This window comes from Desulfovibrio sp. TomC, from assembly GCF_000801335.2.
In the GTDB taxonomy this organism is placed as follows: Bacteria; Desulfobacterota; Desulfovibrionia; order Desulfovibrionales; family Desulfovibrionaceae; genus Solidesulfovibrio.
In genome coordinates, this window is sequence record NZ_JSEH01000013.1 from 57,672 (window position 1) to 114,006 (window position 56,335).

50 protein-coding genes (1 of these 50 running past the window's edge) are annotated in these 56,335 nt (G+C 63.3%); 21 read left to right on the top strand and 29 right to left on the bottom strand.

All coding sequences use genetic code 11. The features are described 5' to 3' along the window. Nucleotides 1–217 precede the first annotated feature (217 nt). The 3 genes from NY78_RS13560 to NY78_RS13570 all read right to left on the bottom strand — a co-directional run bounded on the left by NY78_RS13560 (nucleotide 218) and on the right by NY78_RS13570 (nucleotide 4,854). Nucleotides 218–1,009, bottom strand: a complete 792-nt coding sequence (locus NY78_RS13560; protein WP_043636947.1) for an MIP/aquaporin family protein — start codon at nucleotides 1,007–1,009, stop codon at nucleotides 218–220. 331 nt (nucleotides 1,010–1,340) lie between these two features. Continuing rightward, nucleotides 1,341–2,309 (bottom strand): glycyl-radical enzyme activating protein, encoded by a 969-nt coding sequence (locus NY78_RS13565; RefSeq protein WP_043636950.1) that lies wholly within the window; start codon nucleotides 2,307–2,309, stop codon nucleotides 1,341–1,343. Between the two features lie 130 nt (nucleotides 2,310–2,439). Then, on the bottom strand, nucleotides 2,440–4,854 hold the full coding sequence (locus NY78_RS13570) for a glycyl radical protein (RefSeq protein ID WP_043636953.1): 2,415 nt from the start codon (nucleotides 4,852–4,854) through the stop codon (nucleotides 2,440–2,442). A 478-nt stretch (nucleotides 4,855–5,332) separates the two neighbouring features. Between NY78_RS13570 and NY78_RS25765 the strand changes: the two genes are divergently transcribed. Continuing rightward, on the top strand, nucleotides 5,333–5,572 hold the full coding sequence (locus NY78_RS25765; RefSeq protein ID WP_082140015.1) for a transposase: 240 nt from the start codon (nucleotides 5,333–5,335) through the stop codon (nucleotides 5,570–5,572). Nucleotides 5,573–5,721: 149 nt separating this feature from the next. On the opposite strand, the gene NY78_RS13575 is transcribed toward NY78_RS25765, so the two are convergent. From NY78_RS13575 to NY78_RS13595, 5 genes are all read right to left on the bottom strand, one after another. Next, complete coding sequence (locus tag NY78_RS13575) at nucleotides 5,722–6,171, bottom strand: RrF2 family transcriptional regulator (RefSeq protein ID WP_043636956.1); 450 nt, start codon at nucleotides 6,169–6,171, stop codon at nucleotides 5,722–5,724. Nucleotides 6,172–6,508: 337 nt separating this feature from the next. Next, nucleotides 6,509–6,940 (bottom strand): MOSC domain-containing protein, encoded by a 432-nt coding sequence (locus NY78_RS13580; protein WP_043636959.1) that lies wholly within the window; start codon nucleotides 6,938–6,940, stop codon nucleotides 6,509–6,511. Nucleotides 6,941–7,088: 148 nt separating this feature from the next. Next, nucleotides 7,089–8,249, bottom strand: a complete 1,161-nt coding sequence (locus NY78_RS13585) for a trans-sulfuration enzyme family protein (protein WP_043636962.1) — start codon at nucleotides 8,247–8,249, stop codon at nucleotides 7,089–7,091. Between the two features lie 37 nt (nucleotides 8,250–8,286). Then, nucleotides 8,287–9,417: a trans-sulfuration enzyme family protein gene (locus tag NY78_RS13590; RefSeq protein WP_043636964.1), complete on the bottom strand. Its 1,131-nt coding sequence runs from the start codon at nucleotides 9,415–9,417 to the stop codon at nucleotides 8,287–8,289. A gap of 136 nt (nucleotides 9,418–9,553) precedes the next feature. Next, entirely contained in the window at nucleotides 9,554–10,396 is an 843-nt protein-coding gene (locus NY78_RS13595) for an ABC transporter ATP-binding protein (RefSeq protein ID WP_047960187.1), read from the bottom strand. A 306-nt stretch (nucleotides 10,397–10,702) separates the two neighbouring features. On the opposite strand from NY78_RS13595, the gene hydE reads away from it, so the two are divergent. The 7 genes from hydE (at nucleotide 10,703) to epsC (ending at nucleotide 17,697) form a co-directional block, all read left to right on the top strand. Then, nucleotides 10,703–11,803, top strand: coding sequence for a [FeFe] hydrogenase H-cluster radical SAM maturase HydE (gene hydE, locus NY78_RS13600; protein ID WP_053062213.1), 1,101 nt, complete (start codon nucleotides 10,703–10,705; stop codon nucleotides 11,801–11,803). Between the two features lie 217 nt (nucleotides 11,804–12,020). Then, the gene (gene cysK / locus NY78_RS13605; protein WP_043636967.1) at nucleotides 12,021–12,983 is read left to right on the top strand and encodes a cysteine synthase A; all 963 of its coding nucleotides are present in this window, start codon (nucleotides 12,021–12,023) and stop codon (nucleotides 12,981–12,983) included. 82 nt (nucleotides 12,984–13,065) lie between these two features. Beyond that, nucleotides 13,066–13,206 carry a hypothetical protein gene (locus NY78_RS24720; protein WP_156180939.1) on the top strand — a complete coding sequence of 47 codons (141 nt, stop codon included), beginning with the start codon at nucleotides 13,066–13,068 and terminating at the stop codon, nucleotides 13,204–13,206. A gap of 131 nt (nucleotides 13,207–13,337) precedes the next feature. Then, complete coding sequence (gene nadA / locus NY78_RS13610) at nucleotides 13,338–14,423, top strand: quinolinate synthase NadA (RefSeq protein ID WP_043636969.1); 1,086 nt, start codon at nucleotides 13,338–13,340, stop codon at nucleotides 14,421–14,423. A 14-nt stretch (nucleotides 14,424–14,437) separates the two neighbouring features. Then, the gene (locus NY78_RS13615; protein ID WP_043636971.1) at nucleotides 14,438–15,601 is read left to right on the top strand and encodes a cysteine desulfurase family protein; all 1,164 of its coding nucleotides are present in this window, start codon (nucleotides 14,438–14,440) and stop codon (nucleotides 15,599–15,601) included. A 20-nt stretch (nucleotides 15,602–15,621) separates the two neighbouring features. Continuing rightward, the gene (locus NY78_RS13620; RefSeq protein ID WP_043636974.1) at nucleotides 15,622–16,674 is read left to right on the top strand and encodes an XdhC family protein; all 1,053 of its coding nucleotides are present in this window, start codon (nucleotides 15,622–15,624) and stop codon (nucleotides 16,672–16,674) included. Nucleotides 16,675–16,758: 84 nt separating this feature from the next. Next, nucleotides 16,759–17,697 carry a serine O-acetyltransferase EpsC gene (gene epsC / locus NY78_RS13625; RefSeq protein ID WP_043636977.1) on the top strand — a complete coding sequence of 313 codons (939 nt, stop codon included), beginning with the start codon at nucleotides 16,759–16,761 and terminating at the stop codon, nucleotides 17,695–17,697. Between the two features lie 669 nt (nucleotides 17,698–18,366). Here epsC and NY78_RS13630 read toward each other — a convergent pair. From NY78_RS13630 to NY78_RS13695, 14 genes are all read right to left on the bottom strand, one after another. After that, entirely contained in the window at nucleotides 18,367–18,933 is a 567-nt protein-coding gene (locus tag NY78_RS13630; protein ID WP_043636980.1) for a hypothetical protein, read from the bottom strand. After that, nucleotides 18,930–21,047 carry an aldehyde ferredoxin oxidoreductase gene (locus tag NY78_RS13635; protein ID WP_043636983.1) on the bottom strand — a complete coding sequence of 706 codons (2,118 nt, stop codon included), beginning with the start codon at nucleotides 21,045–21,047 and terminating at the stop codon, nucleotides 18,930–18,932. Before NY78_RS13635 ends, NY78_RS13630 begins: the two co-directional genes overlap by 4 nt. 26 nt (nucleotides 21,048–21,073) lie before the next feature. After that, a complete protein-coding gene (locus tag NY78_RS13640) occupies nucleotides 21,074–21,835 on the bottom strand; it encodes a 4Fe-4S dicluster domain-containing protein (protein ID WP_043636985.1) in 762 nt (253 codons plus the stop codon). Between the two features lie 192 nt (nucleotides 21,836–22,027). Next, a complete protein-coding gene (locus tag NY78_RS13645) occupies nucleotides 22,028–23,494 on the bottom strand; it encodes an outer membrane homotrimeric porin (RefSeq protein WP_231583996.1) in 1,467 nt (488 codons plus the stop codon). A 194-nt stretch (nucleotides 23,495–23,688) separates the two neighbouring features. After that, nucleotides 23,689–25,083 (bottom strand): glutamate decarboxylase, encoded by a 1,395-nt coding sequence (locus NY78_RS13650; protein WP_043636987.1) that lies wholly within the window; start codon nucleotides 25,081–25,083, stop codon nucleotides 23,689–23,691. Then, a complete protein-coding gene (locus NY78_RS13655; RefSeq protein ID WP_043636989.1) occupies nucleotides 25,083–26,588 on the bottom strand; it encodes an amino acid permease in 1,506 nt (501 codons plus the stop codon). Before NY78_RS13655 ends, NY78_RS13650 begins: the two co-directional genes overlap by 1 nt. A gap of 47 nt (nucleotides 26,589–26,635) precedes the next feature. Continuing rightward, the gene (locus tag NY78_RS13660; RefSeq protein WP_043636991.1) at nucleotides 26,636–26,893 is read right to left on the bottom strand and encodes a glutamine amidotransferase-related protein; all 258 of its coding nucleotides are present in this window, start codon (nucleotides 26,891–26,893) and stop codon (nucleotides 26,636–26,638) included. A 350-nt stretch (nucleotides 26,894–27,243) separates the two neighbouring features. After that, nucleotides 27,244–28,605 carry an FAD-linked oxidase C-terminal domain-containing protein gene (locus NY78_RS13665; protein WP_043637154.1) on the bottom strand — a complete coding sequence of 454 codons (1,362 nt, stop codon included), beginning with the start codon at nucleotides 28,603–28,605 and terminating at the stop codon, nucleotides 27,244–27,246. Nucleotides 28,606–28,616: 11 nt separating this feature from the next. Next, nucleotides 28,617–29,309: an amino acid ABC transporter permease gene (locus tag NY78_RS13670; RefSeq protein ID WP_043636993.1), complete on the bottom strand. Its 693-nt coding sequence runs from the start codon at nucleotides 29,307–29,309 to the stop codon at nucleotides 28,617–28,619. A 16-nt stretch (nucleotides 29,310–29,325) separates the two neighbouring features. Then, on the bottom strand, nucleotides 29,326–30,114 hold the full coding sequence (locus NY78_RS13675; protein WP_043636996.1) for an amino acid ABC transporter ATP-binding protein: 789 nt from the start codon (nucleotides 30,112–30,114) through the stop codon (nucleotides 29,326–29,328). A 1-nt stretch (nucleotide 30,115) separates the two neighbouring features. Continuing rightward, nucleotides 30,116–30,829 (bottom strand): amino acid ABC transporter permease, encoded by a 714-nt coding sequence (locus tag NY78_RS13680; protein WP_043636999.1) that lies wholly within the window; start codon nucleotides 30,827–30,829, stop codon nucleotides 30,116–30,118. A gap of 75 nt (nucleotides 30,830–30,904) precedes the next feature. Further along, nucleotides 30,905–31,657: an ABC transporter substrate-binding protein gene (locus tag NY78_RS13685; protein WP_043637002.1), complete on the bottom strand. Its 753-nt coding sequence runs from the start codon at nucleotides 31,655–31,657 to the stop codon at nucleotides 30,905–30,907. 197 nt (nucleotides 31,658–31,854) lie between these two features. Next, complete coding sequence (locus tag NY78_RS13690; RefSeq protein ID WP_043637004.1) at nucleotides 31,855–32,772, bottom strand: diguanylate cyclase; 918 nt, start codon at nucleotides 32,770–32,772, stop codon at nucleotides 31,855–31,857. Between the two features lie 68 nt (nucleotides 32,773–32,840). Then, entirely contained in the window at nucleotides 32,841–33,731 is an 891-nt protein-coding gene (locus tag NY78_RS13695) for a DMT family transporter (protein ID WP_043637007.1), read from the bottom strand. Between the two features lie 123 nt (nucleotides 33,732–33,854). Here NY78_RS13695 and NY78_RS13700 point away from each other — a divergent pair, with 123 nt between their 5' ends. The 4 genes from NY78_RS13700 (at nucleotide 33,855) to NY78_RS24725 (ending at nucleotide 37,803) form a co-directional block, all read left to right on the top strand. Next, nucleotides 33,855–34,958 carry an FAD-dependent oxidoreductase gene (locus tag NY78_RS13700; protein ID WP_043637010.1) on the top strand — a complete coding sequence of 368 codons (1,104 nt, stop codon included), beginning with the start codon at nucleotides 33,855–33,857 and terminating at the stop codon, nucleotides 34,956–34,958. A 234-nt stretch (nucleotides 34,959–35,192) separates the two neighbouring features. After that, nucleotides 35,193–35,714: a 4Fe-4S dicluster domain-containing protein gene (locus NY78_RS13705; RefSeq protein WP_043637013.1), complete on the top strand. Its 522-nt coding sequence runs from the start codon at nucleotides 35,193–35,195 to the stop codon at nucleotides 35,712–35,714. A gap of 114 nt (nucleotides 35,715–35,828) precedes the next feature. After that, on the top strand, nucleotides 35,829–36,443 hold the full coding sequence (locus tag NY78_RS13710) for a tetratricopeptide repeat protein (protein ID WP_082140016.1): 615 nt from the start codon (nucleotides 35,829–35,831) through the stop codon (nucleotides 36,441–36,443). Nucleotides 36,444–36,732: 289 nt separating this feature from the next. Beyond that, nucleotides 36,733–37,803: a hypothetical protein gene (locus NY78_RS24725; RefSeq protein ID WP_156180940.1), complete on the top strand. Its 1,071-nt coding sequence runs from the start codon at nucleotides 36,733–36,735 to the stop codon at nucleotides 37,801–37,803. A 180-nt stretch (nucleotides 37,804–37,983) separates the two neighbouring features. Here NY78_RS24725 and NY78_RS13720 read toward each other — a convergent pair whose 3' ends face one another. The 4 genes from NY78_RS13720 to NY78_RS13735 all read right to left on the bottom strand — a co-directional run bounded on the left by NY78_RS13720 (nucleotide 37,984) and on the right by NY78_RS13735 (nucleotide 41,609). Then, on the bottom strand, nucleotides 37,984–38,724 hold the full coding sequence (locus NY78_RS13720) for an amino acid ABC transporter ATP-binding protein (RefSeq protein WP_043637018.1): 741 nt from the start codon (nucleotides 38,722–38,724) through the stop codon (nucleotides 37,984–37,986). After that, nucleotides 38,711–39,520, bottom strand: coding sequence for an amino acid ABC transporter permease (locus NY78_RS13725; protein WP_043637021.1), 810 nt, complete (start codon nucleotides 39,518–39,520; stop codon nucleotides 38,711–38,713). The genes NY78_RS13720 and NY78_RS13725 overlap by 14 nt, the downstream gene beginning before the upstream one ends. Nucleotides 39,521–39,603: 83 nt before the next feature. Then, a complete protein-coding gene (locus NY78_RS13730; protein ID WP_043637024.1) occupies nucleotides 39,604–40,344 on the bottom strand; it encodes a basic amino acid ABC transporter substrate-binding protein in 741 nt (246 codons plus the stop codon). Between the two features lie 125 nt (nucleotides 40,345–40,469). Beyond that, nucleotides 40,470–41,609 carry an aminotransferase class I/II-fold pyridoxal phosphate-dependent enzyme gene (locus tag NY78_RS13735; protein ID WP_043637028.1) on the bottom strand — a complete coding sequence of 380 codons (1,140 nt, stop codon included), beginning with the start codon at nucleotides 41,607–41,609 and terminating at the stop codon, nucleotides 40,470–40,472. Between the two features lie 64 nt (nucleotides 41,610–41,673). Here NY78_RS13735 and NY78_RS13740 point away from each other — a divergent pair, with 64 nt between their 5' ends. The 3 genes from NY78_RS13740 (at nucleotide 41,674) to NY78_RS13750 (ending at nucleotide 43,771) form a co-directional block, all read left to right on the top strand. Continuing rightward, a complete protein-coding gene (locus tag NY78_RS13740; protein ID WP_043637031.1) occupies nucleotides 41,674–41,916 on the top strand; it encodes a DUF2905 domain-containing protein in 243 nt (80 codons plus the stop codon). 84 nt (nucleotides 41,917–42,000) lie between these two features. After that, the gene (locus NY78_RS13745; protein ID WP_043637033.1) at nucleotides 42,001–43,113 is read left to right on the top strand and encodes an AI-2E family transporter; all 1,113 of its coding nucleotides are present in this window, start codon (nucleotides 42,001–42,003) and stop codon (nucleotides 43,111–43,113) included. Next, on the top strand, nucleotides 43,106–43,771 hold the full coding sequence (locus tag NY78_RS13750) for a tetratricopeptide repeat protein (RefSeq protein ID WP_047960188.1): 666 nt from the start codon (nucleotides 43,106–43,108) through the stop codon (nucleotides 43,769–43,771). The genes NY78_RS13745 and NY78_RS13750 overlap by 8 nt, the downstream gene beginning before the upstream one ends. A 212-nt stretch (nucleotides 43,772–43,983) precedes the next feature. On the opposite strand, the gene NY78_RS13755 is transcribed toward NY78_RS13750, so the two are convergent. Together NY78_RS13755 and NY78_RS13760 are read right to left on the bottom strand one after the other, a co-directional pair. Continuing rightward, on the bottom strand, nucleotides 43,984–44,718 hold the full coding sequence (locus NY78_RS13755) for a Smr/MutS family protein (protein WP_043637035.1): 735 nt from the start codon (nucleotides 44,716–44,718) through the stop codon (nucleotides 43,984–43,986). 186 nt (nucleotides 44,719–44,904) lie between these two features. Beyond that, nucleotides 44,905–45,870: a hypothetical protein gene (locus tag NY78_RS13760; RefSeq protein WP_043637038.1), complete on the bottom strand. Its 966-nt coding sequence runs from the start codon at nucleotides 45,868–45,870 to the stop codon at nucleotides 44,905–44,907. A gap of 412 nt (nucleotides 45,871–46,282) precedes the next feature. Here NY78_RS13760 and NY78_RS13765 point away from each other — a divergent pair, with 412 nt between their 5' ends. The 5 genes from NY78_RS13765 to thiE all read left to right on the top strand — a co-directional run bounded on the left by NY78_RS13765 (nucleotide 46,283) and on the right by thiE (nucleotide 51,954). Further along, nucleotides 46,283–47,296 (top strand): DnaJ C-terminal domain-containing protein, encoded by a 1,014-nt coding sequence (locus NY78_RS13765; protein ID WP_043637041.1) that lies wholly within the window; start codon nucleotides 46,283–46,285, stop codon nucleotides 47,294–47,296. A gap of 18 nt (nucleotides 47,297–47,314) precedes the next feature. Next, nucleotides 47,315–47,632 (top strand): chaperone modulator CbpM, encoded by a 318-nt coding sequence (locus NY78_RS13770; protein ID WP_043637044.1) that lies wholly within the window; start codon nucleotides 47,315–47,317, stop codon nucleotides 47,630–47,632. Nucleotides 47,633–47,759: 127 nt separating this feature from the next. Next, nucleotides 47,760–50,360: an ATP-dependent chaperone ClpB gene (clpB, locus tag NY78_RS13775; RefSeq protein WP_043637047.1), complete on the top strand. Its 2,601-nt coding sequence runs from the start codon at nucleotides 47,760–47,762 to the stop codon at nucleotides 50,358–50,360. Nucleotides 50,361–50,515: 155 nt separating this feature from the next. Beyond that, entirely contained in the window at nucleotides 50,516–51,316 is an 801-nt protein-coding gene (thiM, locus tag NY78_RS13780) for a hydroxyethylthiazole kinase (protein WP_043637050.1), read from the top strand. Beyond that, nucleotides 51,313–51,954, top strand: a complete 642-nt coding sequence (thiE, locus tag NY78_RS13785) for a thiamine phosphate synthase (protein WP_043637053.1) — start codon at nucleotides 51,313–51,315, stop codon at nucleotides 51,952–51,954. Before thiM ends, thiE begins: the two co-directional genes overlap by 4 nt. Before the next feature lie 273 nt (nucleotides 51,955–52,227). On the opposite strand, the gene NY78_RS13790 is transcribed toward thiE, so the two are convergent. Beyond that, entirely contained in the window at nucleotides 52,228–53,997 is a 1,770-nt protein-coding gene (locus NY78_RS13790) for a motility associated factor glycosyltransferase family protein (protein WP_043637056.1), read from the bottom strand. A gap of 124 nt (nucleotides 53,998–54,121) precedes the next feature. On the opposite strand from NY78_RS13790, the gene NY78_RS13795 reads away from it, so the two are divergent. Beyond that, a protein-coding gene (locus tag NY78_RS13795) for a cysteine synthase (protein WP_043637058.1) crosses the window boundary here: on the top strand, nucleotides 54,122–56,335 show its 5' portion. 87 nt of this gene lie beyond the right edge of the window; the window shows 2,214 of its 2,301 coding nt (coding positions 1–2,214); the start codon lies at nucleotides 54,122–54,124; the stop codon falls past the right edge of the window.

Genomic DNA, 56,335 nt, shown 5'->3' on the forward strand with positions numbered 1-56,335 from the left:
CCCTGGCTGGCAAGGGTATGGCCTTGGGTCGTGTCGCGCCGGGCCATGCCTGGCAGCCAGGGGCCGGCCCTCCCGGGCCGACGCCTCGAAAGCGAAACGACGGCCCGGGGTGGCGGTTGCGGACGGCCTACGCTGCATCCGACAACACTGCGGCAGTATTTTCAGGCGATGAAGTACCGGGTTCGGTGTGCTGTCCTCGTGGACTCAATATGCTTGTTCATGACTCGCACTCCTGCGCGCCGTCTTCGCAGTAGCAGACGTCGGGATCTTTGTTGAGGGCTCCAGTGGTCCTGTCATAGATGAGCGCGCCGAGCACACCGCCGACCAGGGGGCCAAGGATGGGCACGAGCACGATGCTCGTATCCATCAGGTTGGGCTGGGTGAAGCCGGCGATCAAGGCGAAGAAACGGGGGCCGAAATCGCGGGCGGGGTTAATGGCGTAGCCATTCATGGCCCCAAGACTCATGCCGATGGCCATGACCAGCATGGCCACGGCCACGGGTCCGATCCAGGGCACTTTGTTCTTGGCCCCGAAGTCGCCGATGGAAAGGATGCCGAACAGCAGCACGGCGGTGCCGATGACCTGATCGATGAAACCGGGCCAAAAGCCGGGTACGGCCGGGAAGGTGCAGAAGACGCCGGCCGTTTTGACCAGCGCGGGGTCGGCCAGAAGCCATTTGGCCTTGAAGTCCGCAAAGACGATGGCCGCACCCAGAAAACCGCCGGCGGTCTGGGCCAGGGCGTAGGGCAGCACCTTGCCCCAGGGGAAGCGCCCCGTGGCGGCCAGAGCCAGGGTCACTGCAGGATTGATGTGCGCGCCGGAGCGCAGGCTGGCCAGCACCCCGAAAAACACGCCCAACCCCCAGCCGAAGGTGATCGTATCCCAGGAGATGTTGAGGGCATCGCCAAAAAGGACCTTCATGGCCACGCTTCCGGCTCCGAAGATGATGAGGATCATGGTCCCCAGGAATTCGGAGAACATTTCTTTGCCTAATGACGGCGCACTCATGGTTCCCTCCCTTGCGGGGTTTCGGCCGTTGTCCCTTCTCCTTCGGGAGGGAAGGGGCTGTTTGCCCGGGCATTCCTTTGACACGGTGTCCGCCTGCCGGGTTTTCGGCCCTGCTGCCCGGAAAGGCGGCATCCGGCGACGGACAGGCACAGTGCTCCTCGTTTGCACGACGGGTCCTGTTCCCGTCGCCTTTCCCAGCCTGCTCCCGCCCGACCGGGGCAGCTTCCACGGCATGACGCAGGCCTTTGAGGTCAAGAGACGGCCGCCGCGACTACACGGCGTCAAGACGTACCGTCATTCCCCGGCGCGCAGCGCGGCGGGATTCCCGCGGTCAACCACCGATGGTGACCGCGATGGGAAAGGGCTTAAGCGACGCCGTGAGCCGCTCCACCGCCTCGCGGTCGTGGGGGGCGAGTCCGTGCAGGGCGTAGTCCAGGCCCAATTGCCGCCATTTCGGTTCGCCCATGCGGTGGTATGGCAGGATATCCAGGGCGACCAGATGCTTGAGTTCGGCCGCCAGGGCGGCGGTCCGGCCCAGGTTGTCCGGCGAATCATTGCGTCCGGGTATCAGCGGCAGACGCAGGCGCGTCGGGATGCCCATGGCGTCGATGGCGCGAAGATTGGCCAGGATGCGCGTGTTGGTCGATCCCGTGAGCTCCTTGTGGACCGCCGCGTCCATGTGCTTGATGTCGAAAAGGACCAGGTCCATGTGGCGCAGGCCCGGCTCCATGGCCTGCCAATCGGCCTGGCCGCAGGTTTCGACGGCCGTGTGCAGTCCCCGGGCTTTGGCTTCCCGGGCCAGTGCGGCCAGAAAGCGGGGCTGGGCAAAGGGTTCGCCCCCTGAAAAGGTCACGCCGCCGTCGGAGCGGTCGTAAAATTCCCGGTCGAGCTCCACCTCTTCCATGACCTCGGACACGCTCAGGTAGCGGCCGCAGACCGTTAAGGCGTTGGCGTAGCACACGCGCTGGCATTGCCCGCATTCCGGCAGGGCGCAATGCTCCCGGTCAAGGACGATGCCCGCATCCGGCGTGGCCGTGAGACAGTGGTTGGGGCAGGCGTCCACGCACTTGCCGCAGCGGATGCAGTTGGCGGCGATGTACATGAGTTGGGGGGCGGACCGGATGTTTTCCGGGTTCTGGCACCACAGGCAATGGAGCGGGCACCCCTTGAGGAAGACGATGGTCCGGATGCCGGGGCCGTCGTGAATGGAAAAACGCTGGAAGTCGCTGACCACGCCGGTCGTGTGGTCGGCGTCGACGTCCCGAGGGGAGAAAAGCTGAAATTTCTTGCGCAAGGTCATGGTGGCTCCGTTTGCCATGCCGGGCCGGCCGGACCGGACATGGGCATCACCCTGTGGCCGGTTTTCGGGCGTCTGGGGAGCCGCCGCCTCCCAGGCGAGGCGGCGGCTTTCGGTTTCCGGTTGCGGACGGCTAGAACATCTGCTCGGTACGCGAGATGATGTCGTCCTGGATGGAGCGGTCAAGGGAGGTGAAAAACGCGCTGTAGCCGGCGACGCGCACGACCAGGCCCCGGTAGTTGTCGGGGTGCATTTGCGCGTCGGTGAGCGTGTCCTTGCTGATGACGTTGTACTGGATGTGCGTGCCGCCGCCGTTAAAGAGCGTCTCGGTCACGGCGATGAGGTTGGAGATGCCCTGGCCGTCCTTGAGGGCGCTCGGGTGGAACTTCATGTTGAGCAGGGTGCCGTTGGAGGCGATGACGTGGTCGAGCTTGGTGACGGACTTGACCGAGGCCGTGGGGCCGGAGTGGTCCATGCCCGAGACCGGCGAGACGCCGTCGGCCAGGGGCGTGCCGGCCTTGCGTCCGTCCGGGGTGGCCCCGACGACGGTGCCCAGGGGCACGTTGGCCGAGACCGGGTACAGGCCGGGCTGGAAGCGCCCGCCCCGGGGGTTGGCGTATTTCTCGACTTCCTTGCAATAGATCAGGGCGCCTTCGTGGGCGATTTCGTCGGCATAGGGCTCGTCGTTACCGTACTTGGGCGCGCGGTTGACAAGCATCTGGCGCAGGCTTTCCCCCTCGACGCCGGCGAAGTCCGAGGCCAGGGCCGCCTTGAGCTCACCGAGGCTGAGGGCCTTGTCCTCGTAGACGAGCTTGCGCAGGGCGGCCAGGGAGTCGGCCACGTTGGCCACGCCGACGCCCTGGGGGCCGGTGAAGTTGTAATGCGCGCCGCCTTCCTGGAGGGACTTGCCCTTGGCGATGCAGTCGTCGACCAGGGAGGACAGGAAGGGCAGCGGGGCGCGCTGGCCGTGGGCCACGTCCACGGCGTTGTCGCTGACCACGAGCAGCCTGACGCTGTATTCCATCTGCTTGCGGTAGGCGGCCATGAGGTCGTCGTAGGTGGCAAAGGTGGTCAGGTCGCCGGTTGCCGGGCCGAGGCGCTCGCCGGAAAGTGGGTCGACGCCGTTGTTGAGCGTCAGTTCGAGAACCTTGGCAATGTTGAAAAAGGCGGCGTCGTGCCAGCCCTCGGTCTTGCCGCCGACCTGGGGTTCGACGCAGCCGATGATGCCGTAGTCCCGGGCGTCTTCGCGGGTCAGCCCCCGGCTGAGCAGACCCGGGATGATGAAGCGGTCATTGTAGTAGGCCGGCATGCCAAGCCCCAGGCGCGTCACTTCGGCCGCTTTCTCGTACAGGGCCCGGGGCGTTTCACTGTGCACCCGGATGGAGATGGAGGGCTGGTAGAGCCGGGTGTTGGCCGTGGCCTGGAGGCACATGTAGGACAGGGGGTTGGTGGCGTCTTCGCCTTCCCGGTCCACGCCACCGACGATGAGGTTTTGGAACATGGGGTAGCCGCCGAAGGCCTTGGTCGAGCCTTCGTCGCGCACCTTGTTGATTTCGTTGAACTTGATGAAGAGCAGGTCCAGCAACTCCTGGGCTTTTTCAATGCCGAGGTCCTTGTCCCGCAACAGATAGGGGAACAGGTACTGGTCGAAGCGCATGGGCGAGATGGAGTGGCCGTTGGATTCGATCTGCAAGACGAGCTGGATGAACCAGAAGGACTGGAGCGCCTCGGCAAAGGTTTGGGCCGGTGAGGCCGGCACCGCGGCGCAGACCCGGGCGATCTCCAGCAGTTCGGCCTTGCGGGTCGGGTCGGCTTCCTTGGCAGCCATCCCGGCGGCCAGATCGGAAAAGCGCTTGGCAAAGGCGATGACTGCCTGGTTGGCGATGATCACGGCGTCAAGGAAGGTGATCTTGGCCAGGTGCTCGGGATTGGTCATGTCCAGGCCGGCCAGTTCGGACCGGGCCTCGGCGATGATGCCGTCGAGGCCCTTGTCCAGGACCTTGGCATAGTCGACGGAGATGTGGCCTACGCCGTTGAAATAGTAATTGCCGACAGTGAACACGCCGTATTTCTGGGCTTCCTTGGCGGCTTGGGGCATAAGCGCCGTGGCCAGTTCGTTGGTCGTCTTGCCGTTCCAGTAGGGAAAGAGTGCGCGCAGGGTGGCTTTCTTGGCCTCGGAGATCAAAAAGACGTCCCCGGTGCGTTTTTCCAGGCGATCGAGTTCGTCCTCCAGCCATTTGCAGGAGAATTCGGGGAAGACCGGCGCGGCGCGGGGCTTGGTGCACTGGTTGCCGACGATGATTTCGTCGGGCTGGATGAAGATGGTCATCTGGCCGAGGATTTTCTCCAGGGCTTTGGCCCGGCGGATGTGGATGGGCTGGTCCTCGGTCTCCTTATACGATTCGGTGATGTATTGGGCCCGTTCCACGCAGATTTCGGGAGTCAGGGAGATGAAGCGTTCCCGTATGGCCTCGACACGGGGCGTCGGACCGGGCAAATGCAGCACATCGATCCTGCTCAACAATTGTTTCTCAATACTGCTGGTCATGACGCAATCCTCCTGGCAGTTGAGGTTGGCGAAGCGGCCCAGGCTTCATAGCAATGCTACATGCGTATTTTCTCTTTGCTTCCAGTCAAAAATGTTCGTATCGTTGCGCCGTCGCGTTGGTGCATCCCTGCCTTCCCCTGGACCGGATCCTTCTTCTCCATTTTCTTATAAAAGCGTGACCTAAAAAGTCTCCCCTTGCCTATCCCCCGAAAGGGGGATTTGTTCCCCCCCTTTCGGGGGATAGGCCGGCGTCAGGCGCGTCGGCAGGCGTAAGGTCCGTTCCGCCATACACCCGAGGATGGGCTCCCTCTCTCCCACTGGGGCAGAGGGGGCTGGCGCCAAAACTCCCTGCCGGGGAGCTCTGAAATAGATTCTCCAGCCCAGGAAAACCGGGATTTGGGATAGACTCTGGCGAACCGGAAATGTCCTGACGGGGAGGGATGTTGCAGCGCCGGCAAACAAGATTGCCGAGCCGGTCATGGAGTCCGAGTCCGAAAAATTATGTGCTGAGGCTGGATACACGGGAGAAGCTCTCCGCAACGGAATTCTCGCGGCCGGATACGAGCCGCCTGTGCGCTCTCGCAGCGAAGAACAACGGAAGAAGGTGGAAAATGCTTCTTACAACCCATGCCGGTGGGTCGTTGAGGCCGGCCATTCTTGGTTTCACCGGTTCCGCAAGCTGACTCGTCGGTATGAAAAGCTTGGGGCAACCCAGTGAGCCTTGATCCCCTTGGCGGCGGCAATCATTGCATTCCGGAAGATAAAAACCAAAATTATGTATGGATACGTTCTTTATGCGGTGTTGTGGTACAAATGGGGGGGCAAAATCTGTCATGATCCCCGCATGGCGGGATCTGGTGCTCTCTTTTAGATGCTGTACTGCGGAATTTGTGCGCCCAGACGGGCTTCTTCCCGGTCGACCATTTCTTTGAGGTTCTTGGTGTCATAGACGCGCTCCAGAGCTTCGCGTGCTTCGTCCCAGAGGCCCATGAACGCGCAATTGCCTTTGAGTGTGCAGGTGAAATGGGGTTTGTCCAACTGGCAGTCCACAGGGGTCAGAGGACCGTCAATGAAGCGGATGATTTCGCCCACGGTGATGGTCTGGGCCGGGCGGCTGAGAAAAAAACCGCCTTCCTTGCCACGCTGGGAATCCACGAAACCGCCTTGTCGCAACTGGTGGAGGATGACTTCCAGGAAGCGTTTGGGAATGGCCTGGTTCGTGGCGATGTCGATGGACCGGACAGGCCCCTCGCCCTGGCGTTTGGCCAGTTCAAACAACGCGCGCAAGGCATACTGGCATTTTTGCGTGACCCACATCCAGGTTTCTGCTCCCTTTACACTTGGCCTAGTGTTGTCTTTGGTAATTGCCGGTATAGTTTGCCAAGCACCAACACGTTGAACTTATTCTATTTGTTCACAAAAAACATAGATGTTTTTTTGTGAACGCCACACGAGCCGGAGAGGACCCGCCAGGGCCTGTTTTGAGTCCTTGAGAAAACCATGCCACTCTACCGGCTGCCGCAGGCTTGCGTCAACACGCTGCGGGTGTTTGCCTTGCGAAGGGCGTCGGCCCTGGACCGTCATCGCAACACGCTGCGGGTGTTCGGCCTGCGAAGGGCGTCGTCCCGGGGCCGGCATCCTGGGCGGCAAGCCTTCAGGCCACGGCAACAGCGTCGCCCGGCCGGACGATTCCGCCGGTCAGCACCCGGGCGAAGATGCCTTCTTTGGGCATAACGCAAGTGCCGACAGCCCGCATAATGGCACAGCCATGGCCGTGGCATTCCTTGCCGATCTGGGTGACCTCAAGCAGCACGGCCTCCCCCACCCGGACCCGGCTGCCCGGGAGAAGGCCCAGTTCGTTTAAGCCGGCCACGGTCAGGTTCTCGGCAAAATCACCGGGAACGATGGTGGCGAGCTTTTCGCGCATCCGCTCCACCCCTTCCAGGGCCAGCAGACTTACTTGGCGGCCTGACCCGGCATGGGCATCGTTTTCGATGCCGAAATCCACGCACAGGGTCACGGCGTCGACCGGATGTTTCTTTTCACCCTTGCGCGCACTGATACACACGGAATGAACAGTTGCCATGGCTTTCTCCTGCGGGACCGCCTGAAGCTCCGGGAAACAAGCAACGACGGGAGACGTCGGCGGCAGCCTCTGTGACATTAATAAAAACGATCAACATGGTGATGATTAGTGCTCCGGTCCGCTTGTGTCAAGCCGTCCGGGACCGGCCTCAGTCCCCGGGCGCTGCCTTGACCAGGGCCTGGTCAAGATCCTCCATGAGGTCGTTGGCCGATTCCAGCCCCACGGACAGGCGGACCAGGGCGTCGGATATGCCGCGCTCGGCCCGGGCGGCCGGCGGCATGGCGGCGTGGGACATGGTGGCCGGGTAGGACAGGATGGACTCGACGCCGCCAAGGCTGACCGCCAGTTTGGGCAGTCGCAGCGCCCGCATAAAGAGTTTGGCTGCCGTCGCGTCGTGGAGTTCGAAACTGATCACCGCTCCGGGTCCGTCGGCTTGCCCCTGGTGGATGACCTGGCCGGGATGGCTGGGAAGGCCCGGGTAGTGGACGCGCGCCACTTCCGGCCGGGCGGCCAGCCACGGAGCCAGGGTTTGGGCTGTTGCCTGTTCGGCGGCCAAACGCACGGCCAGGGTGCGCATGCCGCGAAGCAGCAGCCAACTGTCCTTTGGGCCGAGCACGGCCCCAAAGGTGTTTTGGACGGCTTGGAGCCGTTGGCCCGTGGCTGGGTCGGCAGTGACGGCCAGACCGGCCACCACGTCGCTGTGGCCGCCGAGGAACTTGGTGGCGCTGTGGAGCACAATGTCAAAGCCCAGGGCAATGGGGCGTTGCAGAAAAGGCGTCATGAACGTGTTGTCGATGATGGCAACGAGGCCGTATTCCTTGGCCAGGGCGGCCACGGCGGCCAGATCCGTCACGGTGAGCAGCGGATTGGACGGGCTTTCCACATAGACGGCCCGGGTGCGGGGGGTCACGGCCCGGGACAGCGCAACAACGTCGGTTGCGTCAACGAAGGTGGTCTCCAGCCCCCAGCGGGCGAACAGGGTGGTCAGCGCCCGGTAGGCCCCGCCATAAAGGTCGCGGCTGGCGACAATGTGATCGCCCGGGGAAAAGAGCAGCAACACGCTGGAAATGGCGGCCATGCCCGAGGCAAAGGCCAAGCCCCGCGTCCCGCCTTCCAGGCTGGCGATGGCCGACTCCACGGCTCCGCGCGTCGGGTTGCCGCTTCGGGAATAATCGTAGGGGCCAAGGCAGAGCGGGTCGGCCTGGGCAAAGGTCGAGGTCTGGTGGATGGGCGGGGCCAGATCGCCGAAGCCGTCTTGGTGATCCGTTCCGGACGGATCGGGATGGATGAGCAGGGTGGTCAGGTCCATGGCAACCGCCTTTGGGGTTTGTTGGGCCAGGGGAGCGTTACAGGACACGGGCCAAGTCGGCCACGAGGTCAGCCGGGTCTTCCAGGCCGATGGACAGGCGCAGCAGGCCGTCGGTCACGCCGAGCCGGGCGCGGGTGCCCGGTTCGATATCGGCATGGGTCTGCACCGCCGGCAGGGTGATGAGCGATTCCACGCCGCCAAGGCTCTCGGCAAAAAGAAACAACTCCACCCCGGCCAGGATGTCGGGCGCTTTGGCCGGATCGTTTAGCATAAAGGAAACCATGGCCCCGAAGCCGGCGGCCTGCCCGCGCTGCCGGTCATGGCCGGGATGGTCCGGCAGGCCCGGATAATGAACGCGGGCCACGGCCGGATGAGCGGCCAGAAAGGCGGCCACGGCCTGGGCGTTGGCCTGCTGGCGGGCCAGACGCACGGCAAGGGTCTTAAGGCCCCGCAGGACCAGCCAGGAGTCCTGCGGCCCGAGCACCGCCCCGGCGGCGTTCTGGAAAAAAGCCAGCCGCTCGGCCACCTCCGGCTCCCGGGCCACGAGCAGGCCGGCCACCACGTCGTCGTGTCCGTTTACGTACTTCGTGGCGCTGTAGACAACCACGTCGGCGCCAAGATGAAGCGGCCGCTGGAGCAGGGGCGTCATGAAGGTGTTGTCCACGGCAAACAGCGCCCCATGCTCCCGGGCCAAGCACCCAAGCGTTCGCAAGTCGGCGATTTTGAGCAGGGGATTGGTCGGGCTCTCAACCAGCAGGGCTTTGGCTCCCTGGGCCAGGGCTGCGGCCACCGCCCTGGTATCGGCAGTGTCTACGTAGACGGCCTCGATGCCCAGCGGTCGGTAGAGACGCTCGAAAAGCCGGTAGGTGCCGCCGTAGAGATCCTCGGTGACGACGATCCTGTCTCCCGGGACGAACAGCCGGGCCAGACAGTCCAGGGCGGCCATGCCCGAGGCAAAGGCCAGACCCCGGCAGCCGCCGTCGAGCCAGGCCATGGTTTCCTCCAGCACGGCCCGGGTGGGGTTGCCGCTGCGGGAATAGTCATACCCGGTGGACTGGCCCAGGCCCGGGTGTTTGAAGGTGGCGGTCTGATAGACAGGCATGGACACGGCCCCGGTCCGGCTGTCCCACCGGGAACCGCATTGGGCCAGGTAGCTTTCGGGGTGCATGGCCTCTTCCTCCTTCCTGGTTGCGTCGCCCCTCTCGCGTCAGGCTGGGGCTTTTCGGTTTCCCGGCCGATTCTCGCTGCGGCGAAAGCCCGTCGCGCGACACGCCCTTGGGCGGCGGCACTGGCCGGGCGCAGCCCTAAATCCCTTCGCCAAACCCGAAAAATTCCCGGGCGGCCAGGCGCTGTCGCCGCTCCTGGCGGTAGCTGTCGTTGATGCGGCGGCGAAGCGCCTGAAACTGCGGCGCGTCATACAGGGTGTTTCGTTCCCTGGGCCGGGGGACGGGAACGTCCACATCGACGATGGCCGGCCCGGCAGTCGGACCAAGCCCGATGATGCGGTCAGCCAGGGCCAGGGCCTCGTCAATATCCTGGGTGGCCAGGATGATGGTCCTTCGGGGCAGGGCAGCGTCAAAAAGCGTTGCCAGCAGCTCCTGAAGTTCGCTCCGCTCGGACGCTTCGAAAACGCACAACGGGTCGTCCAGCAGCAGAACCGGCGAATCCAGGGCCAGGGCCCGGGCCAGGGTTCCCCGCAGGCGCAGGGCCTGGGAGAGTTCCAGGGGATGCTTGTCCCCGACCTCGTGGAGTCCGGCCAGGGCCAGATAGTCCTTTGCGCGCTTCCTGGAATGGGCCGCCGGCAGGTCGGGATGGGCCGCGTCGATGGCCATGACCAGATTGTCCGTGAGGCTTAGCCACGGGAAAAGCCCGCTGTCGTGCACAATGAGGCCTCGCTCGATGTCCTGGCCGGCTACCGGTCGGCCGGCAAAGGAGACGCTGCCAAACGACGGAATCTCCAATCCGGCCAGGAGGCGCAGCAGGACGGACTTGCCGCAGCCGGCCGGCCCGTACAGGCAGACGAATTCCCCGGACGCGACCCGAAGGCGCAGGTCTGCAAGCAGGGTGCGTCCTTGTTGGACAAAGCGAAGGTTGTCCACGGCAAATCCTGCGTTCCCGACGGCGGGCGGTCTGGCGGCGGTGGTCATGGCAGGCTCCTCGGATCTGTCGGTTGCGACGGTGGCATGGATGCGTTTTAAATATCATTAACTTGGTCGATTTAGTGGTAGAATTTGCGTCTTCCCTGGTCAAGAGGAAAAACCCAGGCTTTGTTGATAACTTTATAAATTACAGTAAGTTAATTTAAATTATTTTTTTTATCGAATTGATGATGAAATGGTGGTAGGCCTGTTTTGCCGAAGGCTTCCAGCGTCCGTTGTGGGGGGGGGGAGCCACAACAGCGGTCAATTTCATACTGAATTTGTATACAAATCAAGAGCGGGGAGGGGAGCGTCATGCGGGCACAAAAACGATGGGACAGGAAAGCCGTTCTGGAACTGCTGGGAGTCAGGGCGACCCGGGATAAGCAGGCCTTGTTTGACCAGGCCGACACGGTGCGCCGGGAGCGGATGGGCGATGCGGTTTATTTGCGAGGGATCGTGGAATTCTCCAATAGCTGCGCCAATGATTGCCTCTACTGCGGCATTCGGGCCGCAAACCACCGGGTGGCCCGCTACCGCCTGGACGACGCCGAAATTCTGGATCTTGCCCGGCGGATGGAGGGTGTGGGCCAGACGACCATCGTGCTGCAATCGGGCGAGGCTCCGAGTCGGGAAGGCGACGCGGCCCTGGGGCGGTTGATCGGTCGCATCAAGGCCGAGACGGGCTTGGCCGTCACCTTGTCCGTGGGCAACCGTCCCCGCGACGTCTACGCCCTGTGGCGGGACTGCGGCCTGGATCGCTATCTCCTGCGCTTTGAGACGAGCGATCCAACGCTTTTTGCCCACCTGCACCCGGATTGCGACCTGTCTGAGCGCCTGCGCTGCCTGGGCGACCTGCGGAGCCTGGGCCTTCAAACCGGCGGCGGCTTCATGGTCGGCCTGCCCGGGGAGACCCTGGAGATTCTGGCCGACAACATCCTGCTGTGCCGTGAGCTCGACCTGGACATGATCGGCCTGGGGCCGTTTCTGCCCCATCCCGACACGCCCCTTGGCCGGTCGCAAAACGCCTACGCCCTGGACCCGGACCGGCATTTCGTGGCCCTGGCCGTGACCCGGCTGGTCAACCCCGACACCCATATTCCGGCCACCACGGCCTTTGACGCCCTGTTTCCGGGCACAGGCCGCAATCTGGCCCTTATACGCGGGGCCAATGTCTTTATGCCCAGCGCCACCCCGGTGGCCCGACGCGGGGACTACCTGCTCTATCCAGGCAAACCCTGTCTGGACGAAACCGGCGAGGCCTGCGCCCGGTGCGTGTTGTCCCGGCTTTCGACTCTGGGGCGGACCGTGGGGCAGGGGCCTGGGCATGCGCGCCGCCTGGATCGGCCATGGCCGGGGCAACCGGCAACGCCGTGTCCCGAAGGCTGTGACCACCCCCCTTTGCCGACAGCGTAAAAGCCGGTTTTGCCTTTCCAAGGCGCAACGCGATCCATCTTTCGCGGCGCGGGCCGGCGAAAAAGACTCGACAAACGGAAAATGGCATTTTATTACATCATCAACATGATCAAGATAGTGATTAAAGCGAATGGCTCACGACCAGTCGCCGGGGAGTCCCGCCCGGGAGTCGGGTTGCGGCGGCCGCCGGCAACGGTGAAACATGGAGGGTAAGGCTATGTCGCAGGTATTTACGGATGCTTCGGTGTCGGTTGGCGGTACGCCGCTAGTGCGCCTCAATCGTCTGGCCGCCGGAACCGGGGCCACGGTGCTGGCTAAGATCGAGGGCCGCAATCCGGCCTTTTCCATCAAGGACCGCATTGGCGCGGCCATGATCGAGGATGCCGAGCGGCGCGGGGTATTGCGTCCGGGCATGGAGATCATTGAGCCAACCAGCGGCAACACCGGCATTGCCCTGGCGTTCGTGGCAGCGGCCAAGGGCTACGCCATCTCGCTGACCATGCCCGAAACCATGAGCCTGGAACGTCGCCGGGTGCTGGCCTTTCTGGGAGCGAAGCTGGTGCTGACCCCGGGCGGGGAAGGCATGGCCGGGGCCGTGCGCCGGGCCGAGGCCATCGCCGCTTCGGACACGGGGCGTTATTTTCTGCCCCAGCAGTTTAAAAATCCGGCCAATCCGGCCATTCACGAACAGACCACCGGTCCCGAGATCTGGAGCGCCACGGACGGGGCCGTGGATGTGATTGTCAGCGGCGTGGGCACGGGCGGCACCATCACCGGCATCTCCCGTTTCATTAAAAAGAACCGGGGAAAAAACATCGAGAGCGTAGCCGTGGAGCCGGCGGGGAGTCCCATCATCACCCAGGCCCTGGAGGGCGCGCCGCTTGTCCCAGGACCGCACAAGATCCAGGGCATCGGGGCCGGCTTTATCCCGGACACTTTGGACCTGTCCGTCATCGACCGGGTGGAGCTGGTGGAAAACGACGAAGCCGTGGCCGCCTCGCGCCGCTTGGCCCGGGAAGAAGGCATCCTGGCCGGCATTTCCTCGGGCGCGGCCGTGGCGGCGGCGGTGCGGCTGGCCGGTCGGGCGACGTATGCCGGCAAGACCATTGTGGTGGTCTTGCCCGACGCGGCCGAGCGGTATCTGTCCACCATTCTTTTCGATGGCGTGGGCGAGGCCTAGGGCCGGGACGTCCGTCGTCACGACGCGTCCCGGCTGTCCGTTGCCATGGCGGGCGGCCGGGACGCATTCGGCCGGAGGGTGTATGGAAGTGGAACGCGAGGATGCCTATTGGGAACGCTACAGCCGCAATATCCTGCTGCCGGAAATCGGCGTGGACGGCCATGTTGTCCTTGGTACGCACCATGTGTCCGGCAACACGTATTGCCTGCGCATCCGAAAATAGGCGGCAGCTTATTCCATATGTCTGAACTATGAAATTGTTGACGTCTCGGGCGCGTGAAGTTATCAACCTGATCGAGTTGATGATGAAAAAGACGGGCGGCGCGGTTGCCCGACCCAGAGCAGGGAATATCCATGGAATCCAAAGCGCAGGCAGCGTCCGATCCCCGGGACTGGACCGAAGACGAGGCAGCGGCGCGTATCCGCGAACTGAAAGGTCGCCTCGGCCGTGATGTCCTGATCCTGGCCCATCATTATCAGCGTGATGCGGTGGTCGCCGTGGCCGACGCCGTGGGCGATTCCCTGATGCTGGCCCAGGCGGCGGCTGCGACCTCGGCCCGGCACATCATTTTTTGCGGCGTGCACTTCATGGCCGAGACGGCCGACATCCTGACCGGCCCGGACCAGGCAGTCTATCTGCCCGAACAGCGGGCCGGCTGCTCCATGGCCGACATGGCCACCCCCGAGGCCCTGGACTGGGCCTGGGAAAGCCTGACCCGCGCCCAGGCCGGCAGGGTCATACCCATTACCTACGTCAACTCTGCCGCCACCTTAAAGGCTTTCGTCGGTCGCCATGGCGGCACGGTGTGCACCTCGTCCAACGCCCGCAACGTCCTTGCCTGGGCCTTGTCCCAGGACGCCAAGGTCTTTTTCTTTCCCGATGAGCATCTCGGCCGGATCACCGCCCAGGATCTCGGCGTGCCCCTTGCCGACATGCTGGTCTGGGATCGGGGCCTGCCCCTTGGCGGCCTGAACCCCGAGGCCGTGCGGGCGGCCCGGGTCTATCTCTGGAACGGCTTTTGCGTGGTGCACCAGATGTTTTTCCCCGAAGACGCAGCCGCCTGGCGACAACAGGAGCAGGGCATCCGGGTCATCGTCCATCCCGAGTGTCCCATTGAGGTCATCCGGACGGCCGACGCCTATGGCTCCACGGAAATGATCGCCCGGGCCGTCGATGCCGCGCCGGCCGGGAGCAAGTGGGCCGTTGGCACGGAGATAAACCTCGTGGCCCGGCTGGCTGGGCGCAATCCCGACAAGCTGGTGGTCTCCCTGTCGCCGCATCAGGCCATTTGCGCCAACATGTACCGGACGCGCCCGCTGTCCGTCTTGCGCGTGCTGGAGGGGTTGGCGGCAGGGGAGCCGCCGCCGGCGGTCCGGGTGCCTGTGAACGTGGCCGGGCCGGCCCGACTGGCCCTGGACCGCATGCTCGATCTGTCCTGACCAGGAGGTGTCCCATGGCAGCCGTCTATTTCGACAACAACGCCACCACCCCCCTTGATCCCCAGGTTTTCGAAGCCATGTTGCCCTATCTGCGCGAATGCTACGGCAACCCGTCAAGCCCCCACCAGTTCGGCCACCGGGCCAAAGTGGCCGTTGAGACGGCCAGGGAGCAGGTTGCGGCCTTGCTCGACTGTTCGGCCGACCGGCTCGTGTTCACCAGTTGCGGCACCGAGGGCAACAACACGGCCATCCTTTCGGCCGTGCTGGCCGATCCGGCCAAAAAACGGGTGGTCACCTCGGCTGTGGAACACCATTGCGTCCTGCGTCGGTTGGAATATTTGCGCGACCAGAGGGGGGTGGAAGTGGTCTTTCTCCCGGTGAACGGCCAGGGGCAGCTCGATCTGGCGGCCCTGGCCGAGGCGGTCACCCCGCATACGGCCCTGGTCAGCCTCATGGGGGCCAACAACGAGACCGGGGTGGTGTGGCCGATTGCGGACATCGCGCAGCTTGTGCGCTCCAGAGGGGCGCTTTTCCACTGCGACGCGGTGCAGGTGATCGGCAAGGAGCCCTTGTCGCTTAAAAATCTGCCCGTGGACTATCTGACCCTCTCGGCCCACAAGTTCCATGGCCCCAAGGGAGTCGGGGCGCTTTTTGTCGGCCGGGGAGCGCCGCTGACGCCGCTACTGTTTGGCGGCGGGCAGGAAGCCGGACGCCGGGCCGGCACCCACAACGTGGCCGGCATCGTGGGGTGTGGCCAGGCGGCCGAGCTGGCCCGGGCCTTTCTCGCAGTCGGCGGCCAGGGCCATCTGGCCCAACTGCGCGACCATCTGGAAGAGGGCCTTCTGGCCGCCGTTGACGACCTGGCCATCCATGGCCGGGCCTCGCCGCGCCTGGCCAACACCCTAAGCCTCGGCGTTGGCGACGCACCCCAGGAAATCCTGCTGGCCGAACTTGACGACCGGGATTTTGCTGTCTCGACCACCTCGGCCTGCCAGTCGCAAAACGCCGCGCCCTCCCATGTCCTTGCGGCCATGGGTCTGCCCCAACGTTACCAGCGAAGCACCCTTCGCCTGTCGCTGTCCAGGATGAACACCCTGGAAGAGGTCGAGGCTTTCTTGACTGTCTTCCCCACAGTGGCGGCCGAGGCCCGGAGGCTGGGCCGGGTCGCCTCGGCATAAACACCAAATAGGAGCCGGCCATGCGAGGTCTTATCGACATTTTAAACGCGTCTCTCGGCCGTGGGGAAAGTGTGGTGGCTGCCGCCGTCGTCGCCAAGGACGGCTCGGCCCCGGGGCCGGCCGGAGCCAGGATGCTGCTCTTTGAAAACGCAGACATCGCCGGCACAGTGGGCGGTGGTCCGCTGGAAGGCCAGGCCATAAACGCTGCGGTTGAAACCATGGCTTCCGGGCAGCCGCAAGTGCTCGAAATCGATCTTTCGGGTGCGATCGGCGACGGGGCAGACGCCATTTGCGGCGGCATCGTCCAGGTGTTTCTGGAACGCATCGATCCGACTCCGGGCAACGTGGCGCTCTTTCAAACAGTGGCCGCGATGCAGGCGGCCAACCAAACCTGCCTGCTCGTCTCGTCGCTGGATGTCCAGGCCACGGGCGGCGGCGCACGGGCGCTGCTTTCCGGCGACGGCCGCCTGTTGGCCGGGGGCTTGCCCGATGCCGTTGTCCGCGAGGCCGGTCGGCTGGGCCACAATCTGTTCTCGCCGTCCAGGGCGGTGTGGGGGGCGGAGGCGTACTTCCTGGAGCCGTTCCCGGCAGCCGATCCCGTCTATATCTGCGGCGCGGGGCACATCGCCCGGCCGACCTGCCAGATTGCGGCCATGGCCGATTTCCGGGTCATTGTTCTGGACGACCGGGCGGAGTTCGCCAGCCCCGAACGCTTCCCGTTGGCCAATGAGGTGGCCGTGCTGCCCGCGTTTGACGATTGCTTTGCCGGCCGCAGCCTCGACGCCGCCAGTTCGGTGGTCATCGTCTCGCGTTGCCACAAGCAGGATCGCAAAATCCTGATCAATGCCCTGCACACGGACGCAGGCTACATCGGCATGATCGGATCGAGCCGCAAGGTGGTGGCGGTTTTGGAAGAACTGATCGAGGAGGGGTTTTCCCGGCAAAACGTGGCCAGAACCCACGCCCCCATTGGTCTGCCCATTGGCGGCGACACGCCTGTGGAAATCGCCGTTTCCATCGTGGCCGAACTCATCAAGGTCCGCACCGCCCGACGTGAGCGTCGCCCCGTGTGATCGTGCGGCCCCGCACTTTTTTTCGATGCAGTCGCGTTGGCCGGGGCATTTCACCCGTGTGCCTGTTCATCCCGGAGGTCCGCCATGTCTGAATTTCGACAACAGGCCAAGATCAACAGCGTCCTGGAGCTGACAACCGAGCAATTGTGCGATCCGGCTTCTTACGAAAAGGTCTATCACCGGCCCCTGCACGACGAGCCCATGCCGTCGGTTGCGGCCCTGTCCGAACTGATGGACAGGCTTCGGGCCGTCCTTTTCCCGGGCTATTTCGGCAACTCGAGCGTCAGCCCGGAGAGCATGCGCTACCATATCGGGGCGAACCTGTTCGAGGTGGACCGCCTGCTGACCGATCAGGTCCGCCGGGGGTACTGCTTTTTTTGCGAACTGGAACGGGGCGGGGAATGCCAGGACTGCGACGCCCGGGCCAGACGGCTGACGGGAGAGTTTCTTGGCGCCCTGCCGCAGCTGCGGGAACTGTTGGCTGAGGATGCCCAGGCCGCCTACGAAGGCGACCCCTCGTCGCGCAGTCCGGGCGAGACCATTTTCTGCTACCCAAGTCTCGTCGCCCTGACCCATTACCGTGTGGCCCATGTGCTCCATACCCTTGGCGTGGACCTCATTCCGCGCATTCTGACCGAAATGGCCCACGCCGCGACAGGCATCGACATCCATCCCGGCGCGGTGATCGGCCGCCGGTTTTTTATTGACCACGGCACCGGCACGGTCATCGGCGAAACCTGCATCATCGGCGACAATGTGCGGCTCTATCAAGGCGTGACCCTTGGAGCCAAAAGCTTTCCCAAGGACGGGCAAGGCAGGCTCGTCAAGGGAGGCGCACGCCATCCGGTGGTCGAAAACGACGTGGTGATCTATTCCGGGGCAACCGTGCTCGGGCGCATCACCATCGGCCAGGGGGCAGTCATTGGCGGCAATGTCTGGGTGACAACCGATCTGCCGCCGGGGGCGCGCATCTCACAGCAGCGCCCCCTGGGCGTGCCGCTTGTGGATGGCGGCGGGATCTGACTGTGAGCCCTGTTTCTTTAAAGATCTGGATCGAGTGGTTTGATTTGGAGTGGACATTGGCAGGCTAAAAATTTCTTTTTGCAATAATTATATTGTACTAACAGTATTTTCCGAGACACGGGGGCGGTCTTTGTGATTGATTTCTCAAATAACGCTTGTGCGTGCTCCGGGCCGGGCGTATCCCGGAGTTGCTGGGCCGCCGTGCGCTGCGGATCGTCCTGAGTAGGGGATTCGGATCTTGCGGCAAGGCCCGGGCGTGTGGGGAGATCGGCCGGTCCTGGCAGAAACGAACGTAACAACCAACGCCCCCTCGTGTCACGTACAGTGACCGGACACCCGTCCCTTGGTGGGGCGAAGGCCTGATCATCGAGACCCGGACTCGCGGAGACCGCCCGCCCGGGGCCCGGACGCCGCACGAGATCGCCGGACGCAAACCCGGCGGACGACGGCAGCCGCCCGTCGGCGACTTGGGGACACCCCCGAGGAGTCGGTCATGAGTCTGATGGATATCGGCGCCATAGCTGGCGCACTGGTGTTTCTGGCCCTGCTTGGCACGCTCGTTTACAAGATGAGTCTGCGGCACTGAGGCCGTTTCCGCTGGGCATGCTGCATTGACGGGCGTCCATCCCCATGGGGATGGACGCCCGCATTGTTTGGGCCAGCCTCGCGTCACGGGTTCATGGCCAACGATGCATCCTGTTCGGCGAGAAAGACCGCATAGCCACGTTTCAGGTACAGGGTGGAGAACAGGTACACGGCCCCTGCAGCGGTCGTGAGAGAAGTGATATCCCGAAATTCCTGGCCGCAGGACAGGGCCTTGAGGGCTGCCTTGATGGTTTCCGGGGCCAGCTCGAAGGGTGATTTCTCGAAGAGATCCACCGGCACGGGCCGTGGGTAATCCCGGGAATTCGACCGAATTTCCTCAGCCAACAGCACTTCGACGGCATCTTTGTGGTCCAGGATGCGGGCGTACGTGCGACTGAGCAGCGCCAGATCGTGGTATAAAGTACGGCCGGACAGACTTTCAAATGATGCGATGCCAGACAGACCGGACACAACCGCAGCCACCCGCAGGCACGGATCAGCCTCCGGCGGCGCTTCAAGGCGCTCGGCGAAACCGCGCGCCAGAAGTTGATCCAAGATTTCATCGGCAGCGATCAGGCGCGTGGCGGCGCTGGCCTCCCGGACCGTTTCGAGGGCCGCTCGGGCCAGGTCGTCCTCGTCGGCTTCGCTCATTTCTCTGCCTTCGGCGTCAACCCGGCCGCGTCAAGGGCCTCGCCCACGTCCGCGAGCCCAAGTTCAGCATACCGGGCCTTGCCGGGCGCTCCCGTTTTTTGGTCCCAGCCCATGACCTCATAAAAGAAATCCATGGCCCGGGCGATGTCGTCCGGGTCCATGCGGATGCTCCCTTTGGTAAACGGCGCGGCGCCGTTTTGGTCCTTAAAGACCCAGGGCGGCACGAGGTCGTGGGCGGCACGCATGTCCACCTGCCCCATGTCCCGAATGGTCAGCGCCCGGTGGAGGGTGAAGATCCGTTCTCCGGCCCGGTCCAGTTCCTCCCGATCCATGGCCTGCCCGGTGGCCAGACTCAGGAACTTCGACTCCAGACTGTCGTCCCCGGCATAGCCGCGCTCTTGCAAGGGGGAGGCTGCCCAGGGACCCATCCAATTGCACACCCCCAGCGCGTCATGTAATTCCTTGCGCACAAGCGACCATTTGGCCCGTTTGGCTTTGTGCACGTTGGCGGGCGTGTAGTCTCCGGGGGCGTCCAAGGCGTCGGGCGAACCCCAGATGGCGGCGGCCAGTTTTTTCTGCACATCCAGGGGCAGGCCGTTTCGCACGAAGTTCGTGTGGGAGTGGCACTGGGCATCCCGGTTGTACTGGGTGTTGATGATCACGCCGCACTGGCCGTCGTCCTCGTTGGCATGGTGCTTGGGATGGCCCATCTTCCAATAGGTCGTGGTATGGTCCTCGGCCCACTGTGCCTCGGGGATGGACCAGTGGTCGAAAATCGCGCCCGTGCCCCGGCTTAAGACCTCCCCGAGTTCGCCCTGGCGGTTGGCGATGCGGGGGATCAAATCGAGCAGGAAGGCCGGATCGGCGTTGTCGTACTTGTCCCAGGGGATGGAGGCGTATTCCTTGGACCCGAGCCGGGCCTTGAGATAGCCGCCCTCGTAGAGCTTGCGCAGATCGCGTTGCAGCTGGCCGTAGTTGGACCACAAGCCCAGGTCGTCGGCCAGATGCATGCCCACCATACAGGCCTCTATGGCGACCTCGCTGTTTTTCTTGCCGGCGAGCTGCGTAAAGAACGACCGGCCGAACATGAGCGCGACGCAGGTGTTTTGGCCTGTGTCCGGGATGCCGTACTTGGTGGTCACCGACGGCATCTTGAGCATGGTGTGGCAGCGGATGGGGCAGGCCGTGCAGCCATTGCCGCGCACGGTGTATTTCCAGGCCTCGTCGCCCAGGAAATAGGCCGCGCTGTTGGTGCGGTAGGCGATACGGTTCGGGTCGTGGATGTTGCCGTTGATTTCGACGGGCGGTTTCGCCGCGCCCCAGCGCTTGCCGGGCTGGCCGATCCAGCGGGAGGCCGGATTGTAGTATTCGGCCTGGGGCGTGGGAAAACTCGGCACGACGTGCTGGTTGTTGCCGCCCAGAATGGAGAGATGGAACTTGATCAGCTTCTCCCAAGCGGCTTTGTCCCCGGCGATGCGCACAGCACCACTGCCCTGGACGGCCACGGCCTTGAGGTTTTTGCCGCCCATCACCCCGCCCACCCCGCCGGCCGAGTGGGAGACGGAATTGACCACCATGCCCATGGGGGCCTGGTTTTCCCCGGTCTGGCCGATGGCCGCCACCACGCAGTCCGGCCCCATCTCCTGGCTGAGTTCCTGGGTGGTCCGGCGGATGCCCGTGCCCCACAAATGCCTGGCGTCGCGTATTTCCACCTGGGCGTCGCGGATCATGAGCCACACGGGTTTTTCGGCCTTGCCCTCCACAATCAGAGCGTCGTAGCCGGCGTATTTGAGCTTGGCCGCGAAATGGCCGCCCATGTGTCCCGACCCGACCAGCGGCTTGGGCCAGCAGGTGGGAAAGATGGTGGTCACGGTGGCGCGTCCGTTGCACGGCACGCTCGTGCCGACCAGCGCCCCGGCGGCGAAGGTCAGCTTGTTGGCCGGATCGAAGGGGCCGGTCCCGGCCGGGACCTCGTCCCAGAGCACCCTGTAGCCTATCCCGGCTCCGCCGAGCAGCGTCGCATAGCGCTCGAGCGTCTCCTCGGCGCTGATTTTCCCCGTAGAAAGATCCACGCGCAAGACCTTGCCGACAAACCCGCCGCTGCGTACGGCCATGAGAGACTCCTTGCCCCGGTGAAGGGTTATTTCGCGGACCTCGTGCCGGCGGGGACATGGCAATCCAGGCAGGCCTTGGCCTTTTCCGGGGCAGTCACGGACAGGGTGGCCCGGCTCGGGCTTCCGTCACGGGTGAGGTCCCGCCAGGGCACATAGCGAAGGGCCGCGGCCGGACAGGCCTCCACGCATTTGGGGCTGCCGTGGCACAGGAAGCATTTCGTGGCCACCCCGGCTTCTTCGTCGAAGGAGAGCATGCCCCAGGGGCAAGCCTGCTGGCACAGGCGACAGCCCACGCACAGGGCGGCATCGACCACGCGGGCCCCGGTTTTCGGATCGGATATGATGGCGTCTTGGGGACAGGCCGTGGCGCAGGGAACGGGATGCGGACATTGGCGGCACACGCCCTGGATCACCAGCCCGTCGCCCCAGTCCCCGTGCATGCCGACGCCGCCCGTGGGGCCGGCGAGGCCGAAATTGAGGACCCGGGCGATCTTGATGCGGGCCAGGGACGGCTGCGCCCGGCCGTCGTTGAATTCCGTGCAGGCCAGCTCGCAACGCTGGCAGCCCACGCAGCGGGTGGGATCGGCCAGGATGATTCCTTGGGCGTTGTCCAGGATCACCAGCGGGGCGTTCTCGCCAAAGGCCTCGCCAAGGTTCAGGAAGGCCAGGGCAGAGAGGGCGCAGGCGGACAGCTTGAGAAATCCCCGGCGGGTCAGCTCGGCCTCCAATCCGGAGGCCTTGGCTGCTTGCTCGATCCATTCCGACGAGATGCTGCGGATCCTGTGCATATCGCGCCTCCCGTAGCAAGCGCCTCGGTCCTGGGGACTGAAAAAAGGGCTACGCCATGATGGGCCTTGCAATGTTCATAAAGCGCTTTTCCCTGGGCGTCCATGGCCCGTTGCGGCGGCGGGCGTTTTCGCGGTCACGGCCTCTGCCAACGGCCATCGTGTCTACCCACTGCCCCGTGAGCGCCAAGCCGGCTAGAACGTGTAGATGAGTCCCAAGGCCCCCTGCCAGGCGTTGCCGGCCTGATTGACCATGCGTCGGCCCCAGATGCTGCCGCGAAATCCTTCACCCCGGGCCCAGCCCGTCTCGGCGATCAGATTGACGGCGTCGGTCAGCGCGTAGACATGCTCGGCGGCGACCGAAACGAGCCGCTCGCCCTGGGCCAGATCCTGGCCCATTGTGACGTAGGCCCCGGGGCTTCCTGTCGCGGCGACGGCCTTGCACAGGCCGGCCGGCGAACTGGTCCCGGCGGCGTAGGACACGGCGAGGACCGAGGTCAGGCGCGGCAGCAGGCTTATGCGATCGAAATTGAGGACCAGCCCCATGCTCCCCTGGGGCGTGGTGGTCATCGAAGACTGGGTCAGGTACTGATCGGCGCTGAAAAGAAACGAGCCCCGCGGCCCCCACTGCGTGACGATGGAGGGCAGCCGTTCGGAACCGTTCGTCAGGCTGGCGTCCTCGCCGCTGCCGGCCCAGCCGAGGAGCTGGGGCGCAAACGCGGTGAATCCGGCATATTCCAGGCCCAAATCCCCAAACCAGCCACGACGGCCGCAACGCGACCGGTCAGAAAAGCCGACGGTGCCGTAGACCGCGTCGCCATACACTTTGAACTGCGCCGGCAACTCGGCGGTCAGGGCGACGCCGGTCCACATGGCCGCATTCTGGTTGTTGGCGAAACCTGTCGGCGTCAGCGACGCTCCTGCCGCGAGCAGGCTGTTTGCCAGGGGACTTGGCAGGGCGGCGGCGCGGCCAAGAACGCCGACAGCGCCCCAGGGCGTCAGTTGCAGGCCGGAGACGCGTAGCGGCAGGGTGAGAAAGGTCAGATCGAATTCGTCGGCGACCTGGGTGGTGGTCGTGTCATACGTCCGATTCGTGTCGACCAGCCGGGCGTAGCCGGCCGTTATGGACAGCGTGTCCTCGACCAGGGGGGCGTTGACGACCAAGGCGGCGGCGTTGCTGTTGCCCGAATCGGTCCCCAGGACCACGGAGTCGTAAAAGACGGCCGAGTGGGGCAGGCTCAGGGGCTGGTAGCCGGCCGTCACCGTGACGTGCGTCTGCGGCAGGGTGAACCGGAGATAGGCTTGGTTTGGCTGGACGGCCACGGTCGGGTTGGTCGCCGTCAGCTCGCCATGGCCCCAGGTCTGGTTGTTGATCCAAAGACCGAGCCGGAAGGATAGGTTCTCGGTGGCGATGAAATCGGCATGAAGCCGCAGCCGCTGCCAGATGTTGAGCCGGTCTTCGGTCTGGGTTCCGCTGGCGTTCCAGCCGGTATAATTTTGATTGCAAAAAACGTGCTCTGGACGCGAAAATCGCCGTACATGGCGACTGTTGCGGCAAAGACCGGCCCGACGGACCCGACGGCCAGGCAGGCGATGACAAGGCAGGCGGCGGCAAGCCGGAAACGAGGCATGACTTCTCCCTTTTTTCTTATGGGCAGCCAAAAGGCACCAGTCCTTGTGGCCGTTGGAGCAACGGCGTTCCCCGTCAACCGAAAACGCCGTTTGTCCGGTCCATAGCCGACCAGCTTGCCAGCCAGCCCCAAAACCCCCTTGAAAAACTCCTCCAATTGCAGGGGTCCGGGGGGATCATCCCCCCGGCCGCCGGAGGCATTCTTACTCTTCAGCTCCTTTCACAACTAGGCGTGGTTGTAGCCGCCGGCTTCCGTGCGATCCAGGGGATGGGTCACGGGATTTTTGTCGAAGTAGGCCAGGCAGCGCTCCAGGTCGGCCAGCAGCAGGTCGGCCAGATCGCGGCTGAAGCCGTGGCGCACCAGGGCGCGCATGACGACCAGATCCTGGCGGTTGGCGGGCATGGAATAGGCCGGCACCTGCCAGCCCCGGGAGCGCAGCCGGTCGGACAGGTCGTAGAGGGTGAAGTTGTGCTTGGCCCCTTCGGTCAGGCTCCAGGACACGGCCGGGATGCCGCCCCGACCGTCGTAGATGACGGTAAACGGCCCCATCTTGCCGAGGGCCTGGCCCAGATAGGCGGCGGTGTCGTAGCAGGCCTGCTGGACCTTGCGGTAGCCTTCGCGGCCGAGGCGCAGGAAGTTGTAATACTGGGCGATGATCTGGCCGCCGGGACGCGAGAAATTGAGCGCAAAGGTGGGCATGTTGCCGCCCAGATAATTGACCTGGAAAACCAGATCATCGGGTAATTCGGCCGCTTCGCGCCAGACCACCCAGCCAACGCCGAGCGGGGCCAGACCGAACTTGTGGCCTGAGGAATTGATGGATTTGACCCGTTTTAAGCGGAAGTCCCAGGCCAGATCCGGTTCGACAAAGGGTGCCAGGAAGCCGCCGCTGGCGGCGTCGACGTGGACGGGAATGTCCAGGCCGGTTTTGGCTTGCAGGGCATCCAGGGCGGCACAAACTTCGGCCACGGGTTCGTACTGGCAGGTGAAGGTCACGCCCAGGGTGGGGACCACGCCGATGGTGTTTTCGTCGCACCGGGCCACGGCCTCTTCGGCCGACATGATCAGGCGGTCCTTTTCCATGGGAATTTCGCGCAGTTCCACATCCCAGTAGCGGGCGAACTTGTGCCAGCAGACCTGCACCGGGCCGCAGACCAGGTTGGGCTTGTCCACGGGCTTGCCCGCCGCTTGCATGCGCTGCCGCCAGCGCCATTTCATGGCCAGCCCGCCCAGCATGGCCGCTTCGCTGGAGCCGGTGGTGGAGCAGCCGAGGGTATTGGCCGCCTCGGGCGAATTCCAGAGGTCGGCCAGCATGTGGACGCAACGGGCCTCGATCTCGGCGGTCTGCGGATACTCGTCCTTATCGATCATGTTCTTGTCCAGGCACTCGTCCATGAGCTTGGCAATCTCTGGCTCAAGCCAGGTCTGGCAGAAGGTGGCCAGATTCTGGCGGGAATTGCCGTCCAGCATCAGTTCGTCGTGCACGATCTGATAGATGTCGCGTGGGCGTTGTTCCCGCTTGGGGAAATGGTATTTGGGGACTTTTATGCCAAGGTCGGCCGAGGCATATACGTCATCTTTCAGATCGTCGCGGACACTGTCCTTTTGGTGCAGGGCCATTATTTCGCTCCTTTGGTCTTGGGTGTAGTGGCATCGGGCTGTATCGGCCGACCTTTGTGAGTCGTTGTATTCCAGGCTGGTTTTTTGTTGGCATTAATGAGCAGCGGCAGCCCCACGAAGACGATCAGCCCGGCCGCAACCAGCCCCACGTAGAGGATCGGATTTCCGACCGGCAGATTGGTCGGCGGGAAAAAGCTCACCAATAAGGCGAATGTCACGCCGAGCAGTCCCACGCCGGCCACAATTCCCATGCCGATGGTCCCGCCGGGCACTTTGTAGGAGCGTGGCAGGTCCGGGCGCGTGTAGCGTAGCTTGATGGCCGCGAGGTACATGAGGATGTACATGACCAGATAGAGGGACACGGTCATGGCCGAGAGGACGAAAAAGGCCGTGCTCACGTTATCCATGATAAAGTAGAGCGAGGCCAGGAGACTGACGATGACCGCCTGGATGAGCAGAATGTTGACCTGCATCCCCTTGGCATTGGTCTTGGCCATAAACGGTGGCAGTTCACCGCTCTTGGCCGTTTCCAAAAGGCCCCGGCTCGGACCGCCCACCCAGCTCATGACCCCGCCGATGGCTCCGAAGGCGGCTAAAAAGCCCACGGCCGGAGTGAGAAACCCCATGCCGAATTTTTCTAGCAACAGCTTAAAGGCCTGCATGAGACCGGCGGTCAGGCTGATCTCGTTGGCCGGGATCACGGCCGCCACGGCCAGCGAACCCAGGGTGAACAGGGTCAGGATGATGCCTGCCGCCAGGAAAAGGCTTTCCGGGAACTGCTTGGGCGGATTTTCCATCTCATTGGCATGGACGGCGTGGACCTCCACCCCGGCGAAAAGGAGGATAATACCGGCGAGGAAGGCCACGCTGCCAAGGCCGTTTAATTGGGGGAAAAACCGGGCATGGGGCAGCGCCTGGGCCACCCCCTGGCCAACGGCCGCCGGGGCTGTGTGCAGGAACTGCAAGGCATTGCCCTGGTCCACCCACAAAAGACCAAGGACGATCATAAAGACGCCCGGCAGCACCGTACCGAGCAACACGCCGTATTTGGTGACGGAGTTGGCGAAGGTGGAGCCGGCCAGGGTGATGGCGGTTGCGGCCCAATAGCAGATAAGGATCACTGCCCCGGTGTAAACGCCGTTTGAAGCCAGTGACGGGTCCATAAAGGTATAGGCCAGGGCACCGGCCGCAAAGCCGAGCACGGTTGGGTACCAGACGACGTTTTGAATCCATTGCAGCCAGATGGCCGTGAAGCCCCAGCGTGAGCCGTAGGCTTCTTTGACCCACGTGTAGACGCCGCCGCCCTGGTTGCTGAAGGCTCCGCCAAGTTCGGCGGCCACCATGGAGGCCGGAACCAGGAAGAAGATGGCGGAGAAAAGGATGTAGAAGATCATGGACAGACCTTCCTTGGCCATCATGGGCAGACCTCGCAGACTGACGACGGCGGCCACGGTCATAAGCGTCAGGGTCCAGACGCCGATGGTTTTACGCGAAGGGGCAGGCATGGGACTCCTTTGGGTTGGCAACGGATGCCGTTTCCTTTGGGGCAGCGTTATTTCGTCCGGGCCAGGGCGTCTTCAAGGAAACGCTGCAGTACGACTTCGGCTTGGTTGTAGGGTACTTTTATTTCCGGATGGAACTGCGTCCCATGGATGCGCCCGTCCTGGCTGCGCAGGGCCTGGATGTAGCCGGACTCGGCCACGACCTCGAAGCCTTTGGGCGGATCATACACCGCCCAGCCATGGACTTCCGGCGCGGTAAAGGGCCGGGGCAAATCCTTAAACAGCGGGTCGTCGACCAGGAGATTCAAGGAACGGCGTCTCGCTGGTTTTCCTCAGGCCAGAGGTGGTTGGGATAAGGAACTCCAGGAAGCATCAGCCTCAAAAGAAAGGTCTTCAGAGCGAATCAGTTGTCTTTCGTAAGGCGGAAGATACATCCGACTTGTCCAACGGTAGAGTAAAAGTGCGGCAGTATCCAGAGGAAAAGATGACTTAATGATGGCGCAAGGCGACTATGATACTTGCCCCGTCGACTGTCGCTTGGGAGATTCTGTTGCCCAAGATCACGGCAGGGCGCTGGTTTTATGGGCGAGCAGCCTGAAGCAGGGGGTGTGGACAGAGGCCAGGGGACGGATGGGGGCGCGTTCTTGGGGCGGCGGGATCAGGGAAAGACTTTGCCTGGGTTTAGGATGCCGGCCGGGTCGAACAGGGTCTTTATGCCTCGTTGCAGGCGGATGGAACGCGGCGAAAGCTCCATGGCCAGGAACGGGCGTTTGGCCAGGCCGATGCCGTGTTCGCCGGACATGGTGCCGCCCAGGTCGAGGACCACGCGGATGAGGTCCTGGGCCAGGGCGTGGGTGCGCTCCCGGCAGCCTTCCTCGCCGGTGATGTTGACGTGGATGTTGCCGTCGCCGGCGTGGCCGAAGGCGTAAACGCGAAGGGCGTGGCGCTCTCCAAGCGCCGGCAGGGCGGCGATGAGGTCCGGGATGCGTTTGATGGGCACGGCCACATCCTCGGACAGGTAGACCGGGGCGCTTTCGTGGATGCGGCTGGAAATCTGGCGGCGGATGTCCCAGAGGGCATCGCGGCGGGCGGCGTCGGCTGCCGGCAGGATGGCCAAAGCCCCCCGGTCGCGGCAAATTGCTTCCATGCGCCCGATGTCCCGGGCGGCCTGATCCGGGTCGCCGTCGGCTTCAAGGAGGAGCAGCGCCGCCTCGCCGCCGGGCAGGGCAAAGGGCAGCAGTTCTTCCACAATCCCCAGACAGGCCCGGTCCATGAGCTCCAGGGCGCAGGGCGACACCCCGCCGGCCATGATTGCCGCCACCGTGGCCACGGCCGTTCGGGCGTCGGTGAAAAGGGCGGCCACGGCCCGCACCTCGCGGGGGTGGGGGATGAGCTTGAGCGTCAGCTCGGTGATGATGCCAAGGGTGCCTTCCGAACCGACCAGGAGGCTGGTCAGGTCGTAGCCGACCACGCCCTTGCGGGTGGCAGTGCCGGCGGACACGATTTCGCCGTCAGGCAACACGGCGGTCAGTCCCAGGACATAATCGCGGGTGACGCCATATTTGACGCAGGCCGGGCCGCCGGCATTGGTAGCGGCGTTGCCGCCGATGGTGCAGGTGGCAAAGCTGGCCGGATCGGGCGGATAAAACAAGCCGACGCCGGCCGCGGCGTCGCGCAGGGTTTTGGTGATGACGCCCGGCTCCACCACGGCGCACAGGTTGGCCGTGTCGATGGCCGTGATGCGGCTCATGCGGCTCATATCCACCACCACGCCGCCGGTTTCGGCCAGACAGCCGCCAACCAACCCGGTGCCGGCCCCGCGCGGGGTGACGGCGAAGCCGTGGCGGCCGGCCGCTTGCAGGAGCCGGCTGATTGCGGTTGCGTCCTTGGGAAAAAAGACGGCGTCGGGCGGCAGGAAAAGGCCGGAATCGTCGGTGGCGGCAGCGGCCAGGGCCTCGGGGGCGGCGGTCAGGTCCGGGCCGAACTCGCGGGAAAGCAGGGTCAGGAGGGCAGCGTCCATGGTCATGGCGGTCAGTCCTTCTTGCTTTCAAATCCCGGGATTTCGAGTTTTTTTTCCACGAGGCGCAAGACAAAGGCAGCCAGGGTCACCAGCGCCAGATAATACAGGCCAACCACGACAAAGACCTCGGTATTGCGAAAGGTCGATTTGGCCAGACTGCGTCCCATGCCGGTCAGGTCGCTCACCGTGATGATGGAGGCCAGCGAGGAATACTTGATCAGGTAGACGATCTCGTTGCCGCAGCCCGGGAGCGCCCGGCGAAAGGCTTGCGGCATGACAATGGAGCGTATGGTCTGAAAGGGCGTCATGCCCAGGGCCTGGGCGGCGCGCAGCTGGCCGCGCTTGATCGAGAGCAGCCCGCCCCGGATGTACTCGGACTGATAGGCCCCGCTGCACAGGCCAAAGCCGACAATGGCGGCCCAGATGGGGGGAAGCACCAGGGCAATGCCGCCGATGGTGACGTAGGGCAGGGCGAAATACCAGAAATAGAGCTGTACGACCAGCGGCGTGCCGCGAAACAGCGAAACGTAGCCGTCGCAGATCCGGGCCAGGGGGCGTGGTCCGTAGACCCGGACGGCCCCGACCGAGACGCCGATGACAACGCCCAAAAGCGAGGCCGGGACGATCATCAGGATGCTCGTCCACAGGCCGGCGTCCAGGGTCGGGAGGATACGCTCGGCGGCGAAGGTGAAAAAACCGTCCATGCTGCTGCGTCGTTCCTTACGCCCGGAGAGGAGGGGCGATCTCGCAGTGGCCGTCGCCGGCCAGTTCGCTGAGCTTGGCGCAAAACGACTGGGTACGGCTGCCGGAGTCCCGGGCGAGCAGTGTCGTTGGCGTGCCGCGTTCCACGATGCGGCCTTTTTCCATGAACAGGAATTCGTCGGCCAGCGAGGCCGAAAAGCTGATCTGGTGGGTGGCCATGACCATGGTCATGCCCTCGTCGGCCAGATCGCGGATGACGCTTAAGACCTCGCCGATCAGTTCCGGGTCCAGGGCCGAAGTGGGTTCGTCCAAAAGCAGCACCTTGGGGTCCATGGCCAGGGCGCGGGCCACCGAGACGCGCTGTTTCTGGCCGCCGGAGAGCTGGGCCGGGTAGAGCGAGGGCTTGTCGGCCAGGCCCACCCGGGCGAGTTCTTCCATGGCCCGGTTGGTGGCGGTGCGCTTGTCCAGACCCTTGACCTTGATCAGGGCCACGCGCACGTTGTCCAGGGCGCTTAGGTGATCGAACAGGTTGAAATCCTGAAAGATCATACCGACCTGCTGGCGCAGGGCCAGCAGCTCTTTCTTGCTCTTGCCGTTGACCGGCACACCGTCCAGGGACACCGTGCCGGAGTCCGGGGGCGACAGGAAATTGATGCAGGACAGCAGCGTGGATTTGCCGGCCCCTGACGGGCCTATCAGGACCTTGAGCCGGCCTTTTTTGACCGAAAGCGAGACATCGTCGAGGATGCGTTGGCCGCCGATGGTCTTGACGATGTTCTCCAGGCGTAAAATGACCCGATCATCCATGCTACAGGCTTCCCTGGTGCGCGTATCCGGGGATGCGCACCTTGGCTTCGAGGCGTTTGAGGGCCTTGATGCCGGCCCAGGTGAGAAAGAAAAAGAGCGCCCCGGCCAACAGGGAAAGCGGCAGCGGCTGGTGGGTGGTGGCGGCCACGGACCGGGTGCGGGCCATGACTTCCAGGACACCGATGGTAAAGGCCAGGGCCGAGTCCTTGAGCAAAATGGAATACTCGTTGGACCAGGCCGGGATGGCCAGCCGCAGGGCCTGCGGCAAAATGATGGTGCGGATGGCCACGGCGTCGCTCATGCCCAGGGCCTTGGCCGCCCGTAACTGTCCGGCCGGCAGGCTGTTCATGGCCCCGCGAAAAATTTGCGATTGGTAGGCGGCGCTGGTCAGGCCAAGGACAATGATGGCCGAGAGAAAGCCCGAGGAAAGCGGCAGAAAGGACAGGGCCGGGAGTTCACTCAGATAGGCCATGATGCCGAAATAAAAGAGATAGAGCTGGACCAGGATGGGCACGCCGCGAAAGAGCCAGACATAGCCGGCAACGAGTTTGCGCGAAAGCGGCCGGCCGTAGGCATGGGCCACGGCCAGGGGCACGCCGAGGAGAAACCCGACGAGCATGGCCCCGATGATAAGCCCGGCTGTCCACCACAGGCCGCCGAGGATATACGGCAGGGCGTCCCAGCTGGCCTGGGCGGCTTTGAGAAGTCCTTCCATGAAAAACGTCCGGGGGGAGTCGTCCGGGTCCGGACCGCGCGGGGCGGACCGGACCCGGCAACGTCGGGCAGTGGTTTACAGGCCGTACTTGGCCTTGAGCTCTCCCCAGTAGGGATCGGCCATGAGGAGTTTGAGGCCCTTGTTGACCTTGTCCTGGAACTCCTTGTCTTCCTTGCGCATGGCATAGCCGTACTTCTCGGGGGCGGCGTCGAAGGTGCCGGCGACCTTGAAGCCCGGGGCCTTCATGATTTCCTTGGCAATGGTGCTGTCCATACCGGAACCGGCGATGCGGCCGATTTTCACGTCTTCCATGGACAGGTCGGTGGAGTCGTAGGGCACCAGCTCGAACTTGTAGCCGGGCTGGGTGACCAGACCCTCAAGCAGCTTGGCGGTCACGGTGCCGCGCTGGATGCCGATCTTTTTGCCGGACTTGAGCAGATCGGCCAGGGGGGCGGCTTCCTTGTCGCCGACCACGAGCACCTGGGTGACTTCGTAGTAGGGAATGGAGAAATCGACCTTCTCGGCGCGTTCGGCCGTGGCGCTCATGCCCGAGGCGATGATGTCGATCTTTTTGGCGAGCAGGGCCGGGATGATGCCGTCCCAGTCCATGGGCTGATGTTTGACGGTAAAGCCCATTTTCTTGGCGATCCAGTCCAGGGACTCGACGTCAAATCCGGTGGGTTTGCCGGCTTTGTCCACAAAGCCAAAGGGCGGGAAACCGAAGTCGATGCCGTTGACGTAGACTTTTTCCTCAGCCTGGGCCAAGCCGCCGAAGCACAGGACAAAGGCGGCCAGAGCAGCCAGAAGAAGGCCAAAACGTTTGCGCATGGGTCGCTCCCGGGGTTGAAGGTGGCAGTTTGGGACCAAAGCCGTATCCGACGACGCCGGAAGGTCCGGCGCGCACTGGCGCGTCAACGATTCGCAACCGAAAAGGACTAACAGACAAGCCCCCGGCGATCAAGGCCGATGGCGGCCGGGGACGTGCGAGGAAAGAAGATGGAAGATGCCTCCGGCGGCCGGCGGGATCAGGGGAGATGGATGCCGAGCACCCGGTTGCGGCCGGCCAGCTTGGCCTCGTAGAGCTTGCGATCGGCCAGGCACAGGAGCGATTCCGGGGTGGCGGCCGTCGTGGGGATGGTGCAGGCCGCGCCAAGGGTGATGGTCAGCACCTTGGCAACGCTGGAGCCGGCGTGCGCAAGGCCCAGCGCCTCCACAGCGGCCCGCATGGCCTCGGCCAGATGCAGCGCGCCGCCGATGTCGGTTTCCTCAAGCACCATGACGAATTCCTCGCCGCCAAACCGTGCCGCCAGATCGCCCGGACGCTTGAGCGCCCCGGACAGGGTGCGGGCCACGGCCTTTAAACACTCGTCGCCAGCCAGATGGCCATAGGTGTCGTTGTAGGCCTTGAAACAGTCGATGTCGGCCATGATCAGGGCCAATGGCGTGGCGCTACGCACGGACTGTCGCCAGGCCCGGCCAAGGCAGTCGTCGAGGCGGCGGCGGTTGGCGATGCCGGTCAGGCCGTCGCGCATGGACAGGGTTTCGAGCAGATCCCCCCGCCGCTTGAGTTCCACATGGGTGCGCACCCTGGCCTGGACAATGGGGACGCTGACGGGCTTGACGATGTAGTCCACGGCCCCCAGGGCCAGTCCCATGGTCTCGTCGGCCACGTCGCCCTTGGCTGTGAGAAAAATGACCGGGATATTGCGGGTGGCGGCCCTGGCCTTGAGGCGGCGGCAGACCTCGTAGCCGTCCATGTCCGGCATGACGATATCAAGCAGAATCAGGTCGGGCGGATTTTCATCCACCAGACGCAGGGCTTCGTTGCCGCTGCTGGCGATGCGCACGTCGTATTCCGCGCGCAGCGTCTCGGTGAGGATGGCCAGATTGGACGGGGCATCGTCAACGATAAGGACCGTTGCCGGAATTGTCTGCATTTCCATGACCGGGGACTCCACAGAGGGGGAGGATGGGCCTGCATTAGCCTCTCGCCGGCTTGAAGGCAAGACTGTTAACCTCGCTGCGCCAGTGGTCTGCGGTTGGTCAGCCACACGCCAAAAAGCACCAGGAGGCCGCCCAAGGCCAGGGCATGAGACAAGGGTTCGTCCAGTATAAGCCAGCCCAGAAACACGGCCACTACCGGGACGAGGTTGATAAATACCCCGGCCTTGGTCGGTCCGATGGCCTTGACGCCTTCATAATACCAGGAAAATCCAAAACCCGTGGCCAGGATGCCGAAAAAGGCGATCAGTCCCCAGGCAATAGGGCCGGCGGCGGCGACGTCGCGCGAGAGCCCCATCACCAGGGCTGGCGGCAACAGCAGCAAAGCGCCCAGGATGCACGACCAAGTGACGGCGCTGTAGGGCGCAATGCGCTCCATGGCCTTCTTGCCGGCCAGGGTATAGGCGGCCCAGGCGGCCACGCAGCCAAAGATGCACAGATCGCCCGGGGAAAGTCCTGTGGCCAGAAGGGCCAGCGGGTCGCCGCCGGAGACGATCAGCCCTACCCCGGCAAACGAGACGACGATGCCGGCGATCTTGAGCGGCGGGAAGGCTTCCCGAAAGAGCAGGCCGGAAAAAAGCGCCACCACCGACGGAATGCACGCCACAATCAAGGCTGCCCGGCCGGCCGGAACCGTGCGCAGGCCGGCGAAGAAAAGGGCGTTGTAGGCAAAGATGCCGGTGGCGGCCAGGGTCAGCAGCCAGGGCAGGTCCTGCTTGGAAAGCCTGGGAAACCGGCCCTCGATGCGGGCGGTGAGAAAATACAGGAAGACCGAGGCCAGGGCAAAACGCAAAAAGGCCGCAGAAAACGGTCCCATATACGTGCCAAGCATCCGCCCGGCCACCCAGGTGCCGCCCCAGAGCACGGCCGAGCCAACCAGCTTGCAATAGATCCGTGTCATGGCTGTGTCCTTTTCCTCCCCTGGCGGGGCGGGATTGTTCGCATATTCACGTGTGAAAGTCACCCGTTGCCGCGTTGAACCGGCCCGATCTTTGGCGTAGGCTGGCCCAAACCCGGAGCAGCCATGGAACCCATGAATTTCAATTTTCTGTGCGGCGATCCCCCGCCCCCAAGCGGTATTTCGGTCGGCATCATCGGGGCCGGGCCGTCTGGCCTGGCTGCGGCCGGCTACCTGTCGTGCCTGGGCCATGCCGTGGAAGTCTATGACAAAATGCCGCGCCCTGGCGGCCTTATGCTCTTTGGCATCCCCGGCCATCGCATCCCGCGCGAGCGCATCGAGGCCGGCACCCTGCGTATGGCCCGGCGCTACGGCGTCATTTTTCACACCCACACCAAGATCTGTTGCAGCGCGCCGCTTTTTGAGGAAGAGGGCGATCATTTCTGCAACGAGGTCAAGGGCCTGGGCGAGATGATCACCAAGCACGAGGCCATCATGATCGCCACCGGCTCCTGGCGTTCGCGTCGGCTCGGCATCCCGGGCGAGGATCTGCCCGGGGTGTTGTCGGGCCTGCAATTTCTCTTTCCCATCCGGGCCGCCCACTACTGCGCCCCCGGGGTCAAGGCCCCGGATGTGGCCGGCAAGCGGGTGATCGTCCTCGGGGCCGGACACTCGGCCGTGGACGTGGCCCACGGCGCCGTGGCTCTGGGCGCGGCCTCGGTCGCGATGCTCTATCGCCGCAGCCGCTCCGAAGCCCCTTGCGGGGCCATCGAGATTGACCGGCTGGAGGCGGCCGGCGTCGCCTGGCACGAAGGCTGCCTGCCCGAGGCCGTGTTGGGCGAGACGGCTCTCGTCGGCCTGTCCTACCGTCAGGGCGGCGAGCTGAAAACACTGCCGGCCGATCTGCTGGTGGCGGCCATCGGCGAAGTGGCCACGCCGCCCTTTGCCAAGGAACTGGGGCTCGAATCCGTGCGCAAGGGCGATGTGCGCTGGCTCAATATGACCGCTATCGACAACGTGTTCGTGGCCGGCGATGCGCTCACCGGCCCAAGCAAGATCGGCAAGGCCATTTATTCCGGGCTGCGTGCCGCCCGGTCCCTGGCCCAGTGGCTCGACCTCAAGGCCCAGAATCGTCAGACCGAATTTGCCGGCGACGAACTGATCAGCCGCGAAGCCGACCGCTTCCCCGGCGGCGAGTTCCGCGACGCGCCGCGCGTACGCGGGCGATAGGTGAATAAAAGAGAAGAAAAGACAGGAAGATGCCTCCGGCGGCCGGGGAGATGATCCCCCCGGACCCCTGCAACGGGAGAAGTTTGGAAAGGGGTCCTGGCCCTGGCTGACAATACGGTCACAGGAGCAGCCGCTTGCTGCGGCGGCCAGAGGGAAGACGCCCCGTTGCAGTGTTGCCTGGGGCAGGGTGGGAAGAGTGTGTGCTGCGCCGGCAGGCGCAGGGGAGTGTACGGGATGGACGACGGGAAGACACTGTATATTGATTATTCCAAATGCATCGGCTGCGAGACCTGCGAGTATGTCTGCCGGTTCGTGGGCGACATGCCGCGCATCCATATGATCCGGGCCGCTTCCGGGTTCATGGCGCCACTCTATTGCCGCCACTGCGCCGAACCCAACTGCGCCAAGGTGTGCAAGCGCGGGGCCATCGTGCGCGACGTGGACGGGGCCATGGTGCTCGATCCCATGCTCTGCCGGGGCTGCGAGTCGCGCCAGTGCATGCTGGCCTGTCCCTACATGGCCATTTTCGAGACCGACAAGGGCGTCACCGTGGTCAAGTGCGACCTGTGCGCCTCGCGTCGTCAGCGCGGCAAGAAGCCGGCCTGTGCCGAAATGTGCCCCTGCGGGGCCATCCACTACGTCACCCGGGACGAGGCGGAAGCGTTGGGCGATGCTGCGGCCGGGGAAGCGGAAAAGCGGGTGCTCGACTTCCTGCGGCCGCCCAAGGCCAAGCCGGAACCGGACGGGAAGGCGTAAAAAGGCTTGACCGGATGCGCCGCTCCACGGCACCAAGGTCGGTCAGCCAAGACATAAACGAAACCACCGCCATCCGGTGCGCCTGATCCGCGCCAGAGCGGCGAGGAGGACGCCTTGAACACACCAGACGACGCCATTTCCCCGGAAGCGGCCAAGGCCGAGGCCCTGCATCAAAGCGCCCTGGAAGCCCTGGAGCGCAAGGAGCTTGTGGCCGCCAAAGACGGCTTCACCCAGGCCCTGGCCGCCTTCGACGCCCTTGGCGACGACATCGGCGTGGCCATGACCAGCCACAACCTGGGCCTGACCAGCCAGGAGGCCGGCGATCTGGAAGAGGCCCGGCAGTGGCTGGAAAAATCCCTGGCCATCAGCGAACGCGAAGACCTCGAAGGCGGCATGACCGTCACCTGCCACCAGCTCGGCGTGGTGGCCCAGCTGGGCGAGGACTACGAGGCCGCCCGGGACTGGTATGTGCGGGCCTTGGCCTTGGAGGAGAAAAGCGGCAACGTCGTTGGCGAGGCCAAGACCAGCCACCAGCTCGGCATCGTCTGCCATCTGCTTGGCGACTTGCCGGCGGCCAAGGCCTGGTACAATCGGGCCATCGCCGGCTTCGAGGGCGTTGGCGACGCCCAGACCGCGGCCACGACCAAGAAGCTTCTGGATTATCTCAGCGACTACGAGCGCCAGGGCAGCCACGAAGGCCACGAAGGGCCGTGCAGCCGGCACCAGTAGGCAAGAAGGCGAGAAGGGGAGAAGGCAGAAGATGCCTCCGGGGTCCGGGGGGATGATCCCGGACCCCGGCAGCGGGGGCAACTTCATGTCCCTACCAGTTCTTCAAAGTATTTCGGCACCTATTCTTCGTTTTTTGTTGGTAGCTAAATGAAATTGTTGAATATTTATCCTGTAACGTCGGTATTGTTATATCGTGTCTCGGAATTTTATTAAATACTTTCGTCCCCAATTTATCAGAATTCGATATGGACGACTTGACAGGTTTGCGACTATGTGCTTTTATTTATAAATGCAATATGATATTTTGGCCATTTACTCTACAATAATGACTCCCGCGTTGTTGCTTGTTGGAATGATGATGGCATATATATTTTTGATCCGCTATCAACGAGAGAGCATTAAGCGTCGAGATCAAGAGTTCGAACTTCAGCGAGAAATGGCGCGAATTCAACGGGAAAAAACGCAGGACTCAAAAATTAATATCGTCAATACTCCATTCCGCAATGAAAACTCCAGCGAAGAAGATTCTCAGGCAAATGGGAGTATTGCTTATTTTGAAGTGAGAGACGAGTTGAAAAGTCTCTTTGTTGATTTGTTTAGTGGCTTTCCTGATTATGCACGGATCAAGGGCTATAATATAGATTTTTCAGTCGATACAAGTAGGTTTGGAAAAGTCGGTATACGATTTACCATTCTTGATGTTGGAGTAACTGTAAGCACCGATAAAGTTCGAGCGGATGTTGATGAGTATATCCAGAGGGTGAGTGCAAGCGACGATCTGTCTGATATGCCAATTACAGTTGATCCCATCGAACATGGTCGACTTCAAGCAGTTCTGCAAACACGTTTTGCCTATCTTCGTGCGCAAGTTGAGATAAAAACGGCCCAAGAACAGTTTTATCAACAACTGATTGTTGAGTTGAAAGATTTCGGTGTTCGTGGAATAGCCTACCCATCGTTGTCTATTAACAATTACCATAAGGGGATAGAAAACATGGGTGACAGCTATAATGCCTCGCATTCTCAAGGGATTGCTCAAGGACGTGGTGCAAAAGTTGCGATATCTGAAAGTGCGATTAATATTGGGTCAACGCATAGTGAGCGAAGTTATAGAATTAACTCTTTGAAAGAACTTGAACAAACAATACACGATTCAGAAATTGCGCCGGAGGTAAAACAGGATTCAATCCGTCATCTCCAGAATGTGCGTGAGGAGCTAGAGGAGAGTACTGAACCGAATCCTGACGTGATAACCAAATGGTTAGGTAAGGCAAATTTAGCTTTAACCACTGCTGGTGCCGCCGCAAGTTTAATGGATAAAGTGAAAGAGGTTATGGGTCAGTTTGGGATTGGGATATAGATTTTTGGCCGGATTCCTGTTTTACGAAATACAGCGTTCTTTTCAGTATGATGCCTGACCGTTGCGCCGCACGCCGCGACCGGCGCTGGTTCTCCCACGCGGCGCAGCCTCGCCTTTAAACAATAAAAAAGCCGCCCGTTTCACCTTGGGCGGCTTTTTTACGTGCGGCACTGGTCAGGTTTACAGAATCTGTTCCAGGAACTTTTGCGTGCGCGGATGGCGGGGGCTGGTGAAAAACTCCGCCGGCGTGGCGATTTCGAGAATCTGGCCTTCGTCCATGAAGACGATGCGGTCGGCCACTTCCCGGGCAAAGCCCATTTCGTGGGTGACGCAGACCATGGTCATGCCTTCCCGGGCGAGCTTGACCATGACGTCGAGCACCTCGCCGATCATTTCCGGATCCAGGGCCGAGGTCGGCTCGTCAAAGAGCATGATCTTGGGGCTCATGGCCAAGGCCCGGGCAATGGCCACGCGCTGCTGCTGGCCGCCCGAGAGCTTGGCCGGGAAGACGTCGGCCTTCTCCAGGATGCCCACCTTGTCGAGCAGCCGGCGGGCCATGGCGTCGGCTTCGCCCTGCTCCATGCCCTTGAGCTTGATCGGGGCCAGGGTCACGTTTTGCAGCACGGTCTTGTGCGGGAAGAGGTTGAAGCTCTGGAAGACCATGCCCACTTCCATGCGCACCTTGTTGATGTCCACGGTCTTGTCGTCAAGATCGAAGCCGTCCACCACGATCCGGCCGGCACTGATGTCTTCAAGCCGGTTTATGGTGCGCAACAGCGTCGATTTGCCCGAGCCGCTCGGGCCGATGATGACGACTTTCTCGCCCTGCTCCACGTCCAGGCTGACGTGGGTCAGGGCGGCCACTGCATCGAAATACTTGCTGACGTCCGTTATGCGGATGATCGGGCTATCGTTTGACATGGTGCGACAGACGCTCCTCCATGATGCTCACAAGCTTGGAGAGAACCAGGGTGATGATCAGGTAGACCACGGCCACCATGGTAAAGGTCTCGAAATACATAAACGACTCCGAGGCGAATTCCCGGCCCCGACGCAACAGGTCGGCCACGCCGAGAATGGAAACCAGGGAGGTGTCTTTGAGCAGGGCAATGAACTCGTTGCCGACCGGCGGCAGAATCGTGCGCCAGGCCTGGGGCAGGATGACGTGGTACATGGTCTGGGCGCGGTTGAACCCAAGCGATCGGGCCGCCTCGGTCTGGCCGGTCGGGATGGCCATGATGCCGGCCCGGAACACTTCACCCATGTAGGCCCCGTAGCACACGCTCATGGACAGGACGGCGGCCAGCAGGTCGGGCACCTGCACAATGCGGCCAAGGGCGTAGTAGATGTAGAAGAGTTGGACTAAAAGCGGCACGCCGCGCACGATCTCGACATAGGTCGAGGCCACGAGATTGATGTATTTGTTGCGCGAAATGCGGCCAAGACCGGTGACGAGTCCGAACACCAGGGCCAAAGCGATGGAACTGACGGTGACCTGGAAGGTGATCAGAATCCCGTCGGGGATGAACTTGAAGATGCGAAGATACGGATCGGGATGAAAGACGAGCAGATAGCCAAGCACCAGCAGCGCGCCGATAAACGACAGCCACCAGGCCGATACCAGCCCCTTGTCGGAAGGTTTGGGAATGGCGGCCCCGTCGCCGACGTCGATGACGACCTGGGGTTCTTCCACAGGACACTTGCCTTGGTGTTTCATGAGCCTTGTCCACTCGAGGACGTTCGCCGGCCCGGCCCGGTGGGCGTTTCGGGCCGGCGAACGGTGTCGGCATAGCCGGTTTGCTACTCAGCCGTGCCGAGCCACTTCTTGAGAATTTCCTTCTCAATGCCTTTCTGCTTCACGGCTTCGAGGCCCTTGTTGATCAGGGCCAGGGTTTCCGTGTTGCCCTTTTTGACGGCCACGCCGTACATCTCGTCGTCGGCCGGGATGATGCAGGCGATTTTAAGGGCGTCCTTGTAGTTGTCTTTCTTGAGCGCATAGAGCTTGGCGACCGGGTCGTCGCAGACAACGCCGTCGATGCGGCCGTTGTAGAGGTCTTCAAAGGCCAGACCGACTTCGTCATAGGACTTGTCCTTGACGCCTTCGGACTTCTTGACGGCAAAGTGGCCGGTGGTGCTGATCTGGGCGCCAAGGGTCTTGCCCTTCATGTCTTCAATGCACTTGGCCTCGGACTTCTTGGGGATGACCAGGGCCTGCTTGACCTTCATGTAGGGCGTGGAAAAGTCCATGGAATTCTTGCGGTCGTCGGTGATGGTGACCGAAGAGCAGATGGCGTCGTACTTGCCGGCGGCCAGACCGGCGAAGATGCCGTCCCAGGCCACAGCCTTGAATTCGGGGGTAAAGCCCGCTTCCTTGCCGGCGGCTTCCATAAGATCCACGGCCAGACCGGTGATCTTATGGTTGGCGTCCACGAATTCCATGGGCGGCCAGGTGGCGTCGGTGGCAAAGACAATGGTTTTGGCCAGGGACGGCGAGGCGGTCATGGCGACAAGCACGAGGGCCAGGACAAGTTTTTTGACCATGGAAGACTCCTGGGGTTGGAGGTGACAAGAACAAGGGAGCGTACCCTTAACGCCGTGAATGTGTCACGCCCTTGTGTCTGAATCTTCTGCAAAATTCAAGACGGGCCGGGCATAAAACCCTGCGGTCAGATCAGTCGGCCGGCCGCGGTCGGGTTCCAATTTTGGCAAAATGCCGCCATTCGTTCGAGGTTTGCGGCAAAATCGGCCCGGCCAAAGCCGATACGGAAATATTCCGGCCATTCGTCGCCGTACAGGCTGCCCGGCAGCAGCAGCACCCCGGCGGCGGCCAGCAGCTCTTGGCAAAAGCCATCGGCCGTGCCCTGGCGCAGCCCGGGAAAGGCGGTGAGGCCCCCGCGCGGGGGCACGAAATGGAAGAGTTCCGAGTGGTCCAGGAAAAATTGTCCGAGCAACCGTCGGTTGGCTGCCAGGAGCGTCTCCATGCGGCCAAGCAGCGCCTCCCGGGCGGTCAGGGCGCAGGCGGCCAGATATTCCGACGGGGCCGAGCCGCAGATGGACAGGTAGTCCTTGACCGCGCCCATACGCGCCAACAGTTCCCGGTCCCGGCAGCACACCCAGCCCACCCGCAGGCCGGCCAGGCCAAAGGATTTGGACATGACTCCCAGGGAGACCGCTCGGGGATCGAGGTCGCAGGCCGCCGGCAGGGTGGGGACGCCGTCAGCCTCGGAAAAACGGTAGACCTCGTCGGAAAAGACCCGTACGCCGCGTTCGGCGGCCAGGGCGAGGATGGCCGCGAAGGCCTCCGGGGTCGGCAGGTAGCCCGTGGGATTGTGCGGGAAATTGACGGCCAGCACTTTGGTGGCGTCGCCCAGCAGATGGCCCAGTTCGGCCATGTCCGGGGCAAAGCCCCAGGCCGGGTCGCAGCGCCAGGGCGAGATACGGCAACCCAGGGAACTGGCGATGTCGGACAGGGACTGGTAGCATGGCGTGGTCACGGCCAGGGTGTCGCCCGCTGTGAGCGCCGCCGTCATGAAGGTAAAAATGGCCTCTTCGGCTCCCACATGGACCAGCACGTCGTCGGGTTCGATGCTCGTATAGAGCGAGGCAATGGCCTGTCGCAGGACCGGCGACCCCTTGGAATCGGTGTAGCCCAGATGCACCGCGCCAAGCCCTTCGGCCGCGCCGGGCACCAGATCGAGCAACTCGGCCACACTGACGGATTCACCATCGGAGACGCACAGCAGATGGGGGGCGGTGAATTCGTGGCGGGCGAAAAACCGCTCAAGACGAAACGGGGGCAGGTTCACGGCGTTTCAGTCCTTTTTGAGGTACAAGAGCGTCCCGGGAAAAATGGGACAAGGGGACATACGCATGTTCGGGACAACCGGCAAGATGCTTCTGATCGTCGGGTCGCTGGTCGCAGCCCTGGGGCTTGTGTTCATGCTGGCCGATCGGCCGGGCGTGGTGCGCAGTCTGCTCGAACGCCTGCCCTTGGGACGGCTGCCCGGCGACGTGCGCCTCAAGGGCGAAGGTTTTTCCGTTTATTTCCCGTGGGTCAGCTGTCTGCTGGTCAGCGTCCTGGTCAGTTTCATCCTGTGGTTGCTGCGCAAATAGCCCGAGGGCGACACACCATTGTCGTCTGGCCGGGGGCTCCCGGCGATTGTCGCCGGGAGGGAAACGTGCTACCCGAGCAGATCTATGCCATTCGACATCGCCCAGCTTTTTCGCACCAACAAGACCCTGGCCATATGGGCAGCCTTTTTCGGTCTGGTGTGGCTGACCAGTTATTACGGCCTCTTTGGGCTGGTCTTTATCACCTATATCCTGTGCTTTCTGTTTAACGGCCCCATCGAGCGGCTGGCCGCCAAGACCCGGTTGCCCCGGGTGCTTTGGGCCGTCGTTGTTTACGTCGTTTTTCTGGCCGTGGTCCTGACCATCATTTCCTCGGTGGTGCCGAAGCTTGGGGCCGAATCCACGTCGTTTTTCAAAAAATTGCCCGACACCCTGGAGACCCTGCGCACGCATCTCGACAACTGGGCCTGGCTTGCGCCGGACATGGCCGCGCCCATTGCCAAGGTCAAGGATTACCTGACGTTGGAAGCCCTGGTCGGGGTCAAGGCCGAGACGCTTTTTTCGCTGGCCGTCAATTCCCTGAACCAGATCTCCATCTATGTTTCGACGTTTCTGCTGGGGACCCTGTTCAGTTTTCTCATCATGCTCGATTTCCCCAATTTGAAGGCCAAGACCATTGCCCTTCGCCAGTCGCGCCTGCGCGACATCTACGACGTCACGGCCAGAAGCGTGGTGCGCTTTGCCATCGTGGTCGGCATGGGTTTTCGGGCCCAGATGCTGATTGCCGGCCTCAATACCATGCTGACCGCCCTTGGCATGTATATCCTTGGCATCCAGCCGGTGGGGCTGTTGTCCACCGTGGTCTTTTTCTGCGGTCTTATTCCGGTGCTGGGCACCTTTATTTCCTCGGCCCCCATCGTCCTGGTGGCGGTCAACACCACCGGACCCAGCCACGCCCTGTGGGCCATCGTCATGATCATCATTGTCCACACCATTGAAACCTATGTCTTAAATCCCCGTATCGTAGCGGCCATGTTCAAGATCAGCCCGCTTATTACGCTCATGATCCTCTATGTCGGGCACAAACTTTTCGGCTTGTGGGGCATGGTCCTTGGCGTGCCGGTCTCGGTTTTTCTCCTGCGCTATGTTATCCTTGGCGTGGATCTGGAAAGTCCGGCCTGTCGACCGGAGCCGCAGTGTCGGCCGGCCAAGGAGGAAGCGGGGGACGGCAATGACTGAGCGGCGCGCGCATGTGATCCGGGTTGTGGCGGCCGCGTTTGCGGTGGTGGTTTGTCTGGCCCAGGCCGGACCGGCCCGGGCCGGTTTGGAGGAAGGTCGAGCGGCCTGGAAGGACGGGGAGTATTCCCGGGCTTTCGAGGAGTTCCTGCCCCTGGCCACGGCCGGGGACGTGACCCTGCAAAACCAGATCGCGGCCATGTACTACACCGGCCAGGGCGTGCCCCAGGATTATGCCAAGGCGGCGGAGTGGTTTAGAAAGGCGGCCGCAGCCGGCAGCCCCGAGGCCCAGTACTGTTTGGGCAAGCTGTACTATTATGGCCAGGGCGTGCCGCAGAATTTCGAAGAAGCGGTCAAGCAGCTCACCGATGCGGCCCTTGGCGGCAAGGGCGGGGCGCAGTATCTGCTGGCCACCCTGCAACTTTATGGCAAGGGCATCGAAGCCAACCCGGTCAAGGCCTATTTCTGGACTTTGCTGGCCGTGGCCGCCGCCGACCTCCCCGATGATGAAAAGGCTTCGGCGACGGCGCTTCGCGACCAGATCCAGGCCACTTTGTCCAAACGCCAGATCGAGTCCATGCAGGCCATGGCCCGCACCTGGGCGCCCCGCAAGGGCGTCCCGGCCCAGGCTTCGCCCGCGCCCCCCCGCCGGGGGGGCTGACCCGCCTCTCAACGGGATGATTTCCGGCCGCGTTTACGCCGCAAAGACGGCGTCGTGGCGTTTGGGGAGAACGCATCCCCTGTCCCAATCCCCCGTCTGGCACAGTGCAGGCGGGAACACGTCCCTCGAAGACACTTCTCCCGGTGCAGGGGTCCGGGGGGATCATCCCCCCGGCCGCCGGAGGCATTCCTTCTTTTCCCCCCACGCCCTGCCTAGCCGAAGTCCGGCCAGTCCTTTTCGAAGCGTACTTTCCCCTTGGTCTTTTTGAATTTGCGCAGCAGCACGTAGAGCGCGCCGGTGCCGCCGTGGCGGGGCAGGGCGGTGCTGAAGGCCAGGACCGCCCGTTTGAGGGGGTCGTGGGTGAGCCAGGATTTGAGTTCTTCCTTGAGCACCGGCAGGCCGCCGGGCGAATTGGAACCCCGGCCGGGAATGACCAGCAGGCAGCGTTTGCCGGCCATATAGTGCTCGCGCACGAAGTGGAGCAGGGTGAGTTTGGCCTGATCGACAGTAAACCCGTGCAGATCGAGGTGGGCTTCGGGGGAGAACTGGCCGGCCCGCAACTGCCGGTAGATCTTGGGGTCGAGGTCGGTGACAAAGCCCTGGACGTACTCCTCGCTGTATTCCAGGGTGAATTCCACCCGCCCGGCCACCAGATCGCGCAGGGCATCCAGGGCTTTTTGCTCTTCATCGGCCGGGGAGGGCGGCGGCGGCAGCGGAGTCACCGGCCGGATGTCGCGCCCGCCGCTTTTTTCCCGATCCAGTTTGGCCACACCGTTCATGGCCCGCAAAAAATCCGATTCGTCAACCTCCTGCGGCTCCGTCGGCTTGGATGCGGCAGACAGGGCCTTGGCCACGGCCGGCGGCAGGTCCTTTTTTCGGGCCACTTTGACGCCCTTGAGGACGCCGGAGAAGGGACGAAACGCGGTTGGATCTTCTTTTTTCGACATGGCCGGGGAGGCTATAGGCAACTACCGTCCTTGGCAAGCCGGGACCTTCCGGGCGGCAACAGCGGTGTTGCCGCCCGGAAGGCCGTCGCGCCCTGTCGGGCTCTGCCGGGCCAGTGAACGCTGTGGCGACACGGCTGGCCTGCCCCTTTCGTTTGCCGGCAACACAGCAGCCATAAACAAGGCAGCCTAGGTCCCGGTCTTGAAGAATTGCTTGCCCCAGTTGCTTTTGGAAACCTGGAAGATCGTGTGGCTGGCAGTGAGTAACACCCAGAATGAGCCGGTGACGGTGGGCATGTCCGGGAAGACAGGACGCTGTCCAGCGGCGTTGACCAGGGCGGCGGCGTCAATGGAATCGGCATACTGAAAGAGCATACTGGCGTAGCAACAACCCAGGATGAGTGTCATAAAAATGCATTGCATCCGGGAGAGCTGGAGCTGGCCGGTCGTGTCCGAGCCGTCGGTTGTAAACAGTTCGGCCACACGATCAATCAGGCCGGTGGACTCTGACGCCGGACATTGCGTGATGTTCGTGGTGCCGGACAGATAGGTGGCTGCAATAGGGCTGCCGGCCACGATGCCAAGCAGAAGCAGCAGATCGCCGTCGATGCCGGGAAACAGCTGATAGGGCGTCTTGGCCGCAATGGCGTCAGTTGTGCCATAGGCGATATTGAAAGAGGACAAGGCGGCATAGCCGCCGAGGATGAGGGCAGTCCACAAAATGGCCTGGGTTCTGGAAAGGCTCGTGCATTTGGTGTTGGGGTCGAGCAGCACCCAGAACGGGTCGCCGCTTACGGCCATGCCGCTGCCGGCGATGAGGACAAGGAAGGCAAGGATGGACAAGGTAAGCGGAAGACGCAGGCTGAACGTGTAGGATTGGGTGGTCAGTTTCTCGGCGGCTTTGGTTTCGCTGTCGAGGCTGCCCCCTTTCCTTTGTCGCGCCGTTTTGATGCTTTGGATGATGGCGCTCCCGATCACCGCCTTGTAGTGCGGTTCACAGGCAAGCGCTTCGTTGGTCACTTTGGCGGTTCGGTAATACTCAAGGGCCATGCTGCCGGCCGTATTGGCCAGGGAGAAGCCGTACCAGAAGAGTCCGAGCGAAACAAAGACCAGGAGCGTTCCGAGGGTTTTCCTGCGAATGGAAACATCGTTCATGGCAACCTCCAAAATAAGTGATTGCAGGCTGTTTTTGCTCACGACCCCTGACAGTGACAGACTCGCCGCCATATCGTATGCCTTATCTTTGATAGGTATCAAGCTGTATAACGGTGCATTTTTAATTGTTTTACGAATAAATAGTGCACTACATGCTATCCTTGTTGCCCAGGCCACTGTCTGGCGTCGCGGGGAAGATCCGGCAACACCTGAAGCGGCCTGTCCCGGCCGCGTCCGTTCCTGGCAGGCCCGGTCGGACGGGAGGCTATGGCCTTTGCTGGGACCCTGGTGTAATACTGCCAGGGCAGCGGTCTGGCTGGAGAATCGACCGGGATGGTTGACGCAGTCCGATGTCGGCTTATTATGTAAACTTGCCGGGAAACCAGCTGGGAAAACGGGAGAGAAAGCCCCTATGAGCGTTGAATACAAAGACTATTATAAAATCCTGGGGGTGACCAAATCTGCCAGCCAGGAGGAAATATCCAAGGCGTTTAAGAAGTTGGCCCGCAAGCACCATCCGGATCTTAACCAGAACGATCCGGATGCGGAAAAGAAGTTCAAGGAGTGCAGCGAGGCCTACGAGGTCCTAAAAGACCCGGAGAAGCGCAAGCTTTTTGATTCGCTGGGAGCCAACTGGCAGCATGGCCAGAATTTCCAGCGGCCCTCGGGTTTTGAAAACGCCCATTTTAACTTCGGCGGCCAGGGCGGCCAGCAGTTTGACGCCGGAGCGTTTTCCGACTTTTTCGAGACGATTTTCGGCGGCGTGGGCGGGGCGGCCGGCGGCCGTGGACGCCCGGGCGGCGATTTCGGCGGCTTTGGCGGCGCTGGCGGCTTTGGCGGGGCCGGGGGTTATTCCCGCGGGCCTTCGCGCGGCTCCGACGCCAACGCCACCCTGGAGCTCACCCTGGAGGAAGCCTACCGGGGCGGGGCCAAGGAAGTGGCCTTTCAGGAACAGACCATTGGTCCTGACGGTGCGCCGCGCCTGGGCGCCAAGCGCCTGAATGTGTCCATCCCGGCCGGGGTGCGCGACGGAGCGAAAATCCGTCTCTCCGGCCAGGGCAATGCCGGCCGGGCCGGGGGCAAGGCCGGGGATCTCTATCTCAAGGTCAGGATCATGCCCCATGCCCTGTTCAAGCTGGAAGAGGGCAACGTCATCCTGGATCTGCCCCTGGCCCCCTGGGAGGCCGCGCTTGGGGCCAAGGTCCGGGTGCCGACCCTGGACGGGGCCGTGGAGATGTCCATCCCGGCCGGCTCGTCGTCCGGCCGCAAGCTCCGTCTGGCCGGCAAGGGTCTGGGCGGACAGGGCAAGCGCGGCGATCAGTTGGTGCGGCTCATGGTGCAGGTCCCGGGCAGTCTTACGGATGAGGAGCGGGAACTCTGGGAAAAGCTGGCCGCAGCCTCGGATTTCAACCCCCGGCCGTATTAAGGGCCAAAAGAGGTCGCCATGGAGATCAAGCACGTCGTTATTGCCGGCAGCCTCCCCGCCCGGTCCGAGCGTCTGAGCCTGGCCCAGGTCCAGGAGCTGACGGGCATCGACGCTACTGTTGTTGGGGAGCTGATCGAGTTGGGTTGGATCACGCCGGAACGCACCACGTCCGAGGCTTTTTTGTTTCGCAGCCGGGACGTCTACAGATTGCGCAAGCTCGACCGCATCAAGCGCGACTTCGAGTTGCCGCTTCTGGGGGCGAGCATTGTCGTCGATCTTTTGGAGCGCATTGAGTACCTTGAAGGCAAGGTCAATGAGCTGCATCGACTCTTGTAGCTGAGACATGCCAAGAAGCTGATATATGTTTTTGAAGTTTTCGTCCGTTGACAGAAAAAAGATTTTGGGTTGTTGCAATTTCCGCCAGCGTTCTTATCTCTGATGCAGCCACGGAGGAGGACATTGTATGGATCTCAATAAGTTCACCCAGAAATCCCAGCAGGCCATCGGCGAAGCCCAGAATGTTGCTGTGCGCATGAGCCAGCAGCAGGTGGACGCCGAGCATCTGCTCTACGCCCTGTTGACCCAGGACCAGGGGCTGGTGCCCCGCATCCTGGAGAAAGCCGGGTACAATACCCAGGCCTATCTGGCCGAGCTGGAGCGCGGCCTTGGCCGTCTGCCCAAGGTCAGCGGCCCGGGCGCGGCCCCGGGGCAGATCTATGTCGCCCCGCGCCTCAATGAAATTCTGGTCAAGGCGCAAGATCTGGCCAAGCACCTCAAAGACGAATACGTCAGCGTCGAACACCTGTTCCTGGCCTTTTGCGACGAACCGCCCTCGACCCTGGCCGGACAGGTGAACAAGGCCCTCGGCATCGACAAAAACCGCGTCCTGGCCGCCCTGACCGAAATCCGGGGCGGCCAGCGGGTCACCTCGGCCGATCCCGAAGGCACCTACGAGGCCCTGTCCAAGTACGGCCGCGATCTGGTCGAGGACGCCAAAAAGGGCCGGCTCGATCCGGTCATCGGCCGCGACGAGGAGATCCGGCGGGTCATCCGCATCCTTTCCCGGCGCACGAAAAATAATCCCGTGGTCATCGGCGAGGCCGGCGTCGGCAAGACCGCCATCGTCGAAGGCCTGGCCATGCGCATCGTCAACAAGGACGTGCCCGAGGCCCTCAAAGACAAGACCATCTTCGCCCTGGACATGGGCGCGCTCATTGCCGGGGCCAAGTACCGGGGTGAATTCGAAGAACGCCTCAAGGCCGTGCTCAAGGACGTGGAAACATCGCAAGGACGCATCCTGCTTTTTATCGACGAAATCCACACCATCGTCGGCGCAGGCAAGGGCGAAGGTTCCATGGACGCCGGCAACCTGCTCAAACCCATGCTGGCCCGTGGCGAGCTGCACTGCATCGGGGCCACGACGCTTGACGAGTACCGCAAGAATATTGAGAAGGACCCGGCCCTGGAACGCCGGTTCCAGCCCGTGTTCGTGGACGAACCCACGGTGGAGGACACCATCTCCATCCTGCGCGGACTGCGGGAACGCTTCGAAGTGCACCATGGCGTGCGCATCAGCGATTCCGCGTTGGTCGAAGCGGCGGTGCTGTCCCAGCGCTACCTTTCCGACCGCCAGCTGCCGGACAAGGCCATCGATCTCATGGACGAGGCCGCGGCCATGATCCGCACCGAGATCGATTCCCTGCCGGCCGAGCTGGACCTCATCAACCGCAAGGTCATGCAGCTTGAGATCGAGCGGGAAGCCCTGCGTCGGGAAACCGACAAGGCCTCCCGGGAACGGCTGGAAAAGCTCGAAGAGGAGCTGGCCAATCTCAAGGAGGACCAGGGCGGGTTTGTTGCCCAGTGGGAACGGGAAAAGTCCGTGGTGGACGGCCTGCGCCGGCTCAAGGAAGACATTGAAAAGACCCGGCAGGCCATTGAAGTGGCCGAGCGGGAGTATGACCTCAACCGGGCGGCCGAGCTGCGCTATGGCCAGCTTGCCGCCCTGGAACGCGATCTGGCCGGCCAGGAAGAGGCCATCACCAAGTCTTCCGGCGGCACGCGCATGATCCGCGAGGAGGTGACCCCGGACGATATCGCCATGGTCATCTCCCGCTGGACCGGCATCCCGGTGACGCGCCTTCTGGAAAGTGAGCGCGAAAAGCTGTTGCGCCTGGGCGATGTGCTTCACGACCGGGTGGTCGGCCAGGACGAAGCCGTAACAGCCGTGGCCGACGCCGTGCTGCGCGCCCGGGCCGGGCTCAAGGACCCGGGGCGGCCCATCGGGTCGTTCATTTTCCTTGGCCCAACGGGCGTGGGCAAAACCGAGCTGTGCAAGACGCTGGCGGCCGCGCTTTTTGACACCGAGGACAACATGGTGCGCCTGGACATGTCGGAATACATGGAACGGCACACCGTGGCCCGGCTGATCGGCGCGCCTCCGGGCTACATCGGCTACGACGAAGGCGGCCAGCTGACCGAGGCCGTGCGGCGAAAGCCCTACAGCGTGGTGCTCTTCGACGAAATCGAGAAGGCCCACAGCGACGTGTTCAACACGCTGCTCCAAATCCTCGACGACGGTCGGCTGACCGACAGCCACGGCCGGACCGTGGATTTCAAGAACACGATCATCATCATGACCTCGAATATCGGGGCGCAGTACATGCTCGAGGGCATTCTGCCATCGGGCGAGTTCAAGGAGGGCGTGTCCGAAGCGGTCATGAACACCTTGCGCGGGCACTTCCGGCCGGAGTTCCTGAACCGGGTGGACGAGACCGTGCTCTTTAAGCCGCTGTTGCGGGAGCAGATCGCGGCCATCGTGGAACTCATGCTCGGCGGGCTGCGGGCCAGATTGGCCGACCGCAAGATCGGGCTGGTCTTAAGCGACGCGGCCAAGTCCTTTATTGCCGAGACGGCCTACGATCCGGTCTACGGGGCCAGGCCGCTTCGGCGCTATCTCCAGGCCCATGTGGAGACGCCCTTGGCCAAGGCCCTTATTGGCGGGCAGGTGGCCGACGGAGAGACCGTCACCGTGGACGCCAAGGACGATGCCCTGGTGTTCATCTGATCCTTGATTCCGTGCTGCTGTCTAACGGGCCGCTTCCGCAAGGGAGCGGCCCGTTTGCTTTGGCCGGGCGCTGCCGGCCGGTTGCCAAGGAAGGGGCTGGAGGCTAGTTTCCGATCTTTCGTTTCTTAGCAACCCCAACCCACCGGATTGTCGCCATGGATTTTGCCGCAGCCGTTTTTGCCGATGTCAACCGCATCCGCGAGCAGGCCCCGCTCGTCGTCAACATCACCAACAATGTGGTCACCAATGTGACGGCCAATGCCCTGCTGGCCCTTGGCGCGTCGCCGGCCATGACCCATCACCCCGTCGATGCGGCCGAACTCGCTTCCCTGGCCCGGGCCGTGGTCTGCAATATGGGCACGCCCGGCGAGGAGAACGGGGCGGCCATGGCCGCCGCAGTCCGGGCCGCCGGGTCGGCCGGCGTGCCGGTGGTCTTTGATCCGGTGGCTGCCGGGGTCACCTCCCGGCGTCGGGAAGTGGCCCAAAGCGTCCTTGCCGCCGGACCATTGGCCGCCATCCGGGGCAACGCCTCGGAGATCCTGTCCCTGTCCGGGAGCAATGCCACTTCCAAGGGCGCAGACAGCCGGCATTCCAGCCGCGAGGCCGTGGCGGCCGCCCGGTCCCTGGCCAAGGACCTTGGCTGCGTCGTGTGCGTGAGCGGCGAGATTGATGTGATAACCGACGGCTGCGCGGTGGTGGAATTGGCCGGCGGCCACGTGATGATGACCCGGGTCACGGGCCTTGGCTGCACGGCCACGGCCTTTGTCGGCGCTTTCCTGGCGGTCAACCCCGATCGCCTTGCGGCCACGGTCCATGCCATGGCCGTCATGGCCGCTGTCGGGACCCTGGCCGTTGCCGGGGCCGCCGGACCGGGCAGTCTGGCCGTGCGGTTTCTGGATGTGGTGTACAATCTGACCGAGGCCGAAATTGCGGCCGCAGTGCGGCTGGCGGCATGAGCCGGGTTACGTGCGACCTGGGCCTGTATCTGGTCACGGACCGGGGGGCGCTCCTTGGCCGCGACCTGTTTGACGTGGTGGCCCGGGCCGTGGCCGGCGGGGCGCGTCTGGTGCAACTGCGGGAAAAAAACGCCGCCACCCGCGAATTCGTGGAGATGGCCCGGGGATTGGCTGCCCTCATCCGCCCGCTCGGGGCGCGCCTTATCATCAATGACCGGGTGGACGTGGCCCTGGCAGCCGGGGCGGACGGCGTGCATGTGGGCCAGGACGACATGCACCCGGCCGATGTGCGCGCCCTGGTCGGGCCGGACCGGATCGTCGGACTGTCCGTTACCGGCGAAGACGAGACCCGGGCCGCCAGGGGGATGCCGGTCGATTACCTCGGGGCCGGGCCGGTCTTTGCCACGGCGACCAAAAAGGATGCCGGCGCGCCCCAGGGCTTGGTCGGCTTGGCCCGGATGCTGGCCCTGGCCGAGGTCCCGGTGGTGGCTATCGGCGCGGTGACGCCGGCCAATGCCCGAATGATCATGGCCACCGGCGTGGCCGGGCTGGCCGTGGTGTCGGCCGTGTGCTCGGCAGCCGATCCCCAGGCTGCGGCCCGGGAATTGCGCGCCATCGTGGACGCGGCTGTAGGGTGAAGGGCGAAGGTGTAGGGTGAGGGAGGAGGGGGAGTGCCTCCGGCGGCGGGGGGATGATCCCCCCGGACCCCTGCAAAGGGGAAAACGTTTCAATGGGTGGCTTGCTCTTTCAGTCGGCCGGAAATCAGAGCTGCGACCCAACGACGCAGCCTGTCGCGCCCGGCTAATCTCTTTAAAAACCTTTGCCTTTCCAGGTGGGATTCCAAAGGGCTCAGCCCTTTGGCCGCCGGAGGCACTCTTCCCTCGTTCTTCTCCAGCTTCCTCCCTCTCCCCCTACGCCGCCCAGGACCCGGACGGGGCCAGGCAGATGTCTATTTCCCGGGTTTTGGTCAAAATGCGCTGGCGGATGGCCTTGAACGCCGCCAATTCCTTGACGCCGTAGCGGGCCTTGGTATGGACCAGCCCGGCCAGATCCATGATCTCGTTGTACAGGTAGGGCATGTAGAGCGGATCGTGGCGGGTGAAGAACTGAATCTGGGACAACAGCTCGCGGATTTCGCCCTGGTGCTTGTCGGCCTTGCGCACGAGTTTTTCCAGTCGCCGCGAGGCGTTTTTGAGCGACGTGGCCCAGGCGTCGGTCTTGGGCGAAAATACCGGCCGGGTACGCGGCTGGGAGGCCCGGTTAAGCGCATCCAGGAACACCTCTTTGGCAATGCCCTGGCTGACCAGCAGTTCGCCGGATTCGAGGTCGTCCCGGCCGATGTTGACGGCCCCGTCAATGACGACGCCGCCGCCGTAGAGGTTGAAGAAACCGGCCCGGGAGTTGGTAATATCCTTTTCGATATCCCGCTTGGCGGCCAGGAAGCCGAGGTGGGTATAGATGGCCTCGCCGTGCAGATTGGTGAGCTTCACGTCTTCGTGCGGGTTGTAGGTATGGACCCACACGGCGTTGTGGTGACCGGCAACGTGGGTGGTGGAACCCTTCCAGGACAGGTCGCAGCCAGCCATGATGAAGCGTTCGGCTCCGGCCCAGGCGAGAAAGCGTTCCAGGGTGACGGAGACGTTGCCGCCGGCGTCGAGGACCAGTTCCTGGTCCTTGAGCACGTAGGTGCCGATGCCGCCCTGGGTCCACAGCGGTATTTTGGGGCCGGGATAGCGGGCCAGGACGCCCGGAGCCATCTTGGTGGAGTAAATAAAGGGGATATCGGCGACAAAATTCGGGTCGGCCAGATTGTCCAGGCTACTTAGCATGTTGTCGTTAAAGTCGATGGCCAGGCACAGATCGGGCTTGATGCCCAGGCGTTCCAGGGCCGGCAGGGTCTGCAGGGCGGCGGCGTAAAAGCCTTTGTCCCGGTGGCGGCGCAGCAGCGGGGCGAAGTCGGCCAGCGACGGTCCCGCGCCCAGGAGCACGGCCGTCAAACCTTTGGCCATGCCGGCCATTCGGGCCAGACTGCCTTCGTTCATGGCCCGGGCGTAGTTGCGAAGCTCGTTGCCGACCATGACTTCCTGCTTCTGGCGCAGCGTGGTCAGATCCACCGACAGGTTTTCGAGCTTGGCTTTAACCAGGGCGGTCAGCCGGGAATATTCCGGGCCCATCTGTTTGCAGGCCATGTCGTTTCGCAGGTAAATGCGTGAAAAAAGGAAGCTCACATCGAGATTTTGCAGGGCCGACTCGATGGCGGGAATCTCGGGGGGCACAAAGCGCAGCTTGCCATGGGCCAAAAACGGCCGATAATCGGTTTGTCCCAGGCAGGCCAGCAGCATTTCCGGCCGGGGTTCCATGACCAGAACCTTGTGGGAGTCGGGGGTGCCGGTCAGCACATGGTTGAGACCATAGCCAAGGGCCGTGCCGATAATGATGGTGGCTGCGCCTTCGAGCTTTTCCGTGGGCCGCCAGTCCCTATAAAAGAACGGCGGCGGCAGCTTGCCAAAAAGGCTTTGCCCGTCGTCCATGCGCCAGTCGATGACGCCGCCCGGGTTGCGGAAAAGCCGTTCGTGGACGATGGCCGGATCAGGATTGCAGCCGGCCAGCCAGCGGCCCGTCGGGTCGCCGGACTCGGCCAGGAAGGCGAGATTGTCGGCAAGGTACTTGTTGATCTCCATGGTCCCATCCTTGGTTTGCTGCCTGGCCTCAAGCAAATTTCCTGCCACTCTTGCCGGTTGACGATTTTTTGCCTACCACGTTTCCTGTCCGGCCATGACCGGATTTTATCCTGCGAGGCATGCCATGATTCATGATTCCGTGCTGTCCCTGGTCGGCAAGACCCCGCTTGTGCGCATGGGCCGGGTGTGTCCCAACCCGGCCGTGACCCTGTGCGCCAAAATCGAGATGCGAAACCCCGGCGGCTCCATCAAGGACCGCGTGGCCCTGGCCATGATCGAGGCGGCTGAACGCGCCGGCGAATTGACGCCCGGACGCACGGTCATCGAGGCCACCTCCGGCAATACCGGCATCGGGCTAGCCATGGTCTGCGCCGTCAAGGGCTACAAGTTAAAGCTCCTCATGCCGGCCTCGGCCTCGGAGGAACGAAAGCGCATCATGCGGGCGTATGGCGCGGAAATCGTGCTCACCCCGGGCAACCTCGGCACCGACGGGGCCATTGAGGAGGCCTATAGGCTGGCCCGGGAGGAACCCGAGCGCTACGTGCTCATGGACCAGTTCAACAATCCGGCCAGCATCGAGGCCCACTACGCGGCCACGGCCGTGGAGATTTTCGAGGCGTCCGAGGGCCGGGTCACCCATGTGGTCGCGGCCCTTGGCACGTCGGGTACGGCCATGGGGCTGGTCAAGAAATTGAAAGAACTCAATGCGGCCATTGAAGTCATCGCCGTGGAGCCCCGGCCCGGCCACAAGATCCAGGGCCTTAAAAACATGCAGGAGTCCTATCCGCCGGGCATTTTTGACAAGCATGCCCTGGACGCCATTGTGCCGGTTGAGGACGACGAGGCCTTTGCCATGGCCAGGCGTCTGGCCCGGGAGGAAGGGCTTTTGATTGGCATGAGCGGCGGAGCGGCCATGGCTGCGGCCACGCGGCTGGCTTCGGGACTGGCTTCGGGGCTGGTGGTGGTCATTCTGGCCGACAGCGGCGAGCGTTATCTGTCCACGACGCTTTTTGCCGCGCCCGAGAAAAAAGGCGTGGCTCTCGGCAGCGTCGGTCCGGCCGCGCCGGTCTATCTCGACCCGGCTTCAGCGTCGCCCGGTCTTTTCACCTTTGGCCCGCCCCTGTCCGATCCCGGCGATCTGGATGCCTGGCGGCGGGTGGTCGTTCTCGACGTCCTGGCCCGGGCCTTGACCCGGGGCGGGGGCCGGCCGACCCTGGCCGTGGGGCTGGCCGATCTCGACGACCGCTGCCTGGAAGCCTCCCGGGCGGCCGGGCTTAAGTGCCGGGAGTTTGCCGCCGCGGCCCGGGAGCGCGTGGCCGGTTATGCCGGGCTTTTGGGCGTGGCCGGGGCCGCCTTTCCCCTGGCCGGCGACGCCCTGGACGAGGCCCTGGCCATGACCCGCAAGCTCATGGACAAGGGGCTGGCCTATGAGAAACTGCGCAGCGTCTATTTCGACGTGGCCCGGGACAAGGCCTACGGCCGGCTCCTTGGCCTGGACATGACCAAGCTGGCCCTGGGCAAGACCGTGGACCTCGATTCGTACGCCAAGGACCATCCCCGGGATTTCACCCTGCTTAAGCGCGTCAGTCTCAAAGACCTCAAGGCCGGCGATATCCTGGTGACCCCCTGGGGCAACGTGCGCCCGAGTTGGTTTTTGCAGATGGCGGCGGCAGCGGCCAAGACCCTGCCGGCCGTGACCGTAGTCGTGGCCGACGAGGATAAGACCTTTCCCCACCTGGAAAACCTGCGGGCCATCTGGGCCGGCGGGGCCGGGCTTTCGCCGGCCGCCTGGCTGGCCGGGGGCCGGGTGTCGGGCCGGGACGGCATCGAGGGTGTGCCGCGTCTGGACGACCTGCTGGCTCTTGGCGTCCATCCCCTGGCCATCCGGGCCTGGCTGTTGTCCACGAGCTACCACAAACCGCTCTCCGCCACCCCCGATGCCCTGGCCATGTGGGAGCGAAATCGCAGCCGCATCCAGGAGTTGGCCGCCAACCTGACCCTGGCGGCAACCGGAGACGGCGCGCCAGGGCAGATTGCCGCCGGTGAAGCCGAGCGCCTGGAAGCGTCCCTGGAGGCGTCCTTGGCCGACGATCTGGCCGTCTACCATTGCTGGCCGGCGCTTTTTGCCTTCTGTCGGTTTGCCAATGCCGCCCTGGCCGCCGACACGCTGGCTCCGGGCGACGCCTCGCGGCTTTTGGCCGCCCTGGCCCAGGCCGACAGCGCCCTGGGATTGCTCGACGCCGCCCGTCTGCCTGTTGCGCGTCCGCTGTGGCCGATCGAGGCGACCCGACTGTGCGCGGAGCGGGCAGCGGCCCGGGAAGCCAGGGATTTCGCCCGG

What these genes read in the sequence shown, in the direction of transcription:
- NY78_RS13560 (WP_043636947.1), bottom strand. Translation starts at nt 1,009, where the DNA reads ATGAGTGCGCCGTCATTAGGCAAAGAAATGTTCTCCGAATTCCTGGGG.
- NY78_RS13565 (WP_043636950.1), bottom strand. Translation starts at nt 2,309, where the DNA reads ATGACCTTGCGCAAGAAATTTCAGCTTTTCTCCCCTCGGGACGTCGAC.
- NY78_RS13570 (WP_043636953.1), bottom strand. Translation starts at nt 4,854, where the DNA reads ATGACCAGCAGTATTGAGAAACAATTGTTGAGCAGGATCGATGTGCTG.
- NY78_RS25765 (WP_082140015.1), top strand. Translation starts at nt 5,333, where the DNA reads ATGGAGTCCGAGTCCGAAAAATTATGTGCTGAGGCTGGATACACGGGA.
- NY78_RS13575 (WP_043636956.1), bottom strand. Translation starts at nt 6,171, where the DNA reads ATGTGGGTCACGCAAAAATGCCAGTATGCCTTGCGCGCGTTGTTTGAA.
- NY78_RS13580 (WP_043636959.1), bottom strand. Translation starts at nt 6,940, where the DNA reads ATGGCAACTGTTCATTCCGTGTGTATCAGTGCGCGCAAGGGTGAAAAG.
- NY78_RS13585 (WP_043636962.1), bottom strand. Translation starts at nt 8,249, where the DNA reads ATGGACCTGACCACCCTGCTCATCCATCCCGATCCGTCCGGAACGGAT.
- NY78_RS13590 (WP_043636964.1), bottom strand. Translation starts at nt 9,417, where the DNA reads ATGCACCCCGAAAGCTACCTGGCCCAATGCGGTTCCCGGTGGGACAGC.
- NY78_RS13595 (WP_047960187.1), bottom strand. Translation starts at nt 10,396, where the DNA reads ATGACCACCGCCGCCAGACCGCCCGCCGTCGGGAACGCAGGATTTGCC.
- hydE (WP_053062213.1), top strand. Translation starts at nt 10,703, where the DNA reads ATGCGGGCACAAAAACGATGGGACAGGAAAGCCGTTCTGGAACTGCTG.
- cysK (WP_043636967.1), top strand. Translation starts at nt 12,021, where the DNA reads ATGTCGCAGGTATTTACGGATGCTTCGGTGTCGGTTGGCGGTACGCCG.
- NY78_RS24720 (WP_156180939.1), top strand. Translation starts at nt 13,066, where the DNA reads ATGGAAGTGGAACGCGAGGATGCCTATTGGGAACGCTACAGCCGCAAT.
- nadA (WP_043636969.1), top strand. Translation starts at nt 13,338, where the DNA reads ATGGAATCCAAAGCGCAGGCAGCGTCCGATCCCCGGGACTGGACCGAA.
- NY78_RS13615 (WP_043636971.1), top strand. Translation starts at nt 14,438, where the DNA reads ATGGCAGCCGTCTATTTCGACAACAACGCCACCACCCCCCTTGATCCC.
- NY78_RS13620 (WP_043636974.1), top strand. Translation starts at nt 15,622, where the DNA reads ATGCGAGGTCTTATCGACATTTTAAACGCGTCTCTCGGCCGTGGGGAA.
- epsC (WP_043636977.1), top strand. Translation starts at nt 16,759, where the DNA reads ATGTCTGAATTTCGACAACAGGCCAAGATCAACAGCGTCCTGGAGCTG.
- NY78_RS13630 (WP_043636980.1), bottom strand. Translation starts at nt 18,933, where the DNA reads ATGAGCGAAGCCGACGAGGACGACCTGGCCCGAGCGGCCCTCGAAACG.
- NY78_RS13635 (WP_043636983.1), bottom strand. Translation starts at nt 21,047, where the DNA reads ATGGCCGTACGCAGCGGCGGGTTTGTCGGCAAGGTCTTGCGCGTGGAT.
- NY78_RS13640 (WP_043636985.1), bottom strand. Translation starts at nt 21,835, where the DNA reads ATGCACAGGATCCGCAGCATCTCGTCGGAATGGATCGAGCAAGCAGCC.
- NY78_RS13650 (WP_043636987.1), bottom strand. Translation starts at nt 25,083, where the DNA reads ATGGCCCTGCACCAAAAGGACAGTGTCCGCGACGATCTGAAAGATGAC.
- NY78_RS13655 (WP_043636989.1), bottom strand. Translation starts at nt 26,588, where the DNA reads ATGCCTGCCCCTTCGCGTAAAACCATCGGCGTCTGGACCCTGACGCTT.
- NY78_RS13665 (WP_043637154.1), bottom strand. Translation starts at nt 28,605, where the DNA reads ATGGACGCTGCCCTCCTGACCCTGCTTTCCCGCGAGTTCGGCCCGGAC.
- NY78_RS13670 (WP_043636993.1), bottom strand. Translation starts at nt 29,309, where the DNA reads ATGGACGGTTTTTTCACCTTCGCCGCCGAGCGTATCCTCCCGACCCTG.
- NY78_RS13675 (WP_043636996.1), bottom strand. Translation starts at nt 30,114, where the DNA reads ATGGATGATCGGGTCATTTTACGCCTGGAGAACATCGTCAAGACCATC.
- NY78_RS13680 (WP_043636999.1), bottom strand. Translation starts at nt 30,829, where the DNA reads ATGGAAGGACTTCTCAAAGCCGCCCAGGCCAGCTGGGACGCCCTGCCG.
- NY78_RS13685 (WP_043637002.1), bottom strand. Translation starts at nt 31,657, where the DNA reads ATGCGCAAACGTTTTGGCCTTCTTCTGGCTGCTCTGGCCGCCTTTGTC.
- NY78_RS13690 (WP_043637004.1), bottom strand. Translation starts at nt 32,772, where the DNA reads ATGGAAATGCAGACAATTCCGGCAACGGTCCTTATCGTTGACGATGCC.
- NY78_RS13695 (WP_043637007.1), bottom strand. Translation starts at nt 33,731, where the DNA reads ATGACACGGATCTATTGCAAGCTGGTTGGCTCGGCCGTGCTCTGGGGC.
- NY78_RS13700 (WP_043637010.1), top strand. Translation starts at nt 33,855, where the DNA reads ATGGAACCCATGAATTTCAATTTTCTGTGCGGCGATCCCCCGCCCCCA.
- NY78_RS13705 (WP_043637013.1), top strand. Translation starts at nt 35,193, where the DNA reads ATGGACGACGGGAAGACACTGTATATTGATTATTCCAAATGCATCGGC.
- NY78_RS24725 (WP_156180940.1), top strand. Translation starts at nt 36,733, where the DNA reads ATGCAATATGATATTTTGGCCATTTACTCTACAATAATGACTCCCGCG.
- NY78_RS13720 (WP_043637018.1), bottom strand. Translation starts at nt 38,724, where the DNA reads ATGTCAAACGATAGCCCGATCATCCGCATAACGGACGTCAGCAAGTAT.
- NY78_RS13725 (WP_043637021.1), bottom strand. Translation starts at nt 39,520, where the DNA reads ATGAAACACCAAGGCAAGTGTCCTGTGGAAGAACCCCAGGTCGTCATC.
- NY78_RS13730 (WP_043637024.1), bottom strand. Translation starts at nt 40,344, where the DNA reads ATGGTCAAAAAACTTGTCCTGGCCCTCGTGCTTGTCGCCATGACCGCC.
- NY78_RS13740 (WP_043637031.1), top strand. Translation starts at nt 41,674, where the DNA reads ATGTTCGGGACAACCGGCAAGATGCTTCTGATCGTCGGGTCGCTGGTC.
- NY78_RS13745 (WP_043637033.1), top strand. Translation starts at nt 42,001, where the DNA reads ATGCCATTCGACATCGCCCAGCTTTTTCGCACCAACAAGACCCTGGCC.
- NY78_RS13750 (WP_047960188.1), top strand. Translation starts at nt 43,106, where the DNA reads ATGACTGAGCGGCGCGCGCATGTGATCCGGGTTGTGGCGGCCGCGTTT.
- NY78_RS13755 (WP_043637035.1), bottom strand. Translation starts at nt 44,718, where the DNA reads ATGTCGAAAAAAGAAGATCCAACCGCGTTTCGTCCCTTCTCCGGCGTC.
- NY78_RS13760 (WP_043637038.1), bottom strand. Translation starts at nt 45,870, where the DNA reads ATGAACGATGTTTCCATTCGCAGGAAAACCCTCGGAACGCTCCTGGTC.
- NY78_RS13765 (WP_043637041.1), top strand. Translation starts at nt 46,283, where the DNA reads ATGAGCGTTGAATACAAAGACTATTATAAAATCCTGGGGGTGACCAAA.
- NY78_RS13770 (WP_043637044.1), top strand. Translation starts at nt 47,315, where the DNA reads ATGGAGATCAAGCACGTCGTTATTGCCGGCAGCCTCCCCGCCCGGTCC.
- clpB (WP_043637047.1), top strand. Translation starts at nt 47,760, where the DNA reads ATGGATCTCAATAAGTTCACCCAGAAATCCCAGCAGGCCATCGGCGAA.
- thiM (WP_043637050.1), top strand. Translation starts at nt 50,516, where the DNA reads ATGGATTTTGCCGCAGCCGTTTTTGCCGATGTCAACCGCATCCGCGAG.
- thiE (WP_043637053.1), top strand. Translation starts at nt 51,313, where the DNA reads ATGAGCCGGGTTACGTGCGACCTGGGCCTGTATCTGGTCACGGACCGG.
- NY78_RS13790 (WP_043637056.1), bottom strand. Translation starts at nt 53,997, where the DNA reads ATGGAGATCAACAAGTACCTTGCCGACAATCTCGCCTTCCTGGCCGAG.